The organism is Lujinxingia litoralis, from assembly GCF_003260125.1.
GTDB classification, from domain to species: domain Bacteria; phylum Myxococcota_A; class Bradymonadia; order Bradymonadales; family Bradymonadaceae; genus Lujinxingia; species Lujinxingia litoralis.
This window is the reverse complement of sequence record NZ_QHKO01000007.1, coordinates 178,015-235,685: the sequence shown is the minus strand read 5'-3', so window position 1 is coordinate 235,685 and position 57,671 is coordinate 178,015. Positions and strand designations below refer to the sequence as shown.

The window sequence follows — 57,671 nt, the reverse complement described above, 5'->3', positions numbered from 1 at the left end:
GGGCCTGACACGCGCCCGGGCGACGCCAAAGGGCACGCGCCACTGCTGTTCGAGCAGGTAGGAGATCTGCCCCTGAGCCGCGGGCTCCTCCGAGGCCGCCAGGTTGGCGCCGTTGCGCGACGAGAACACCACGAACTCGCCAAGGTCGTGCGTCTCGTGGAGCGCCTCAGACGTGAGCGCAAGCGTGACGCGCCGCCGCCCGGGGTGGGCTGGCTTCACGATGGGCCGGAAGATGCCGGCCTGCGAGGGCTGCTCCACCGTGAATCGCTCCAGCGGGGCGTCGCCACCGCTGAGTTCGACCACGACCGTCCCCGAGCCCATGGCGGCGTGGTCGCTCAGCCGGGTCAGGTGAGCGGCAAAGGGACTCGCTTCGCCCACGACGAGCGCGGGGAACTCGACGAAGAGCTGCGTGTGCTCTCCCCAGAGGGTCACGACCTCGGAGGCGTCGCCATGGTCGTGGCCGTGGTCATCGTGCCCCGCGCCATGGCCGGCTCCCGCCGCGTGGGGATGAGCGCCCTGCTCATCATGAGGATGGTCGTGGTCGTGATTGTCAGCACACCCGGCGAGCATCAGCAGCGCCCCGAGCAACGAGAAGAAAGGTCGTGAAGTCATTGGGGCACTCCGAGGCTACGGCTACGGTCGAGCGCAATGGCAGCGCGACGCGCTTCCCACTGCAGATCGAGGCGAGCGAGTTGAAGATCGGCATCACTTTCAAAGGCATCGAGCAGCTCGGGGAGGGTGGCCTCCCCGGCCTCGAAGGCCACCTGCGCGAGGCGGGTCAGCTCGCCATCGTGGGCGGGGTCGGACATCGCTTCGAGCGAGCGAAGCGCAGCCTCCAGACGCGCCTGCGCCGCCGCGTGCTCGCGGGTCGCAAGGCTGGTGAGCAAGGCCAGCTCGCGGCTGGCCTCCAGGTGTTGGGCGCGCAATTGCTCTCGCCGAGGCGCGTCGGTGTTCCAGAAGGCCAGCGGTAGCGCCAGCGTTACGAGGAAGCCGTGTCCGTCGCTGGAGCCCGCATCGACGTAGCGGTAGCCGGCTCCCAGCGCCCAGCCTCTCAAGAAGGGGGAGCCCCAGGCGTCGAGTTCGGCGCGCAGCGCGCGCTTTTGGTGCTGAAGCCGCTCAAGCTTCGGACGCCGGAGCTCCCCGATCTCAGCCGAAGGCGCCGCGGTGGGTTGGAGGTCGCCGCGCAGCCGGGGGCGTGTCTCCCAGGTGGTCCACCGCTCCAGGTTGGCCCAGGCCTCGGCCAGCACCGCGGCTTCGCTTGCCCGGCGCGCTGTGGCGAGTTCGATTTCGCGCCGGATGCGGCGCGTCTGGTAGGCCGAGACGTCGCCGCGGGCCTCGCGCGCCTGCACACCTGTGAGTCCCCGCTCCAGCCCCGCGATCCAGGCGTCCATCACGGCCATCCGCTCCTGGTGGTGCCGCACGCGGAAGAACGCCTCACGCACCGTCGTGGCGACCTCCAGCCGCCAGCTCTGCGCGGCGGCCCGCAGCGCGGATTCTCGGTGGGGCCAGGCCTCCCGCAACGACGCGCGCCATCCCGAGAGGTCGAAGCTCTGCTCTACCAGCGCCGAGAACTCCAGGTTGCGGACGTCGGCGTTGCCAAAGACCTGCTCGTGAGCCAGCTCCAGGGTGGGCATCGGGATGACGAGTTCCTCGTCGACCTCGGCGCGGGCCCCGGCAATTCGAGCGCTGAAGCGCTCTTCGATGTCGGGGCGCGCCAGCGCCGCGCGGACGACCTCGTCGACGCTCACCTCGCTTTGTGCGCTCGCGCTCTGGGGAAGCGCGAGCACACCGAGGAGCGCCATGACCCACGCAAAAGACCGATGGACCATCGGACTTTTAAAAAAGACAAGTGTACGAAGAAAGACGTGCAAGGCATTCACCTCAGTGAAGCAGGAGCGTTACGACGCGCTCAATCAGGTTGTGGATCGGTCCGGCGCCCAGCGCGGCAAGCACGACGACGCATGTCATCGGCCAGGCGGGCCACCAGCGAGACAGGGAGGGCGGGTTAAGCAGATGCAGCACCCGGGCTTCGAGCGACGAGGCCCCCGCAGACATGCCAAAGGCCGGTTGCGGGAGTCCGAGACGGGCCACCTCGGTGAGCGCGGCCGCCACCTGCACGCGCCCCTCTTTTTGTGCCGCGGCCCGATCGCAGGCCTGTTCCCGGGCCAGGGTCAGTTCACGCAGCAGATCGGCGCGGAGGGCGCGAGGAAGTATCGCCGCCGCAAACCCGTCGAGAAGCGCCCGGGTGGTGTCCCGGCGACGCACGTGCGCGCGCTCATGGCGCACGATGATGGCCAGCGTCTGAGGCGACACCGAGGCGAGGAGTCCCGTGCTGAGCAGAATCACCGGGTGAAGCACGCCCACCGTCAGCGCGATCGGCTCCTGCCGATCGAGCAGGCGGATGTCCGGCCCCAGCGAGGAGGGACGACTCGTGCGCACGAGCGCCGCCGCCAGGCGCCTCTCCTGCCAGCGGGCCCACGCCGCGCGCGCCAGCAGGCACACCACCGGAAGCAGCACCGCCGCGGAGATGGACCAGGCCAGCGGATGGTTCGAGAGGTGGGGCGGGTGCCAGAGGCAGAGGTGATGGTGGTGTCCGCCGTGGAGCGTGCAGTGGTCCCCGAAGCCCAGGAGGGCACCCAGGGTCCCCGGCAGCAGAGACGCCACCAGGACGAGCGCCGGAATCCAGAAGGGGGCATAGAGCCACAGCCGTGCCAGAAGCGCGCGCGGCCCCGGCGGCATCCCCGACGACAGGCGCGAAGGCGCCAAAAAGACCGTGCCGAGCCATGCAACGAGGCCGATGAGCGCCACAGAAAACGTGACGATCTCGAGCAATCCGCTCATTCCCCCTCCGTAAGGCGGGCGGCGATCATGGCCTCGAGCTTGCGAAGCGTCTCCTCCCCGCCAGCCTCGGCCACGTCCACAAACGCCGCCAGAAGCCCGGAGCGCTCCTCGCCAGCAAAGCGCGAGGCGATCGCGCCGATGAGTTGACGCTGCAGCTCCGCCCGGGTGACCACGGCGGTGTACACGTAGGAGTGGCTGACCTTTTCGCGCTCCAGCAGGCCCTTATCCTGGAGTCGCTTGAGCGCGGACGACACGGTGTTGACCGAGATCCCCCGCGCCACGCCCACTCGCCGGTGCACGCCGCCCGGGCTGAGGGGGCCCTCGTGCCACAGGGTTTCCAGCACCTCTTGCTCGAGTTCACCCAGTGCCAGGTCAGGAAATCGCAGGATATGAGACATAGAACGCTACTCCATCGAAGGTGAGCGTCAGAGTTAGGCAGCCGAACTCCGACTGTCAATCGGAGTTTTGTCCCGCCTCCGGGTCCGTGCCCCTTCCCCGCCCCGGCACGCGCTGCCTTCGGGCCTCCCCGGCCCCTTCAAACGCGCATCCCCCCCTTGACACCATCGCCCGGGCTGGGTCGAATGGCGCGCGAACATTCCAGGCCCTTTTTGCCCATCGCCCACCCCTGAGGCCCGCATGACCACCCATGTAGAGTTCTGGCTCAACGACCGCCGCATCATCACCGACGTCCCCGACGGGATGCTGGTGCTCGACTACCTGCGCAAAGACCGCCTGCTCACCGGTACCAAAGAGGGCTGCAAAGAGGGCGACTGCGGGGCCTGCTCGGTGCTCATTGGCGAGGTGGTCGAGGGGGTGATGCGCTACCTCCCGGTGACCAGCTGCCTGACCCCGGTTGGTGAGATGCACGGCAAGCATGTGGTGTCGATCGAGGGGCTGAACCTGCCCGGGAAGCTCAACCCGGTGCAGCAGGCCATGGTCGAGCGGGTGGGCGCGCAGTGCGGGTTCTGCACCCCGGGGTTCATCGTCTCGATGTGCTGGTACATGATGGCCGCGCGCGAGACGCCGACCCTGGAGGGCTTTCAGCGCGCGTTCAGCGGCAACCTCTGCCGGTGCACGGGTTATGCGGCGATCAACCGGGCGAGCCTCGATCTGGTGGCCGACTTCGGCCCCGGGGGCAAGTGGGCCTCGATCTGGGAGGCCGAGGATCGTCTGGGCGCGCTGCTGGAGGCCGGCCTGCTGCCGGCCTACTTCGCCGAGATGCCCCGGCGCCTCAGCGCCATTGGCGAGATGGAGGAGGTCCCCCGGGCCGAGGCCGACGCGGATTTCTTTGTGGCCGGCGGCACCGACCTCTACGTGCAAAAGGGCGAGCTCTTGCCGCGCTCCCAGGTCAAAATCCTCAACCGGCATCCCGAGATGAAGGGCATCCGCCAGGTGGGCGATCGCCTGCACATCGGCGCGCTGACCACCTTTGAGGAGTTCGGCGCCGACCCCGGGGTCGCGGCCTTCATCCCCGAGATTCAGGACTACCTGCGCCTGATCGCCTCGCTCCCGCTGCGCAACCGCGCCACCATCGCCGGCAACATCATCAACGCCTCGCCCATCGGCGACATGACCGCGATCATGCTCGCGCTCGACACCACGCTGGTCTTCACCCAAGGCGACCAGACCCGCGAGGTGGAGCTGAAGCGCTTCTACAAGGGCTACAAGACCTTTGATAAGCGCCCCGGCGAAATCATGACCGAGATGCACCTGGCCCTCCCCCCGCAGGGCACGGCGGTCTTGTTCGAAAAAGTCTCCAAGCGGCGCTGCCTGGACATCGCCACGGTCAACAGCGGGGCGAAGCTGCGGATCAGCGACGAGGGCGTGATCGAAGAGGCCAGCCTCACGGTGGGCGGCGTGGCCGCCACCCCGCTGTGGCTGGAGAAAACCGGCGAGTTTCTGGTGGGCAAGAGCCTCACCCCGGAGCTGCTGCGGGAGGCGCTGAAGGTGGCCCACACCGAGATGTCTCCGATCTCCGACGTGCGCGGCAGCGCCGACTACAAGCGCCTGCTCGCCACCCAGCTTTTAACCGCCCACTTTGTCAAACTCGCCGGCGACAGGGTGAGCGTGGAGGCGATGCTGGCCGGCTGAGCCCCAACGCCCCAGCAGCCACGCCCCCCCGAAGCGACTTTTTAGCTCAACACACGCGCTCCCGGAGCCGAAGACCATGACGAATAAGCACATCGACGCCGAGCTTCATACCCGCGGCACCTCTCTCTACGTCGACGACGTCCCCCCGCCGGCCGGCATGCTTCACGCCGCCATCTACGGCTCGCCAGTCGCCCACGGCCGCGTCAAAGCGCTGCACCTGGACAAAGCGCGAAAGGCCCCGGGGGTCGTGGCCATCTACACCGCCGAGGACGTGCCGGGTGAGAATCAAATCGGCCCGGTGCTTCCGGATGAGCCCCTGCTCGCCACCGACGTGGTCGAGTATCACGGCCATCCCATGGCGATGGTCGTCGCAGAAAGCGACGAAGACGCGCGCCACGCGCTCACGCTGATCGAGGCGGACATCGAGGCGCTTGAGGTCATCACCTGCCCGCGCGTGGCGCATGAGGCCGGCCACATCCTGGGGACCCCGCGCACCTTTGCGATGGGCGATACCGCGGCGGCTTTTGCCGACTGCGACATCGTGGTCGAAGGGCGCAGCGACGTCGGCGGTCAGGAGCACCTCTACCTGGAGACGCAGCGCGCCCGCGCCGTGCCCACCGAGGGCGATCGCCTCCGGGTGTACTCGTCGACGCAGAGCCCCTACGCGGTGCAAAAAGCCTGCGCGCGCATCCTGGGGCTCCCCACCCACCGCGTGGAAGTGGACGTGATTCGCCTGGGCGGCGGGTTTGGCGGCAAAGAAGATCAGGCCACCTCCTGGGCCTGTCTGGCGGCGCTGGCCGCCCACAAGACCGGGCGCCCCACCCAGCTGGTGCTCCACCGCCTCGACGACCTGCGCATGACCGGCAAGCGCCACCCCTACAGCGCCGACTACAAAATCGGGCTGAGCAAGGACGGCAACATCCAGGCCTTCGAGGTCAAACACTTCCAGAACTCCGGCGCCAAGACCGACCTCTCGCTGGCGGTGCTCGAGCGCACGCTCTTTCACTCCACCAACAGCTACTTCATCCCCAACGTGCGGGCTTATGCGGCGAGCTGCCGCACGAACCTGCCGCCGAACACGGCGTTCCGTGGGTTCGGGGGGCCGCAGGGCATGTTTGTGATCGAGAGCGCCATCGCGCACGCCGCCGAGGTAATGGGCATCGACCGCGCCGAGATTCAGAAGAAAAACCTCATTCAAGAAGGTGAGAGCTTCCCCTACGGCCAGCAGGCCGAGCGCGCCCGCGCTGTGCGCACCTGGGAGGAGGCTGAAGAAGGCTTCGAGGTCGCCGCCTGGCAGAAGGACATCGACGCCTACAACGCCAAAAACACCGCCACCAAAAAAGGCCTGGCGGCGATGCCGATCTGCTTTGGCATCTCGTTTACGGCGACCTTCCTCAACCAGGCCTCCGCGCTGATGCACGTGTACACCGACGGCAGCGTCAGCCTCTCGACCGGGGGCGTGGAGATGGGCCAGGGCTTGAGCTCCAAGCTCGTGGGCATTGCGGCGCGCGCCCTGCATATCAGCCCGCATCGCATCAAGGTGGAGACGACCAACACCACGCGCATCGCCAACATGTCGCCCAGCGCGGCCAGCGCCACCACCGACCTCAACGGCAGCGCCACGATCCTGGCGGCCGACGAGCTCCTGGGGCGTTTTCGCGAGCTGCTGGCCCGCGAGCTCGGCGTGCAGGATGCCGAGAACATCACCTTTGAAGACGAGCGGGTCTACTACCGCGGTGAGCTCACCGAGTGGACCTGGGAGAAGGTGGTCAGCCAGGCCTACCTCTCGCGCGTGGCGCTCTCGGCGCACGCCTTCTTTGCCACGCCCAACGTCTGGTTCGATAAGCAGCGCGAGACGGGCCGGCCCTTTGCCTACCACGTCTTCGGGACGGCCTGGACCGAGGTGACCATCGACCTGTTGCGCGGCACCTACACCGTGGACCGGGTGCGCCTGGTTCACGACCTGGGGCGCACCATCAACGCGAACGTCGACCTCGGCCAGATCGAGGGCGGACTGGCCCAGGGCATCGGCTGGATGACGCTCGAAGAGCTCGCCTTCGCCGAAGATGGCCGCCTCAGCTCGTTTGCCCTCTCCACCTACAAGGTTCCCGACGGGGACGCTCTGCCCGAAGACATTGAGGTGCGCATGCTCGAAGACGCCGACAACCCGGTGGGCCCCTTTGGCTCGAAGGCCGTTGGCGAGCCGCCCTTGATGTACGGCATCGGCACCTTCTTTGCGTTGCGCGCCGCGCTACGCGCGGCCGCCCCCGACGCCGAGCTGGCCTTTAACGCGCCGATGACCCCGGAGAAGGTGATGCTGCAGCTGCACCACCAGCGCCTGCGCACGCTCTGGGAGAAGGCGCCTGGCGAAGCCACGGCGCCGGTGGCCGCCGGCGAATAAGGCCCGGCGTTAGCCGGGCCGCCCTCCCCTTTTGCCCCCGAGAGGATCTGCAGTGCTTGACCCGAATCTATGGCGATGGGTGCTCACGCGCCTGGAAGCCAACCACCCGGTGCACCTGACGCACGTGGCCTGGCACAGCCGCCACTCGCCGGGGACCACCGGCGCAACGCTGGCGGTGGATCCTCGGGGCGACACCGCCGGCACCATCGGGGGCGGGGTGATGGAGGGCGAGCTCATTGCTCGGGCCGCCGCAACCCTTGAGGCGTGGGTTAAGAGTGGCGCGGCCCGGGTGGAGGTGCGGGAGCTGGAGCATCGCCGCAAAGCCAGTCGCGGGGAGCGCAGCGGGCTCTTTTGTGCGGGCCGCCAGACCAACCTCTCGTATGTGCTGGGACCTGCCAAGATCGGGGAGGTGCGGCGCATTCTGGCGCTCTTAGACGCCGACGCCCCGGGTACGGTGGTGGTCGGCCCCGGGGGGCTGACGCTCGATGAGGAGCGCCCCGCGGCTCTGCCGCCGCTGAGCTTTGAGCAGCAGGGAGCCGGCTTTGAGCTGCGCGCCCAACTCTTAAACGTCAAGCGCGTGGCCATTCTGGGCGGCGGCCACTGCGGGCTGGCGCTCTCCCGGGTCATGGCGCAGCTGGGCTACACGGTGACGATTTTCGACACCCGCGCCGACGTGTTCACGCTGCAGCAAAACGACTTTGCCACCCATAAGATCGTGGTCGAGGACTACGCCGAGGCCGGAGCGCTGATTCGGCAGCCGGAGTGGACCCACGTGGTGGTCATGAGCGCCAACGTCGACGACGACATCCGCGGCCTTTTGGGCGTGGTCCGGGGCCCCTTCCCTTATGTGGGTGTGATGGGGGCGCCGGCCAAGCTTACGCGCATCCGCGGCGCCCTACGCGAGGCCGACGTCGCGCAGGAGGCCATCGACCGCCTCTACGCCCCGATCGGGCTACCGATGACGAGCAACACCCCGGAAGAAATCGCTATCAGCGTGGCCGCCGAGATCTTGCGCGAGCGCGAGCGCCTCTTCCCATTTGCCGCCCCGGCCCCGGCCTGACGTGCCGGCGCGGGCTACCACGCTCGAAAAAAGTCGTAGTAGGCCCGGAAGCCCTGGAGGCGGTGCACGCCGCGAATGTCGTCGGGCGCCCCGGTCCCGCCAACGATGATGTCGATCGTCGGCTCGACGAGCCCGCGCAACCTCTCCAAATAAGCGCGGGAGGACTCCGGGTCGGCATACTGCGACATGCTCAACGCGACGCCCCGGGCCTCGGCCTGCCGGGCCGCGCCGGCGATGTCTTCGGCCGGGGCGTCGGTCCCCAGAAAGATCACCCGCTGGTTGGCCACCGCCGCGATCAGCGCGGCCATATGCAGCCCCAGGCAATGCCGTTCGCCGCTGAGCGTGGCCAGCACCACCGTGTGGCCCCGGGCCAGGTCGCTGAGCGGGCGCCAGGCGGCGACCAGAAAGTCCCGCACGCACTCACTGGCGAAATGCTCATGGAGCACGCTCAGCCGCCCCGAGGCCCAGGCCTCGCCAAGCGCCACCAGAAAGGGGCCGACCCGCTCTTCGACAAAGTCCAACGCGTTTAGGCGGCTCCAGCCCATACGCATCAGACCTTCTAAGCGCTCGCGATCGAGCTGCCCCACGGCCTGGAGCCAGCGCTCCAGCCAGCCCTCGTTATCGTCTCCCAGGGGCGCCGCCGGCGCTTCGCTGACCGGCGCCTCCGGAGCGCTGCGCGCCAGCAGCTCCTCCAGCTCCTGGCACGTGCGCCCCTGGAGCTGGGAGGGGCGATAGCCCACGGCCAACACCGCGGTGATCAGCCGCATCTGCTCGATGGTCTCCAGATCGTAGATGCGGTGGCCGGCTTCGTTACGACGGGACGAGGGAAAGCCATAGCGGCGCTCCCAGGTGCGGATGGTCTCCACGGGCACACCGGTCGCCGTGGAGAGCGCTCCGATGTTGAGTGTGGCTTCGTCCTCAGTGCTCATGGAATAATTCGACTCTTCAGGTTGAAAATGAACATCTATTGAACCCCTCGCACATTCAAGCTAAACACGCAATTCGAGATGCGAACGGCTTTTGAACACATTGAGAATTGAGGGAAGTGTGCGATGCTCCACTCCGCCTTGCCGGGCGCGGCGCTGGCCGTGAAGGCCACGGCGCAGCCTTCGGGTGAGCCCGCGCGCGTCATCGCCGATGTGCTTGTCCCTCATCATCGGGGTGCTTAAGTCCCTGGCTGACAACGAGAAGGGGCGCGCGTTTCACCGGCGCGCGCCCGGTTTATACACAGAGTTTTCCACAAGGAGCCGTCTATGGGCGTCATGGTCGATGGAGTCTGGCGTAGCGACACATGGGTGCGCAACAACGAAGGGCATTTTCAGCGTGATCCCACCACGTTTCGGCATCAGGTGGTCGACGAGCCCGGGGCCCGCTTTGCGCTCACACCCGGTCGCTACCACCTCTACGTCTCGCATGCCTGTCCCTGGGCCCACCGCACGCTGATCGCGCGCGCGCTGCTGGGGCTGGAAGACGCCATCGACGTCTCGGTGGTGCATCCCCACATGCTCGACGATGGGTGGACCTTTGATAAGGACTTCCCCGGCGCCACCGGCGATCGCGTCTCGGGCCTGGCCTTCCTGCGCGAGCTCTATCTCCAGGCCGATTCCACCTACTCGGGGCGCGTGACCGTGCCGGTGCTCTGGGACCGCGAAGAGGAGACGATCGTCAACAACGAGTCCCGCGAGATCATCCGCATGTTCTCGACGGTGTTTCGGCCGCTGGCCTCCCAACCGGTGGATCTGGCCCCCGAAGCGCTGCGCTCCTTGATCGACGAGCGCATCGACGCGATCTACGAGCCGGTCAACAATGGCGTCTACCGCAGCGGCTTCGCCACCAGCCAGAAGGCCTACCAGGAGGCCCTGACCGAGCTCTTCGACGCGCTGGGGCACTGGGAGCGCCATCTGAGCACGCATCGCTACCTGGCCGGGGACTCCTTCAGCGAGGCCGATATCTGCCTCTTCACCACGCTGCTTCGCTTTGATCCGGTGTACTACGGGCACTTCAAGTGCAACCTGCGCCATGTCTACGAGCTGCCCAACCTGTGGAACTATCTGCTGGAGATTTACCAGATGCCCGGCGTGGCCGAGACCTGCCACATCGATCATATCAAAGAGCACTACTACTACAGCCACGACATGATTAACCCGACCCGGGTCGTACCGGTCGGGCCCCTGCTCGACTTCCTGGCGGAGCACGATCGCGAGCGCCTGCCCGGTCAGCTGGCCCGCATCTCCTGAGTCGCAAAGCCCGGGCCTTCCCCCCCCAAAGCCGCCGCGCGCCGCTGCACCGCCAGCGCGAGGGCGGCTTTTTTATGCCCGGATGGTGGGCGCGCTCGTAGGTGTAGGGAAAAATACGACCCTAAACGCAAGATCGTCTCGGCGGCGTCGATAACAGGATCAGCAGAACCCGCGGGTGCTCTGCCGGTTGGCAGGCACCTCCACTCCACCGATCCGGGAGCCAGACGATGATCACACGCGTGCATTCCGCCACCCTGCTGGGCGTTGACGCCCGTCAGGTCGACATCGAAATCGACTTTGCCGTGGGCCTGCCGGCCTTTCACCTGGTGGGCCTGCCCGACAACGCGGTTCGCGAGAGTCGACTGCGGGTGCAGGCGGCCATTGAGAACCTGACGCTGGAGTTTCCCGTCGATCGTCGGGTCACGGTGAACCTGGCGCCGGCGAACATCCGCAAAGACGGCACCGCCTTTGATCTGCCGATCGCCCTGGCCATCTTGCGCGCCCAGGGCGTGGTGCCTCCCCGCGACGACGCCCCCCGGCTCAAGGACTACCTGGTGGCCGGGGAGCTGGCCCTGGACGGACGCGTGCGCCCCATTCGCGGCGCGCTGGCCATGGCGATACTCGCCAGAGATATGGGGCTTAAGGGCGTGATGGTCCCGCAGGAGAATGCGGCCGAAGCCGCGGTGGTGCGCTCGGTGGACGTGCTCGGGATTGAGCACCTCTCCGAGCTGGTCGCTCTGATGCAAGCACGCGCCCCAAAGCAGCCCGAAGCCCCCGGGCCCCATCTCCTCGCCGACCCGGCACCAACGGTAGAACTCGACTTCTCTCAGGTCTGCGGGCAACTCCCGGCGCGGCGAGCCCTGGAGGTGGCCGCGGCCGGGGCGCATAACGTGTTGATGATCGGGCCGCCCGGTTCGGGCAAGAGCATGCTGGCCCGGCGCCTGGCCACGATCCTGCCCCAGATGAGCTTTGAGGAAGCCCTGGAGACGACCAAGATCTACAGCGTCACCGGTCGCCTCCCCTCCCACACGCCCTGGATCGCCGAGCGCCCCTTTCGCGCGCCCCATCATACGATCAGCGAGGTGGGCCTGGTCGGCGGCGGCTCCGGCGTGCCTCGTCCGGGCGAACTGAGCATGGCCCACAACGGGGTGCTCTTTCTCGACGAGCTGCCCGAGTTTCGGCGCAACTCTCTAGAAACGCTGCGCCAGCCCCTGGAGAACGGCCAGGTCACACTCACCCGCAGCCTGGTCAGCCTGACCTTTCCCGCCGATGTGATGCTGGTCGCCGCCATGAACCCCTGTCGCTGCGGACATTTTGGAAACCCGGCCCGGCGGTGTTCGTGCTCGCTCGACGAGATCAAACGCTACCGCTCCCGGCTGAGCGGACCGCTTCTCGATCGGATCGACATCCATATCGGGGTCCCGGCGGTCCCCTACGACGAATTGCGGCGCGCCAAACCCTCGGAGGCCTCTGCCGCGATCCGCCAGCGGGTGCAGACCGCCCGCGACCGGCAGCGGGAGCGCCTCCACCTCAGCGGACGTCACGCCAACAGCCAGATGGGCCCCGATCAGCTCCGCCGCTACTGCGCGCTGGATGAGGGGTGTCATCGGATGCTCGGCCAGGTGGTGGAGCGCCTCGGGCTGAGCGCCCGAAGTTGCGATCGGATGCTCAAGGTCGCGCGCACCATCGCCGACCTGGCGGGCTCCCCGAACATTGAGATGCCGCACCTGGCCGAGGCCATTCACTACCGCTCGCTGGATCGCCCCCTGGACGCTCAGTTGGCGTCGTAAGCCAGACGAAAGCCGATGTCGCCCGAGCGCGCCGAGGCCAGCACCCGTCGACGGCTGGCCAGGCGGCAGGCACGCTCGTCCAGCATCCAGCTGCCCCCGCGCACCGCCCGAAGTGCGCTCTCCTTGCCGGTCCCGGCGCACCATTCCTGCACGCCCCCGCTTAAGTCGCGCACCCCGTAAGGAGAAATATCGTCCAAAAAGACGCCGACCGGCTCCGGCTGACTGAACTCCGGCCGAGAGTCGCGCATCTTGCAGAAGGTCGCGTCAAAGCGACTTCCCCAGGGGAAGAAGCGACCATCCACGCCGCGCCCGGCCTTCTCCCACTCGTCTTCGGTGAGCAGGCGGTAGGGCCGATCATCGCGCTGTCCACGCCACTGGCAGTAAGCCTGTGCATCCATCGCGCTGATGCCCACCACGGGCACATCGAGCTCATGGTCGGCGTCTCGGGCATAGCGCTCGCGCATCGGCCCCTCAATGAGGACTGGCGAGGGCAACCAGCGCCCGGTCGACGCCTCAAAGAAAGCCAGCGTCCCGCCATCGAGCCGGGTCCTGGGAGCATGCTCCCGGGCCTGTTGCAGGTCGGTGGCGCTGAGCTCGTCGAGCCACTCCAGATACTCCCGAAAGGTCACCGGGAGGCGCGCGCAGAAAAAGGATGCCAGCTCCACTTCACGGGCAGGCCCGGGATGAAGCGCCTCCGGATCGCCTCCCAGGGTGCAAAGACCGCCGGCCACATAGACAAAGCCCGGCGTCACCCGGTGGTCGGCCGGCAGGTCGACGCACACCGTCAGCTCGCGCTCTCCCACCTCCACAAAGAGGGGCGCGCGGACCGGCGCCGACCCCGCACGCTGAAGCACCATCATGTAGCTGCCGCTCTCCAGCGTGGGCAGTCTCACCGGGGTGGTCCCGACCTGCCGCTCATCGGCGACCACTCGCCGGCGATCGAGCTCCTGATAGGGGAAGAGGGTCACCTCGGCCCCGGGAGGCCGGGTGCTAATCTGCACCTCTGCACAGCGCCCGAAACGCTCAGCGTACGCTGCCCCGCCATAGTCCCGTACCATCGACTCGGAATGGAGCATCTCCGCCATATCGTTGCGCTCTTTTGCCGCGACATAGCGCTCCCAATAGAGCTCGGCCATCCCCGCGCGGGCTCGCGGCTCCTGCCCGTCGATCCACAGCACTTGCTGGAAGCGTCGCACCGCCTCCCCGAAGGTCGCAACGCCCTGGCGCTTCGCCTGGAGAAACGCGTCCTCCAGGGCCCAGAGCGCGCGCTTGCGTTCGATCGACTCCCAGGGCTTTAGCGTACCGGCCCGGGCCTCGATCTCACGCCAGAGGTCGCGCTCCTCTCGGAGCGCGTCGCGGTAATCGGCCAATAGCGCTTGCCCCCGCTCTAGCCCCTCCGCGATCGGGGCCCGACGCAGGGCATGGAGTTCGCCCTCCAGCGCCTCTTCAAAAGCACGCGCGCTGGGGTAACGTTTCTCTTGCTCGCGCGCCATCGCCCGCAAACAAATCGCCTCAAGCTCCCGGCTCAACGGCCAGAGGTCGCAGCCCCGCTCCGAGGGGCGAATCAGCTCGCTCTCCACCACACGCCACATCGTCTCGGCAGCATCTTTACCGTCGAAGGGAGGCTCCAGCGTGAGCAACTCATAAAGCACCGCTCCGAGGCCGTAGACATCGCTGCGGGCGTCGACCAGGTCCAGCCGTCCCCGGGCTTGCTCCGGCGACATGTAAGCCGGCGTCCCCAGGGTCTGGCCAGCGCCGGGCTCATCCCGCGCGTCGAGCTTCGTATGCACCCGGTCGCCGCTGACATGAGCCACGCCCCAGTCCATCACCAACACTTCCCCGTACTCTCCCAGCATGATGTTGGAAGGCTTGAGATCGCGATGCACCACCCCGCGGGCGTGCGCGTAATGGAGGGCCCCGGCAACCTGCTTCATCATGCTCAGCAGGCGCGGCAAGGTGTACTCCTCAAGGTACGCCGGCTCCCGACAACGCAGCCCCTTGATCACCTGCGCCAGCGAGGGCCGGTTGACTCGTTGCATGGTGTAGTAGACGCGACCGTCGTCGAGCACGCCCACATCGTAGATGGGCATGATGTGGGGATGCTCGAGCTGACCGGTGATCTGAGCTTCCGCCAGAAAACGCACCACCGCGCGGGCATCGTGACGCGTAGAGGGGCTCGCGATTTTCATCGCCACCACCCGCCCCAACACCCTGTCATGGGCCGAGAGCACGCTCCCACCACCTCCGCCTCCCAGGGGGCCTCCGAGCTCGTAGCGGGCCTGTCCGCTGAGGAACTCGCCGGCCCGGAGCGCCGGCTGATAGACCTCGGTGTTCTCAAAGGCGAAGTGACGTCCCGTCTCCTCGGCACTTCGCCAGGCCGGAGTTGCCCAGGCCGCGGCCACGCCCTGAACCCTGGTGCGCACTTCGTCGCGGCCATCCCCGGCAACCTCGGTGCTGCCCTCCAACCCCAGCCCTTCGACTCCCGCTCGCCCCCGAGCCGAGATCCGCAGTCCGAAACGGGAGGTCACCGCCTGCTCCTCCCCCGCGCCAGCCGCCGGCCGCTGAAATGGCGCCGACGCCACAGCGGCTTCTTCCCCCTCGTAGCCCAACGCCCGAAGCACCGTCTCCAGCTCAGACGCCTCAAGCCACCCTCGCTCCTTCCAGTGCCGAACCGTCGGCGCCTGTCCCTCGTCGGCGAGCCGCCCCAGCTCGAAGAGGCATTGAGAGACGACGTCAAATTCAAGCAGACGCCGCTCCAATGCCACCCGTGCAATCTGTTGATGTATTTTCCAGTCCAATGCCCGCTCCTTGTCCGGTAAACGCTCCCCCCGACCATGAAGCTCAATCCAGAGTAACACGGCGTTACACCGAGCCAAGCGCTTTGCTCACAGGGGCGCCATTGACTTTCCATCCGGGACTTGTATCTTTTGCAACCTGCAGCCGACGCTTGATGAAGATGCCTGCTGATTAACATCCCCGCGTCGCCGCGTCCTTTTGATCCGAACTGGCTCTATGTTGAGGAGGAATTCCATGTTCACGCGTTTTGTCGCTAAAGCCATGTCCGTCGCCGTACTCGTCAGCCTTGTTGCGTTCACCGTTGCCTGTGGTGGCAAAGACAACGTGCCCGATGACTCGGGCGCTCAGACCTCGACCGCGCCGGAAAGCCGCTCGGTGGTCCTTTACCAGTTCCGCTACCAGCCCAGCAGCCTGACCATCCCGGCGGGCACCACGGTCACCTTCAAGAACCGTGATCCGGAGCGTCACAACATCAGCATCGCCGCGCTCAACGTCGACCAGAACCTCGACGCGAACCAAGAGTGGTCTTATACCTTTAACACCACCGGTGAGTTCGCCGCCTCCAACCGCTTCAACGATCGTATGCAGCTGACGATCATCGTGGAGTGAGGTGAGCGCTAAGCTCGTCTTTGAGCGTCTACCGCCTGTGGCGGTAGGCGCTTTTTTTTATGTGAGTCAACTCCCCGGCGAGTTTGACTCGCCACACCGGCAACACCCGAAGCAAGCGAGGGGGGTATGGACGACGATTCGCCCGATCGAACGGTCATGGTTCACTTCTACCGCGCCAGCGTGATTCACGCCGACGTGTGGCGACAGCGCCTGGACGCCACCACCAACTGGGCGATCGTCACCAACGCCGCCATGCTCTCCTTTACGCTCTCCCAGCCGGATACCCCGCACTTCATCGTCCTGCTGCTCATCGGCGTGAACTTCTTGCTGCTGATCATGGAGAGCCGCCGCTACCAGCTCTACGACCTCTGGCGTCGACGCATTCGCTGCCTGGATCGCTACTTCATTGCCCCCAACCTCGCCCCGGGTCACGGGCCCTCCTCAACCCACGCACGCCGCGAACTCAAAGCCCTGGCCGACGATCTGGGACACTCCTACCCCCAGCTCAATCTGATCGATGCCGTGGGCTACCGATTGCGCCGAAACTACGGCTACATTCAGCTCATCGCCCTGGGTTCGTGGTACCTCAAGCTCTTCATCCACCCCACCGTCGTCACCGACACCGAACAATTCGTCCGACGGGCACACATCGGCTACATCAGCGGCCCGGTGACCATGACCCTGGTCACCTCGTTGACGCTGATTGTGCTCTTTATCGCCCTCCGCGCCCCCTCCGAGCAGATGGTCGCCTGGCAACAGCTGCCCTCGCCCATTGAGCGACTCCTGCGCACCCCGATCTTCCACCGACGTATGGCGCTCGACGAAGAAGAGAACTTTCACCGCCACGACCACCGAGACGAAGACGACTCGCCGGAGAGCTGAGCTCCAAAGGGGACTCCCGGTCATGCACGAGCGGGACTCCCGGTCATGCTCATACGGCCGCGAACGCCTGGCATTTCGGTGTTCCCTCCTCGCTCTTTCCGGGGCTCCTGACACCAGAAAGCCCGGTCTTTTGACCGGGCTTTCTGCGTTGCTACCTGCACGTTCTCACCGGCGCGCTCGCGCTCAGTTAACCAGCTCTTCAGCCCACCGCCGACGCAGCTCCTGAACCGAGGCCCGAAGCTGATCAAAGCCCTCGGCCACCCAGAAAATCGGCTGGTAGATGTCGATCCTGAAGGGCGTCGAGATCACCTCATCCAGATCAAAGGGACGAATCTCCGGTCCACCATCAAAGACGTTATCCGCCTCCCCAAAGGACGACATCAGCCCGGAGCCATAAAGTTTCACGCGCCCGGCCTCCTGCACCAGTCCAAACTCCACGGTGTACCACCACAACCGGGCCATCGCGTCGAACTTATCGCGGTTATCAAGCTCGGTGACCAGCTCGCCGTACTCCTGAACAAAGTCGGCAAAGACCGGGTCGGTGTGCATGGGCACATGTCCAAACACATCGTGGAAAATATCCGGCTCCTGCAGGTACTCCAGCCGGTCCATCGGACGAATCTCCAACGTAGAGGGGAACTGACGTTTGGCCATGGAGCCAAAAAACATCTCGGCCGGGATGAAACCGTTGACCGCCCGCAACTCCCAGGAGGTAAGCGGACGCAGGTTATCGTTGAGCTCATCGAAGAGGGGCACCCGGTCCAGCGGCATCTTCAACTTCTCCAGCCCCTTGAGCCAGGCCTCGCAGGCCGTCTCCGGCAGCTTCTGCATGCGACGCTCACACAGGATCTTCCACACCGCGTTCTCCTCGGCGGTGTAGGTGCGACCTTCATGCGAGATAAACCCGGCGCCCTCCATCTTGAGGCCTTCCAACTCCTGGTCCTGCGCTACGCGTTCCATATCCGCTCCTCATCTCAGGGTGTCGATGCCATCGTTGCCCGACCGACCTCGCCGGGGCCCATCCTAACGTCGGTGCTGACTGCGCGCGCTCTCTCAGGGAGATTCCTGCCAGGGCGGCCCCAGAATGGGGGCTCTCTCGCGCGACTGCTGGGTGCGCTGAAGCTCAATTTCGGTAGTCAAAATCGAGGGCGCCACCGTAGAAACCGGCACGTATCCACTCTCCGCGCCGCAATAACCGTTGAAGATGCCCGTCTCACTGGAGGCGGCCACAATCTTGTTGATGCTCGAGAGCGGTGTCCCCACCAACTCCACGCCGCGCACCAACTGCTGCTCACCGGTCTCCGCGTCCACCCGGTAGATCATGCGCGGTACGCCCTTAAACGCCTGGTAGCCGTACCCCAGGGTGTTGGTCGATCCGCCGGTGATGTCCTTGATAAGCAGCCCGTAAGGTTTACCCTGTCGCCGCACCTCCGCCAAGAGCATCTCGCGCAACTCGCTCTCGCTGACCTGAGCCGCCTCGCTTGCCACAACCACCAGGTTGGCCATGCGCGCCCGGGGCACATTAACCCCCTGTGCCCGTCCGTGGCCGTTGGAATGGGCTACACCCTCAATCGGGGTACGACTCATCAAAAAGCCGCGCAACACGCCTTCCTCAATCAGCTGCGCGCGCTGCGCGCGCACTCCTTCATCATCATAAAGGTAGTGCCCGTTGAGCTGGACGCCTGCGTAGGCGTCGAGGTTCGGATCGTCGTACACCGAGAGAAATCCGGGCAGCACGGCCTGATCGACGCGCCCGTGAAAGGTGCGCCCCTCCTGCTCATCGCGCTGACGCTCTCCCTCCAGCCGATGCCCGACCGCCTCATGAAAGAGCACCCCGGTGGCCTCCGGTCCCAGAATCGCCGGTCCGGTGTAGGGGTCGATGACCTCGGCATCCCGCAGAGCCCGCAGCTCGGCGATCATCTCGCCAATCGCGCCCTCGACGTGCTCCCAGGATGGCAGCTGGTCGATGTCGCGCGCATAAAAGAGCCGGCTGTTCTCCAGCAGCATCCCGTCATCGGCACGCGTGTAGGCCTGGGCCTGAATGGTATAGATGCGAAACTCATCGACGACCTCGCTGCCCTCGCTGTTCACCAGATAGCGCACCACACGCTGGCCGGAGACCTCCATGGTGGCATCGAGCAAGAAGGTATGCTCCCGCATCCCGGCGGTTATCCGCCGCACCTGGGCCCGCCAGGTCGCCGGATCGGCCTGCAAGGGGAGATCCGGTCCGCGGTAACTCGTCGGCTCCTCGCGCGAGAAGCTGGGCACCTCGACCGCCTCCTCGGCCTCGTAAACCGCCCCGCCCCGCTTGGTCAGGTAGTCGCTCAGCGATTTTTTATAGGTCTCATCGGTGAGCAGCCACAACGCCCCGCGCAAGGCCTGATCGTCATCCAGGGGCACGACACGCTCGGCGCGGAAGTTCGCCAGGCGATAGCTCTCGGCGTCGACATTCGCGAAGTTATCAAACTCATACGAGCCCACCCGACTCTCGACATACGCGTAGCGCTGGCGGCTTCGCGCATCGGCAGTTAGCGCCCCGAACTTCCCGGCGACCGTCACCGACTCATCGTCTTTGAGTTGATAAGAAAGAAAGTAGGGCCCTTCGTAATCCGGCAGGCGCAGGCGCTCCATCGAACGGGTCAGCTCCGCCTTGAGCGTGCCGACCACCTCCTCGCGCTCGCTGCCATCAGGCGTCGCCGGCGCCGGTTCGGCCGACGTCGGTGTGGCGGCACATCCCACCAGCGCCACCATCATCGCGGCCAGTAGCCGCCCTCCAACCGCATTCAACAACCTTTCGCTCATGCCTTCGCCTTCTGCTGCGGAGCCGGCTCTCTGCGGCCCACCTGGTGCCCCTCCCCCTCTAAAGTTTCGCCTCAATGAACCTGCCGGACCTGCTCCACGGTGCTCGGGTCATCGCCCTCCAACTCCCGGATGTACTCCGCGGTCCAGGGGCCCTGGCCCTTGCGCTCTTCACCGTAGCCCCACTCCCCTTCCAGGCGTACGCTCTCGCCACTCTCTACAAGCAGAAAGTAGCCGCTGCCCCGCATCGCCGCCCGGGCCTGAGACCGGTCGCCGGGCTCCTCCCAGTTAAAGAGCAGCCGATTGCCTTTCAGCTCTCCCTCCAGGGTCCCACCACTGCCGTAGGAGAAGACCCCGGTGACTCGGTCGCCGCTTTGCTCCAGATACATATGCTCGTACTGCGGGGAGTACCACAGCCCGGAGTACGAACGTCCCTGAGGCATCGACTCGGCCCCCGGCACCCCGGGCGCGCTCGCACACCCGCTCATCACCCAGACCCATCCGACCAGCATCAGCCACATCGCACGTGCTCGCATCACATCACCTCTTCGGAAGCATCATTGTTAAGCTCATCTTCATTGCCGGTCCCGGGCGCTCCGGCCTGCTCCTGCCCCAGAGCCCGGCGCACAGCCGGAGTCGAATGCTCCAGGAGCCTGGCGAGTATATCGCAGACACGCTTGCTTTCCAGGAGCAGCCCCCACTCTCTGGCGTTGAGGTAGCTGATGCGCTTTCCCTTGCGCTCCAAAAACTCCAGCCGCACGGTGACCTCGTCACCTTCGCGCTCCACGGCCTCCAGGCGCACCTCGTCGCCGGACTCCAGGCGCAAGAGATCGCGCTCCAGGCTGCGCAGATGCCGATAGAGTCGCAACGCCCGCTGCACCCGCGCGTCCTGATACGCCTCGAAGTTGCGATTGCGACTAAAAGCCACATCGTCGTCACGCAGGAGACGACGCACGATCTTGTAGGTCAAATCCATAGGGGGCGCCCTGCTCCGAGATTGCGCCGACGTGTGCCGGGCTGACTGCTAAAACCGTGCCCCCCGGCCGGACCATTCCATGAACTCGGCGAGTGCGCACTCAGCCCCAGACCCGAATCTCGTTGAGTCCGTTGGAATCCTGGAAGCGTCCCAGGCGCGCGATAAGCTCATCGGTGATGATCATATCGCGGGGCGCCACCGGAATGCCCTGGGCGGTTTCCAGCGGCCGAGCCAACACCATGCCGGGGCGCAGGTTCTCAAAACTGACCACGATTTCGCGCGTGCGGGCGGTTGCCATTTCCTGCGCGACCATCTCGCGAAACTGCCGTACCAGCTCCGGATCGTAGCGCGTACCCGCCCCCTTCTGAAGGAGTTGCAGCCCCCGCTCCACCGCCCCGGCGACCTCCAGGCGATTGTTGCCCCGCAACCCGGTGCGCACCCGTTCAAACGCGCTGCAAATGCCCAAAATCCGACAGCCCCGAACAAAAGATTCCTGATACACATCCCCCGAGGAGGGATCGATGCGTCCGGGCTGAAACTCCGGGGCGTCGTAGCGGTTCAGGTAGTGCAGGATCATCCGCCCCGCCTGGCGCAACGCCGGCACATGCTGAATGGCCTGCTGCCCGAGAACGGTATGAAACTCCCAGCTGGCTTTGGCCTCCTCGTCGAGTTCTTCAACGGGAAGCTCAAAAACGCGGGGAGGCGCATTAATCAGCCCGATCCAGTGCAGAAGCGTTGCCCGCTCCACCTCCTGAATCTCATCCGTATCCAGGCCCAGGCGCTCACCAAACATCCGCACCCGTTCCGCGGTGCGCTGGCAATGTTCAATGACGTGGACCTCGCCGAGTTCCATAATGGAGACCAATGCCTTGATCGTAGCGTCAAAACTCCCCTGGAGCTCACAGTAGAGGCGCTCGATCTCGCGCTGGCGCGCGACCACCTCCTGGGTACGCGCCTCCACCCGCGCTTCCAGCTCTTCGTTGAGTTCGGAGAGTTCGGTGTTCAAGACCGAAAGGCGCTCGTTCTGCTCGCGAATATGCTCCTGATAACGCACGCGCGAGATGAGCAACTCGTGGTGCTCGATCGCCAGACCCACAATTTTGAGGAACTCGTCATGGTCCCAGGGTTTGGTGATGAAACGAAACACCTCGCCCTGATTGATCGCCTCAATGGCCGTGGCCACGTCATTGTTGCCGGTGAGCATAATCCGCACGGTATGCGGCGACTTCTTGCGCACGTAGTTCAGAAGCGCCGCCCCGCTTAATCCGGGCATGCGCTGATCGCTGATGATCACAGCGATCTGATGCTCCCGGAAAAGCTCTACGGCGTCGGCCCCGCTGGGGGCGCTCAGCACCTCATAGCCCTGCCCCAAAAAGAGGCGCTGCACAGCCTTGAGGATGTGCGTCTCGTCGTCGACGATGAGCACTTTATAAGGCTCAAGCCCTTCGGTGTCGGCATGTGGTCCGGCCGAATCGTCGGCCTCGAAATGCGCCCCCCGTATAGACACTGGCGTTCGCTTCATCGGTCGCGTCATACCCTGGTTCTCGCGCTGAACGTCGTGTGATTCCCCTCGCAGGCCCCTCCCGCGGTCGGTCATCTTAACCCGCGTAAGCTTTGCCCGCTACTCCGAATCAGCGCGCCCTCGCTCTACCCCTTCAGGGTAGCGCTCTGTGCCAGACGTCGGCAGATCATCGCCGTACCTGCCGGGATCGCGGTGGTATAAAGCACCAGCCCCAGGGAGAGCATCATCCAGAGGGCCACCTCTTTGACCTGAACGGCCAGCACCTCCACGCCGAACCACCCCATAAACGAGGCTGTAAAAAGTGCTGCGGCACCAAAGCTCACCAACGGGTAGACCAGCCACCCGGCAACCAGCTCCCGGGAGCGCTGACGCCCGGGCACCCCCGTGCGCATCAGGGGCCGAGTCATGATCACCGCGCTGAACAACACCGCGCCCATGCCGTGGGCGGCCAGCAAAAGCCAGCCGGGCTTCCAGATCTTCAGCACATCGGGCAGGTACACAAAGGCCGCCAACCCGCCCAGCGCCATCACCAGCCCCGGTACCAGGATCACCCCGCGCATCAGGGTCTGCGAGATCCGGCGGCGGCTCCAGATCAGCCCCGCCCAGCTTCCCCAGGTCAGCGTCAGCACGCCGGTGGCCAGTAGTTTCACCACCTCAAAGCCGTGCACCGGCTTCGCGATCATCATCGAGGTGCCCCATACCGCCAGCGCGACCATCGCCACGGTGGCCAGCGCCCAGAGCAGGAGTTCTCCGATCACCGACGGTTTTCTGTGCATCTCTTCCATAGCTCACCTTAAACCGGATAGGCCCCGGTTGATCCCGGAGCTTCTTCATAGTAACGCCTGCGCAGTTCGAAACAAACTCAAGCGCTTAGCGCATTCCTCCCCCTCCTCGAAGCGAGTCTCCCACCATGTCTCAACCTACCCGCGCCGCGATCATTCTCGCCGCCGGCTTCGGAAGTCGCCTGCAGGCCGATGAAGGCCATAAACTCCTGGCTCAGGTCGAGGGTCGCCCCATGATCGATCACCACAGCAGTGGCCTGCATCGCCTGGGCGTCGACCATCTGGTCGTGGTCACCGGCTACGCGCACCACGCGCTGGAGGCTCAGCTTCAAAACGTCGAGTTGCCTGAAGGTATGCGCCTGAGCTGCGTGTTCAACCCCGACTTCGAAGGGAAGAACGGCACCTCTGTGCTCGCCGGCGTGAACGCGCTTCGCCAGAGCGGTCATCAGGGCGCATTCTGGCTCACCATGAGCGACCACCTCTTTGAGCCGGCCCTCTTCGATGACCTGGCCGCGGAGTTTGCTCCGAAGCCGGAGCGCGAGGGCGCACTGATGATCGATCGCAAGCTCGAGACGATCTTCGACATGCCCGATGCCACCAAACTCCGCCTGGCCCCCACTGATTTTGACATCGGCAAAGAGCTGAAGCGCTTTGACGCGGTGGACGCCGGCCTCTTCTGGTGCGGCCCGGGCTTTGTCCGGGCCCTCGAAGACGCCAAAAGCCGCCTGGGTGACTGCACGACCTCCGACGCGGTCCGAGCGCTGCACGCCCGCCAGGCCTTCGAGTTCTGGGACATCGGGGCGCGTCTCTGGCAAGACGTCGACACCCCGGGGGCCCGCGCTCACGCCGAGATGCTGATCAAGGGATGGCGCGCCACAGCGCACTGAGCCTGCCGGCTCCGCCTCGCATTCCTGAACCACAAAAAAGCCCCCGGGGTCATCACGACCCCGGGGGCTTTTTATCTCATCAGGCGCTCTGGATTCAGCGCACGTCCTTGAGAGCCATGCATACGGTGGTGCGATCATCGCCACCCATGTTGGCCGTCAGCCCCACTTCCGGACGTTCGGCCAGCTGGTAGTCGCCGCACTCGCCCTTCATCTGACGGTAGATCTCCAGGAGCTGCTTGACGCCGGTGGCGCCCACCGGGTGCCCGAAGGCCAGCAGACCACCGCCGGTGTTCACCGGAATCTTCCCTTCCAGACCGGTCTCACCGGCCCGCGCCAGCTCGGCGCCCTTGCCCTTCTCGGCAAATCCCAGCGCTTCGTACATCAGCAGTTCGGTGACCGCGAAGCAGTCGTGCACTTCGGCCACCTGAATGTCCTGCGGCGTCAGCCCGGCATCGGCGTAGACCTGATCCGCGGCGAGCTTGGTGTTGTCGAGCACGGTGTAGTCGGCCACACGACCCAGCGGGCTGGTCGCCTGGGCGTAGGCCAGGATCTCAATGCAATCCTCGGGCTTCTTGCCCAGTTTCTTGAGGCCCTCTTCGGTCGCCAGGATCACGGCGGCGCCGCCGTCGCTGACCTGCGAGCAATCCGAAACCTTCAGATGAGGCTTGAGCTCCTCATTGCCGAGAAACGCCGGGTTGCGGTCGCCGGGCTTCGAGGCGCTCTCCAGATCCCAGCTCACCTGGCTCATATGAGCCTTCGGGTTCTTGTTGGCGTTGGCGTAGGCCTTGACGGTGACGTGGGCGATATCTTCGTCGGTCACCCCAAACGCCTCTTTGTAGTGCTTGGCGCGGCGAGCAAACATCGCCGGGAAGGTGAACTCATCGATGGAGCGCTCTTCCTCCCAGTGCGAGGCGCGAGCCAGGTAGCCGGCTCCTTCACGGGCGCTGACCGTGGTCTGAACTTCGGCGCCCACCGCCATGACCACATCGCTGCCGGCGTGCAGCGAATCGATCGCCGAGAGAATGGCCAGACCGCCCGAGGCGCAGGCCCCTTCCAGACGCGTAAAGGGCTTGCCGGTGAGCTTCTCATTGGCGCGCACGGCCATGGCGCCCAGGTGCCCCTGGGAGTTGAAGAGTTCGCCGGCGAAGTTGCCCACGAATCCGCGATCGATGGCCTGGGCATCCACCCCGGTCTTCTCCAGCGCGCCGTTGATGGCCTGGCTCAGGTAGTCTTCCAGACCGGGGTTCTCGCGCGTGCCAAAATCGGGATGCTTCTTCCACACAAAGTCGGGGTGGCCCTTGCCGATGAACGTGGTGAGCTCGCCGCCGACCACAAAGATGCGCTTAAGAGGCTTCATGAAATCTCCTGGGCTGACCGGACCTACGGGGCGAGTACTGCCCCCGCCATCCGATGAAAGGGGGTGCGCGAAAGTGACGCGACATAAAAGAGGCGCGCCGAAGTTTGAGATGAGAATGGGTTACACCACAATCAGCGCCCTCACAACGAACAAAGGGTGTGGCGCATTCCGCCACACCCTTTGTTCGTTGCGCCACCGCGACGCGACACCACTTAGGCGCGCGCGCCGGTGGATGCGCGGCTCGCGTTTACCTCCTCGGAGGCTCGACGACCGGCGCCTCGGCCGCCGCTGAGACCCCGGCCCCGGCCGGCGCGGCCTGCGGAAGCCCGACCTTATCGCCCGCCTTCAAGCCGGCCTCCTCCGCCTTGCCGATCAGCTTGCGAAACGACTCGCTGGCGCTCTGCAGTTTGCGATCCCACTCCGGATCGGGCTGCTTGCCCTCGATCTCCCGGTGGTAGGTCACCATGGTGTAGGCCAGCGCGAAGGGCTCATAAAACGCCAGCTCCAGCAGCCGGCCGCCCACCGCCGCGATGATAAAGGCGATGATCGTGATGATCGACTGCATCTCAATGGCCTGCTTGCCCACCACCGTGGCGATGAGCAGCCCCGGCACCAGCACCATCGCAAAAAAGGCCAGGGAGAACGCCTTCCCGATCAGATAGGCCTTGATCGTGGTGAAAAGAATCGGCTTGTAGCTCTGCCCGTAGAGCACGATGCCGTGACGCGCGCTGTTCCAGACGTTTTCCTCGCGCCGGGCGATGGCGTAACTGAGGATGGCTTCATCGACGTAGGAGAGCGAACGGTTGATAATCTGCTGCACGATGCGGATGAGCCTTTGAAAGTCCCCGGGCAGCGGGATGAAGTTGATAATGCGCACAAAGGTGCCGGTAAAGGCCTTGACCGTACCGTTGATCAGCGCATCCAACCCGAAGAGCACCGAAACGTCTTTGAAATACCGGGTGACAATATCTCGGGCGTACTGAATCTGGCCGGCACCTCGGGGCACGTCGCGTCCGAGCAAAACTTCGGTCATCGCCGCGATATGCGCGCCCTTGACCATGTAGAGCAGGTAGCGCCGGGCCATGCGCCAGGCAAACCCACCGGCCCCCAGCGCGATGATCACGCAGATCCAGGCCGCCGCCGGCACCAGCTTGGCCACAAAGAAGGTGATCGCCGCCCAGACGCCAAACCACACCACTGCCACCAGAAAAAACCCGGCGTACACCGCGGCGTTAAGGCCCAGAATCGGCACCGTCGCGCCCAGAAGCGAGACGGCATCCTTCATGTAACTTCCTTTCTTCTGTTGCGTCATATCCCCACCTCAGGGGCGCGCCCGCTGGACGCGCGCAGAAAAGCCAGCCATCGATCGGCACCGGGAGTAAAGAAACGTCCGGCGTCCAACCACGTTGAGAGATTTGTGTCCAATGGAACCCGGTTAACCTAGCGGCGCGTACCACGGCGGTCAACGTCTCCGGGCGCCGGGCCCCTGGGGCCGGCCTTCAGGGAAAGAGCCGGTGGCGCTCAAAGGGCACCTCGGGCGTCGGGCGCACAAACTCCCAGCGATCGTGCAGACGGCTCTCCCCGGCCTGCCAGAACTCGATGCGCGTGGGCACCACGCGCATCCCCGACCAATGAGGCGGTCGCGGCACCTCCTGCCCCTGAAAACGCGCCTCGACTTCGGCCAGTGCCTCCTCCAGGTCGGCGCGCGAGGCCAGCGGGCGGCTCTGCTGAGAGGCCCAGGCCCCCAGCTGACTGCCGCGAGCTCGACTGGCGAAATACGCGTCGGCCTCCTGCGGACTGACCCGGTGAGCCACGCCCTCCACCCGCACCTGCTGACCGAGCTGGGGCCAGTAGAAGTTGAGCCCACACTTAGGCTCCGCCAACAACGCCCGGCCCTTGCGGCTCTCAAAGTTGGTGTAGAAGACAAAGCCCTTGCGATCGACCTGCTTGAGCAACACAATGCGCACCGCCGGCTGCCCCCCTGCATCGACCGTGGCCAGGCTCATGGCCGTGGGCTCCAGGAGCCCGGCGTGCTGAGCACGTTCATACCAGGCCTCAAACCAGTCAAAGGGGTCATCGTAGGGCAACACATCTGTATCCGGCATAGTCACAGCCTCCTGTAGGTTAGTCGAGAAAGCGATCGCCTCGGCGGTCACACTCTCGCCTTTTGTTCACCTCAACGGCGCTTAGCTTTCTAGGTAAGGGCCTTCGACGCCAGCGGCAAGCTCGTTGTGGCGCGCTCCGTAGTGGAGTGGCGCCGGCGGGTTCACTGGTCTGGGGCGCGTTTGGCCCCTGCCTTGCGGCCGGTCCGCTGCGGCGGCGCATCCTGGATTGGGAGTAGGGATTTGAGTCAGCACGATTGGGATAGTGATGTCGTCACCGAGAAGAAAACCCGGCTCAAAAAACCCCGGCTCTTCAAGGTTATCTTTCATAACGACAACTACACCACCATGGAGTTTGTCGTGGAGGTCCTGGAACGGGTCTTCCGCAAAAGTCCCGCAGAGAGCGCTCAGATTATGCTACGCGTGCACAACCACGGTCACGGCGTCGCCGGCACCTACCCGCGGGAGGTCGCCGAGACCAAAGTCGAGACCACCATCGCCATGGCCCGGCGTGAAGGCCATCCGTTGATGGTCACCATGGAACCCGAGTAAACCTGCGTCCGTCCTGTTAAGGCGCCCCCGCCTGCCCACCCTCCTTATGTTCTTCCCACCTCTTTCTCGATGCGGTCCTCTTGCCGGAGCCTAAGGTCATGATTCAAAAAGATCTCGAAATCGCCCTCTTCGCGGCGGTCCGTGAGGCCAAGCAGCGTCGCCACGAGTATTTGACCCTGGAGCACCTGCTCTACGTCTTGTGCTACGACGAGACCACCCGCCGCATCCTGCGTCAGGTCGGCGTCGACATCGACCGCCTCACCGGCGATCTCGACGGCTTCCTCGACGAGAACCTCGACAAGCTCCCGGCCGAATTTAACGCCGAGCCGGTCCAGACAGTCGCCTTCCAGCGGGTGATGCAGCGCGCGATCATGCATGTGCGCTCCTCGGGCCAGACCGAGGTCAACGGCGGCAACGTCCTGGTGGCCCTGTTCAGCGAGCCCGACAGCCACGCGGTCTTCTTTCTGGAGAACCAGAACGTCAGCCGCCTGGATGTGGTCAGCTACATCAGCCACGGGGTCAGCCGCCTGGACGACGAGGAGCGCCCTGGGAGCTTCGATGAAGAGCCCGAGTGGGATGATTCCCCCCCCCGCATGGAGGAGGAAGAAGACGGCGAAGGGGTGCAGAACCCGCTGGAGAACTACTGCACCAATCTGGTGGAGCGCGCGCGACGCGGGCGCATCGATCCGCTGATCGGACGCGACTCCGAGATCGAGCGCACCGTCCAGGTGCTCTGCCGCCGGCGTAAGAACAACCCGGTCTTTGTGGGCGACCCGGGCGTGGGCAAGACCGCGGTGGCCGAAGGCCTGGCCCGACGCATCGCCCACGGTCAGGTGCCCTCGGTGCTCGACGATGCCGAGATCTGGTCCCTGGATCTGGGCGGGCTGCTGGCCGGCACCAAGTTCCGCGGCCAGTTTGAGCAGCGTCTCAAGGCGGTGATCAAAGCCCTGCAGAAGCGCAAAAACGCCATCCTCTTCATCGATGAGATTCACACCATTGTGGGCGCCGGCGCCACCAGCGGCTCGACCATGGACGCCTCCAACATCCTTAAGCCCGCCCTGGGCGACGGCTCGTTGCGCTGCATCGGCTCCACCACCCATGAGGAGTTCCGCAAAAGTTTTGATCGCGATCGCGCCCTGGCCCGACGCTTCCAGAAGATCGACGTGATCGAGCCCTCCGTGGAGGAGACCCGCGAGATTCTGCGCGGACTCAAGCGCCACTACGAAGCCTTCCACGACGTGGTCTACACCGATGAGGCCATTGACCTGGCCGCCGACCTGGCCGCCAAGCACATCACCGAACGCGCGCTGCCCGACAAAGCCATCGACGTGATCGACGAGGCCGGCGCCCGCCACCGCATCCACCGCGCCGAGCTACCCACCAATATCATCGACGCCGAACATATCGAGGACGTGGTCGCCAAGATCGCACGTATCCCTCAGCTCAAGGTCCAGGGCAGCGAAAAGGATCGCCTCCATCAACTACGCACTGCACTCAAGGAGACGGTCTACGGCCAGGACGACGCCATCGACGCGGTGGTCACTGCCGTCAAGATGAGCCGGGCCGGTCTCACCCGACCCGACAAGCCGGTGGGAAGTTTCGTCTTCGCCGGCCCCACCGGGGTGGGCAAAACCGAGGTGGCCCGTCAGCTGGCCACCGCCCTGGGCATCGGCTTTGTGCGCTTTGACATGAGCGAATACATGGAGCGCCACGCCGTCAGCCGCCTGATCGGCGCCCCTCCCGGGTACGTGGGCTACGACCAGGGCGGGCTGCTCACCGAAGCCATTCGCAAAACCCCGCACGCGGTGCTCCTGCTCGACGAGATCGAGAAGGCCCACCCTGATATCTTCAACGTGCTCTTGCAGGTGATGGATAACGCCAAGCTCACCGATAACAACGGGCGCGAGGCCGACTTCCGCAACGTCATCCTGATCATGACCTCCAACGCCGGCGCGCACGAGATGGCCCAGAACGTGGTGGGATTCAACCAGCGCATTGATGTCTCGAGGGGCAACAAAGCCCTGGAGAAGACCTTCGCGCCAGAGTTCCGCAACCGTCTGGACAACGTAATCGTCTTCCAACCCCTGCCTCAGAGTGTGATCGTGCGGGTGGTCGATAAATTTATCGACGAGCTGGAGTTCCAGCTCAGCGACCGCAATGTGCGTGTCACCCTGGATGATGACGCCCGCATCTGGCTGGCCGAGCGAGGCTACGATGAAAAACTGGGAGCGCGTCCGCTGGCACGCGTGATTCAGGAACATATCAAGCAGCCCCTGGCCGAAGAGATTCTCTTCGGCGCGCTCCAACAGGGTGGCGAAGCCCAGATTGGCGTGAAGGACGGGGTCTTGAGCTTCGAATTCTTCCCCGACAACGTCGCCGAAGCAGCCCTGGCCAACGAAAGCAACTGATGGGCCAGCCCTGATCTTCGAGCTGCGAAACATCCCCGAAGCGCCGCGCTCCGACTGCCCCTCGCCGGGACGAGAGCGCGGCGCTCCGCTTTGACTGCCCTCCCCTGATTCCCACGCGACTTTTATGACCACCGCCGTACGCGCCCCCAGCAAACTCTTTCTCTTTGGCGAGTACGCCGTACTGGCCGGTGGCCGTAGCCTGGTGGTGGCCACCGAGCGGGCCGTACAGGCCAGCCTCCACCCCGAACAGACCTCCTACCGGGTTGAGGGCGCCGCGCTCTCATCGGCGCTCGCCCTGCCTCGCGCCGCGCTGGCCGCCCTGGGGCGGCCGGACGATGCATCGACCCTCGCACGGCTTCGCCTGGACGTCCGCGAGCTCTACGAACGCAACCAGAAACTCGGCCTGGGCTCCTCGGCCGCCTCCACCGTCGCCATCATCAAAGCGCTGGCCCCGGAACTCACACCGGCCCAGACCTTCGAGATCGCCCACCGCGCCCATCGCAATCTCCAGGGCGGCAAAGGCAGCGGCGCCGATGTCGCCGCCAGCGCCTTCGGCGGCACGCTGAGCTATCGCCTGACCCGAGCACAACTTCCGGACCCGGGTGCCCATCTGAGCGTCGCGCCCCGCGATGGCGAACACCTCATCGCCGACGCCGCGATCCTCGCCGGCCTCACCTTGCCCGACGACCTCGGCCTGATCGCCGTCTGGACCGGCGCGCCGGCATCCTCCGTCTCGTTTATCCGTGGCCTCAATGCGGCACTGGCGCACAACCTCCCCCTCATTGCCGCCACCCTCAAAAGCATCGCCACCCAGGCTGAGCGCGCACTCGACGCGACTCTGAACAACGACACCCACCGGTGGCTCGACGCCTTTCAGCAAGCCGACCACGCGATGGAAACCCTCGGCGCGCACTGCGACCTGCCCATTATCACCCCGGCCCACCGCGCCCTCCGCGAGCAGGCCCTGAACCTCGGCGCGTATGCCAAACCCTCAGGCGCTGGCGGCGGCGATTTTTCGCTCGTGGCCTGGCACCGAGAGCAGGCCACGCCGAGGGCTCTCTTCCAGGATCGCATCACGCTGGCGTTGAACGAATGACCAGCAAGACCCCACCTCACACTGGGCCCATTGCCCTGACATGACAGGTAGCTCAAGAACCGGGAGTCACCCCGCATCCCCGAAAGGGCGCCCTCTTTCAAGAATCGGAGGTCCTCTATATACGAACTTCCGGACCTGAAAGGCGACGCCAAAAACCCTCCCAACCTCTTGAAACCAAAGACCTTTCAAGAACCGGGAGTCACCCCGCGCAAGAACCGGGAGTCACCCCGCGCAAGAACCGGGAGTCACCCCCGACGCGGTCAAAATCCCCCTCCAGACGTCAAAAAACCGCCGGCATATGCCGGCGGTTTTTTCATGCGTACGACGTACAACCCGAGCTGATTTCCCCGGCGGCCACCTGCGCTCCCCGAGGAAAATGCCCAGCTCAGTTGTCGGTGAACATCGCCCGCAGGTACTCACGCTTCATCGTCGCGATATTATCCAGCGAGATTTCCTTGGGACAGGCCGCCTCGCACTCGCCGATGTTCGAGCAGTTGCCAAACCCTTCGGCGTCCATCTGGTCGACCATCGCGCGCACACGACGCCCGCGCTCGGGCGCGCCCTGCGGCATCAGCGCCAGCTGGGTGATTTTGGCGCCGGTGAAGAGCGACGCCGACGCATTGGGGCAAGCTGCCACGCAGGCGCCACACCCGATGCAAGCCGCCGAATCAAAGGCCTTATCCGAGAGATCCTTGCCGATCTTCACAGCATTGGCATCGGGCTTCGGTCCGGTGTTCACCGAAACGTATCCGCCGGCCGAAATGATGCGGTCAAACGCCCCGCGATCCACCACCAGATCCCGGATCACCGGGAAGGCTTCGGCGCGCCAGGGCTCAATGACGATCGTCTCGCCATCGCGGAAGCTGCGCATGTGAAGCTGGCACACCGTCGTGCCGCGCTCCAGCCCGTGGGCCTGGCCGTTGACCACGCAACCACAGGTTCCGCAGATCCCTTCGCGGCAGTCGTTATCAAACTCAATGGGCATCTCCCCCTTCTTGATGAGGTCTTCGTTGACCACATCCAGCATCTCCAAAAAGGACATGTGGGGGTTGATCTCGGCGGAGTAAGACTCAAATCGCCCCTCGACGTCAGGGCCCGCCTGTCTCCACACCTTCAGGTGTACGGTCATCGTATTGTCGTGCATCGTTACTCCTTGCTGCGCGTCCAGGGCGCGTGTGGGCCGCTCGTCAGCGGCGCCTCAATCGGCGCCGCCTCGACCTGCCGCCAGGCGACTTACTTGTAGCTGCGGGTGCTCAGCTCCACGTTCTCAAACTCCAGCGACTCCTTGATCAACTCAGGAGCGGCGTCGCCGCCCTTGTAAGCCCAGGCCGCCACGTAGCAGAAGTTCTCATCGTCGCGCTTGGCCTCACCCTCAGGGGTCTGGTGGTCTTCGCGGAAGTGCCCGCCGCACGACTCATCACGGTTCAACGCGTCTTTGGCCATCAGCTCGGCCAGCTCCAGGAAGTCGGCCAGACGGCCGGCGACCTCGAGCATCTTGTTGAACTCGTCGCCGCTTCCCGGAATCTTGACGTTGGTCCAGAACTCCTCGCGCAGCTTCTGAATCTTGCCGATGGCCTCTTTAAGCCCTTCCGGAGTACGGCTCATGCCGACCTGGTCGTACATGATTTCGCCAAGGTCCCGGTAGATCTCGATGACCGTGCGATTGCCCTTCTTACCCACCTCCAGCATCTTCTGGATGTACGCCGTGACCTCTTCTTCGGTCTGCTCAAACGCGGCGTGATCGGTGCTGACCGGCTCCACCTTGTGGTTGGCCAGGTAGTTCCCCACCGAGAAGGGCACCACGAAGTAGCCGTCGGCCAGCCCCTGCATCAGGGCGCTGGCGCCCAGGCGGTTGGCACCGTGATCTGAGAAGTTGGCCTCCCCGGCCACGAAGAGCCCCGGGATGGTACTCATCAGCTCGTAATCCACCCACAGACCACCCATGGTGTAGTGGACCGCCGGGTAAATGCGCATCGGCGCTTCGTAGGGGTTTTCGCCGGTGATCTTCTCATACATATGGAAGAGGTTACCGTACTTATCGGCGATGGCATCGCGGCCCTGATTCTTGATCGCGTCGCGGAAATCCAGGTAAACCGCGCGTCCCGTCGCGCCCACGCCCCGCCCTTCATCGCAGACGTACTTGGCGTTTCGCGAGGCCACGTCGCGCGGCACCAGGTTGCCGAAGCTCGGGTACTTGCGCTCCAGATAATAGTCGCGCTTCTCTTCCGGGATCTCGTTGGGCGGCGTCTTCACATCCGCCTTATCTTTGGGAACCCAGACGCGCCCGTCGTTGCGCAGACTCTCGCTCATCAGCGTGAGCTTCGACTGGTAGTCGCCCGACTGCGGAATGCAGGTCGGGTGAATCTGCACGTAGCAGGGGTTGGCAAAGTGCGCGCCGCGCTTGTAGCAGCGCCAGGCCGCCGTACCGTTGGAGTTAAAGGCGTTGGTCGACAGGAAGTAGACGCGCCCGTAACCCCCGGTGCACAGCACCACGGCGTCGGCCTGGTGACGCTCCAGCTCGCCAGTGATCAGGTTACGCGTGATGATCCCACGGGCTTTGCCGTCGATCACCACCAGGTCAAGCATCTCGCGGCGCGGGTACATCGTCACCGAACCCGAGTCGACCTGCCGCATCAGCGCCTGGTAGGCCCCCAGCAGAAGCTGCTGACCGGTCTGACCGCGCGCATAAAAGGTACGCGAGACCTGCGCGCCCCCGAAGGAGCGGTTGGCCAGCTCTCCGCCGTACTCGCGGGCAAAGGGCACGCCCTGCGCCACGGCCTGGTCGATGATGCTGTTGCTGACTTCGGCCAGACGGTGAACGTTGGCCTCACGACTGCGGAAGTCGCCACCCTTGATCGTGTCGTAGAAGAGTCGCCAGACGCTGTCCCCATCGTTGGGGTAGTTTTTGGCGGCGTTGATCCCTCCCTGCGCCGCGATGGAGTGCGCGCGACGCGGCGAGTCGGTGATGCAGAAGGCGTCCACATGGTAGCCGAGCTCGCCAAGGGAGGCCGCTGCCGACGCCCCGGCCAGACCGGTGCCGACCACGATGATCTTCTGCTTACGCTTGTTGTTCGGCGCCACGAGCTTCATCTCGTGCAGGCGCTTGCTCCACTTCTCGGCCAGGGGCCCTTCGGGAACTCGTGAGTCTAGCGTCGTCATTTCAACCTCCAAACATGTACAGAAAGACCGGAATCCCCAGGAAGCCCGCCGCCAGCACCACCGCGATCGTCAGCCCCAGCGCGTAGATCCCCTTGGACCACTGCGGCTTCATCGCCCCCAGAGACTGGAACGCACTCCAGAACCCGTGGCGCAGGTGAAAGCCCAAAAAGAGCATCGCGATGACGTAAAACGCCACCCAGAGCGGGTTCTGGAACTCTGTGGCCACAAGGCCGTAGAGGTCCCCGTACGCTTTGCCGTCGATGGTCATCGTGGCGTCGGTAAACATCTTCTGAATTCGGAAGTGCCACAGGTGCACCACCAAAAAGATGCCCAGGACCACCCCGGTGATGATCATGTTGCGGGAGGCCGGGTTCAGATTGCTGGGCCCGCCCTTGGTCACCACTCCCGTTTCGTAGTTATTGGCGCGGGCGCCCTTATTACGAAGCGTGGTGGTTACCCCCCAGGTGATGTGCAACGCGATCACACCCAGAAGCCCCAGCTCAATCACATACAAAAAGGGCCCGAGCGCGGCGAACTTCGAGGCGTAGATGTTAAACGCCTCCCCACCGTCGGGCACATAGAGCGTGAGGTTTCCAAGCAAGTGCACGATCACAAAGAGCACAAGCGCGATGCCCGAAATGGACATCACGAACTTGCGCCCGATCGACGAATTCAGGGCCTTCTTCAATGGTATCATGAAAACAACTCCGAGGGTTCGGCCGACCACCTCTGCCGCGCAAAACCTGCGCCACATCGACCGATGAGGGGGCCTGGCCCGCTGCCAGTGTTGGCGCGTTCCTTAGCATGATTGACGCGCCCTTAAAAGACCGTCACCGGCTCAAGGTGCGCCTCGCGCGTCATTCTGGCAAGCTCCGCTTTGAAAACGTCCGCGAATCCGCGCCTGACACAGGGCGAACACCTTGGCAGCCCGGCTATTCCCCTATGTTTCAAAGTCCCCTCACGCTCGTCCTGGGGTGGCATCCGCCCGGCCGACACTTTCGCCTGATGACCGCCCTCTACGCCTTCGCTGGCGCCTGCCATCTCTGGCTCGCCGACGCCTGGGTGCCCGAATGGTTTTGGGGGAACATCCTGTTTTTGCTCGGCATCTGTGCGCTCCCCTTCATGCCCTCGACCCCGGCCTGGACGCTCTGCGCGCTGGGCAAAGCACTGCCCCTCTTACTGGGACGCGACCACCTCAATCAGTCGCTTCTCCTGATGCTTATTGCCCTGGCCGCCGCACTGACCTGCCTGACCGGCGGGCTGCGCGCCAGCCGCCAGACCACCCACGAACTGGAGCCCGGCGACCGCGACCCCAATCCTCCCGACTCCCCGGCGCTCGTCGAAGCCTTCTGGCTCTACCTTCGCGGGCTCACCGTGGCGGTCTACGCGCTCTCGGCCTTCCACAAACTCAACCGCGACTTTCTCTCTCCTCCCATCAGCTGCGGGTCGTACGGTGTCGACAAGCTGCTGAACTACTACCAGCTCAGCCCCGCCGCGTTGCCCGGCGTGGAGACGCTTCGCACGCTCGCGCCATTTCTGGTGCTAGGCGCCGAGTTCGGAGTGGCGCTTCTCTACCTGGGGGGGCGACGCAAGGGCGCGCTCCTGCTGGCCCTGGCCTTTCATATCCCCCTGACCCTGACGATGGCGCCGGCCTTTGCCTTCGTGATGCTCATCGGTCACAGCGCGTTTTTAACCCGCCAGGATCTTCACGCCTTTAGGAAGAGCGCTCGCCGGCACCGCCGGGTGCTTCTCATGGCAACCACGGCGCTGTGCGCAATCAGCCTGGTGGCCCATGGCCAGCTCCCGGCGCTGTCCTTGATCCCACGGGAGGCCCTGCTCTGGGGCCTCCTGATCTGGGTGGGGCTCACACCGCTGCCGCCGCGCCCCTGCTGGCGCCGGCGCCCCAAGACGCCCGCCCTCACCTCCCGGGCACCTCGACTCCTCGCCACCCTGGCGCTGATGCTCTTTGTGGCTCACGCCCTGACCCCCTACCTGGGCCTGCGCTTTCAGCACACCGCGGCGATGGTCAGCAATCTGCGCATTGATGATGGCTGCTGGAACCACCTGCTGATCCCGGAGTCCTGGCGCATGCGCGAGGACTACATCCGGATAAACCGCACCTACTTCCGACACCCGGGCTTTCTCACCGAATACGAAGACAAAGTCCTCGACCAGCTCTGGAACACCACCCAGGTGCGTCAGATGCGCCGTAACTGGTGCCGCGAAGAACTACATCCTTTCTATCTGGAAGGCACCTTTCGCTCCGAGCCCTTTGTCATCGAAGACCTCTGTGCCGAAGAACTCTCCTGGCCCTTTGAAGCCGCCGGTGTCTTTGGGCCAGAGATCTTCAAAGATCACCTGCGCTTCCAGCGCAACCTCCCTCGCACCTGCCCGGCCACCTGCATTCATTAAGGCAGCCAGGACCATTTCAGGCTCACTCCCCGAGCTCCAGCGCCGGCAACATCACCTCGGCGGCCGGCTCGCGCAAGTTGTAGCGTGAGCTCATCGCGCGACCATATGAACCGGCATTGGCCAGCAGCAGCACGTCTCCCTCGGCACAGCGCGGCAACCAGCGCGCGTGACCCAACACGTCGCCGCTCTCACAGATGGGGCCCACGATCTCCGCCTCAACCTCAGGCGCTTCGCCCTGACGGGTGAGGTTCACGATGGCGTGATAGGCCCCGTAGAGCGCGGGGCGAATCAACGAATTCATGCCCGTCTCCAGCCCCACATAGTGATAGGCTCCCTTGGTTTTAAGCTGGGTGACCCGGGCCAACAGCACACCGGCCTCCGAGACCAGAAAACGCCCCGGCTCCAGCCAGAGTTCCAGCGTCGGGTGGGCCTTTTTGAACTCCGCCAGCGAGGCATCGACCGCTCCCAGGTCGAGCGCCTCCTGGCCGGGGCGCTCCGGCACCCCCAGGCCGCCCCCCAGGTTAAGCCAACGCACGTCGGGAAAATGCGCGCGACACTGCGCCAAAAACACCGCCGTCGACGACCAGGTCCCGGCCCGGCGCACCCCGCTCCCCACGTGCGCGTGCAGGCCCACCACCTTCAGATTGATTTGCTCTGCCAACTCGGCCAGGCGCGGCAACTCCTCGACACTGACGCCGAACTTCGACTTCGGACCGGCCGTGCGCACGTAACGATGATGCCCGGCGCCCTGCCCCGGGTCGACCCGCACCAGCACCTCGCGCCCCTCAAAGACCTCGGGCCAGGCCTCCAGCGGATAGAGGTTATCCAGGGTCACCATCGCCCCGGCCTCAAAGCCCTGCTCGTACTCCCGACGCGGTGCGAAGTTGGGCGTAAAGAGCAGACGCCCCGTCTCCAGCTGCGGGAAAAGTTCACGAATGTGCGCGACCTCCCCGGGACTCACGCACTCAAACCCCAGGCCCCGGGCCTCCAGCAGACGCAAGATCTCGGGGTTCGGGTTGGCCTTGATGGCAAAAAACACCCGGTCGATCGACGCCATCGAAGTCAAACGCGCCGCCTGAGTACGGAGGGTTTCGGGGCTGTAGGCGTAGGTCGCCCCCTGCTCGGCCAGCTTCAAGAGTTCATCGCGCCGGCCTCGCCACCAGGCGTCCGCAAAAGGCGCCTGCGGCAAGACCCGACCGCTGAGCTCTTCCCAGCTGGGACCAAAGAGCGCGTCGGGCCCCTGCTCCCCGAAGAGCAGCTGATGGAGGCGGCTCACCAGGCGATCGGCCTGCGCCTCATCAACCACAAAGCTCAGGTTGAGATCACTGGCCGACTGCGAGACCAGATAGATCTGCTGCTCCTCAAAGACGTTGAGCGCTGGAGCCAGCTGGCTGAGGATCGAGCGCACCTGCCTGCCCACCAGGCTGACCACCGCGCAGCCCTCGACGATACGAGCCTTGCAGGTGCGTCCCAGATCGCGCTGCAACCTGGCCAGGGCCGCCGGGTCCAGGGCGTTGGCCATCGGATCCAGCGTCACGCTGACCTCCGACTCCGAGGTGGCCACCATATCAATGGAGAGCCCGTGCTCCTTAAACACCGCAAAGGTATCGGCCAAAAAGCCGACCTGCTGCCACATCCCCAGGGTCTCCATCGAGATGACGGTCACGCCGTGTTTGGCCGAGACCGCCTTGACCTGAGGCCCCTGACCAACAGCCTGGGCCGCGATCACCGTGCCCTCCTGGCGCGGCTCGGGAGTGCAGCGGATGTGCAGCGCGATGTTATGCTCGCGCACCGGCCCCAGGCAGCGCGGGTGAAGCACCCGCGCGCCCATCGTGGCGAGCTCCTGAGCCTCGGCATAATCCAGACGTTTGAGCAGACGCGCCGTAGCCACCTGACGGGGATTGGCCGAGAACATCCCGGGCACATCCGTCCAGATCTCCAGACGTTCGGCCTGCAACGCCGCTGCCAGATAGGCCGCCGAGGTATCGCTGCCGCCACGCCCCAGCAGCACCGACTCCCCCGCGTCATTGCTGGCAATAAACCCCTGCGTCATCACCACCCGCTCGGAGGCACCGGCCAGACGCGCCTGAAGCTCCCGGTCGATGGACGCCTCACAGGCCGCCGAAAGATAACGACGGCGCAGTGAAGCATGGGGCTCGGCCACCGTGCGCAGCAGAGTGCGCGCATCCATCCAGCGCACCTCTTTGAGCAGCCCTCCCACAAAGGCCGCTCCCAGCCGCGTCGACATCAACTCGCCACACGACAGAATCTGCGCTTGCACCCGCGGACTCACCTCCCCGACCAGCGACGCCCCCAGCGCCAGACGCTCCAACGCCGAAAACTCCTCGTGCAGCAGCAGTTCCGCATCGACACCGAGGTCATCTCCCAGGCGCAGGTGTTTTTGCACGATGGCCGCCAGAACCTCGTGATGAGCCCCCCGCGGAGCCTGAGCGATGATCTCTTCGAGCTGGTTTGTCACCCCGCTGAGCGCCGAGCAAACCACCATCACCCTCCCCGTCGCCTCCTCGGTCAGGCGCTCCGAGATCACCTCGGCGATGGTCTCCCACCGCCCGCGGCTCGACACACTCGTGCCACCGAACTTTAACACCACCCACGAAGGGTTCGTCGCCATCGCTCGCTCGTCTCTTAACGGTCGACATTTCGATTGTGATTGCAGTGAGATAGCTCCCCACGAGCGTTATAGAGCCGGCCCCCGAAGATGTCGAGTCGACTCTCTCCCCTCCACCGCACAACGCGCCTCCCAGGCCGGTGCATGCCGGTGACTCATCCCGCTCCCCCGGCGTCCTGATATCCTCAGCTCCAACGAATGACCGATAGCCCCACCGCTTCCAACCACCGGAAGTCTCCCAGACAGGTCCGGGAGTCACCTCCACAACCTCTCTAAAAATCACTTTTCCCCCGACATTTCAGTACCTTGCAAGAACCGGGAGTCACCCCCGAGACTTACATTTCCCCTGACCTTTCGGCGTCTTGCAAGAACCGGGAGTCACCCCAGGACGAGAACCGGGAGTCGCCCCACAACGTGCATTTTCCCCTGACATTTCCGCAACTTGCAAGAACCGGGAGTCACCCCGAAACATGCATTTCCCCCTGACATTTCCGCAGCTTGCAAGAACCGGGAGTCACCCCGCAACATGCATTTTCCCCTGACATTTCCGCAACTTGCAAGAACCGGGAGTCACCCCGCAACATCATCGCGGCTGCGGCTCGCGCAGCGACCACACGCAACGAAAAGAGTGATTCGCCCGCCGCTCCTCCGGAGCATAGCGACCGCGGGTGGCACAGCGCAGCGCAAACGCCGGATGAGCAAATGACCCGCCGCGCAAGACTTTTTTGGTGCCCCGACGAGGTCCGCCCGGATCCCGGGGCGGCGCCTGGGAGTAGTAGTCCCCTTCATACCAGTCCCCCACCCACTCAAAAACGTTGCCGGCCATGTCTTCCACGCCGTAAGGGCTCCTGCCCGCCGGGCGCTCACCGCACACCCCCGGCGCCGGATTCTGACCATAGAGCGCGAGCTCCGGCACAGGTGGTGCATCCCCCCAGGGGTAGGTGCGACCGTCGGTGCCCCGAGCGGCTTTCTCCCATTCAGCCTCGGTGGGCAAGCGCTTGCCGGCCCACCGCGCGTAATCCCGAGCCTCGCGCCAGGTGACGTGCACCACCGGCAACTCCCCGGCTCCCCGGGGAGCGTTGAACTGAAACCACTCCGGATCGAGTTTACGACCGGTCGCGATGGCAAAGGCGTAGAATTGCGCGGCGCTCACCGGCGCGCGATCAATAAAGAACGCCGCGACCTCCACGCTGGCCGCGGGCATCTCCTCGCGACGCGCATCCGGATCATCTTCACGACTCCCGCGCACAAAGGGCCCACCCTCCACCGCGCACATCACCTCGGCCCCCAGTAAAGCGCGCACCCGGGCGACCGCCTCCAGAATCGTTCGAGGGTTGTCGAGCCGCCCCGGAGAATCTTCATCCAGAAGCCCCTCCAGCAGCTCCCGAAGCGCCCCCCGGGCATCCCCGCTTACCCGCTCTTTTAGCGCATCAAGCCCATCCGCGATCGCTCCCGCCCGACCATCGCCGCCGAGCATCCGCAGCAGGATGGCCCCGGCGGCCCGATAGTCCCCGCCGGGGCTCGGCGCGTCGGGCCCCAACCACACCCCGCTCAAACTCGCCCCCAGCCGTCCCTCCATCTGCTCGCAGATCAACACACGCGAGGGCTCCAGGCGCCCGTGACGAAACCCCGCGCCGTGCATCGCCCGCAGCCCCTCGATCAGGTCCTCAAAGAGTTGCAACGCGATCCACAAAGGCACCACGTCTTGCGTGACCAGCCACTCATCGAGACGAGCCCCGGGAGGCCAGTCGTAAATCACCCACACGCCCTCCTCGCCGCGTACCACCGCGCAGACCTCAAGCAACGCCGGGTGACGAAGCGCCTGGTATTCCGCCGCGTGAGCCCGCACCACCTCCTGCTCCCCCTCCGCACACGCATATCCCTGGAGCATCACCGGCCGCCGTCGCTCCACATCGTGGCCGGCCTGCCAGCGCTCCTTCCCCTGTCCGGCGCCCTGCCCGAGCACCGCCCACCGCTCCTGAAGCAACGTAGAGGTCGGCGTGCCCCGCACCGTCGCCGTGGTCACAACCTCCTCGCCAAGCGGCGCCTTACATCGCCGGCAGACCTGCTGCGTTGCCAGGTTCCTCGCCCCACACTGCGTGCAGATCACAGATGTCGTCATCTTCATCACTCCCGACGCTGGCTCACTGCTCGGTGACCACCGTCCACAATCACCCGGATGTATGAGTCGGCCCAACTTTCCTCGCCACCCGATCGCCGGTCAAGCCCAAACCCCGCCTCCGCCCCTGCAGACGTGACGCTACGCGTCAACATCAATCCTTGCCTCAGCAGGCTCGCCATCCCTATAAATGCGCACATACCTTAGCAGCGCTGCCCGAGATTCGGGCCGCTCTTCCCGCACGCTTCTTACGCCAAACGCCTGAGGAGAACGCCCGTGGACCTATTCGACTACGCCAACTCGCTTAACTTCGGCGAAGTTCACTTTAAGACCGACGCCGCCACCGGTCTGCAGGCCATCGTGGCCCTGCACAACCTCTCCCAGGGACCGGCCATCGGTGGCTGCCGGTTCATTGAATACCCCTCCACCGCCGAAGCTACCCGTGACGCCCTGCGCCTGGCCCGGGGGATGACCTACAAAGCCGCCATCAGCGGTCTCCCTCATGGCGGCGGCAAAGCCGTGATCATGCGCCCGGCCAACCTCCCCCCTGAAAAGCGCAAGCGTCTCTTTGAAGTGTTCGGAGAGTTTGTCGACTCCCTGGGCGGACGCTACATCACCGCCAAAGACAGCGGCACCACCGTCGAAGACATCAACACCATCCGCCGCCACACTCCCCATGCCCTGGGCGCCTCTCCCGAGCAGGGCGGCTCAGGCAACCCCTCCCCGGTGACGGCCTTCGGGGTGCGCCGCGGCATTGAGGCCGCCGCCCGCTTCAAACTGGGCCGCGAGAGCCTGGAGGGCGTCCACATCGCCATCCAGGGCCTGGGCGCGGTCGGCTCCGCGCTGGCCTACGACCTCCACCAGCTCGGCGCTCGCCTGAGCGTGGCAGACATCAATCCGGAAACCGTCACGCGCTGCGTGCGGGAACTGGACGCCACCGCGCTTGATGTGGATCAGATTCACGCCATCGACTGCGATATCTACGCGCCCTGCGCCCTGGGAGGAGCGATCAACGATACCACCCTGCCCCAGCTCCGCTGCCAGATCGTCGCCGGCGCGGCCAACAACCAGCTCTTAGAGGATCGCCACGGCCTGGAACTCCATAACCGAGGCATCCTCTACGCCCCGGACTACGCGATCAATGCCGGGGGCCTGATCAACGTGGCCCTGGAATACGTCGGCTACGATCGGGAGCGCGCCCTGGCCAAAACTTCCGAGATCTACGAGACCATGCTGGCCATTTTCGATCGCGCCAGCTCCGAAAACCTTCCCACCGACGTGGTCGCCGACCGGATCGTCGAAGAAAAAATCTTCGGCCAGGCGCTGCGTTAACCCGCAGCCCGGCACCGACACGCGCCACACGCTCGCCATCTTCCTGGCGAGCGTTTTTTCTTGCCCGCCCTTCGCCAGTGTGCTGCCCCTAAGCACGCCTTAAACCGACGACAGGCAAGGTAAATCGGATGCAGCTTGACAGTTTCCCCCGATTTAACCAATTCTGACCCCATTGCTCGGAGCCTTCCCCGGTACCTTACTGTCTTCAGTGGCGCCCTGACTCCGATCGTAGCTCGCGCCACGGTGTCGAGCGCCCCGACAACTCGCAATATTCACGCAGCACAGCTCAGACAAATCCAACATCAGGATGGAAGCCATGGCAATTTGGTGGCGATACCGCCTCGCGGTAATCAGCTTGGCACTCGCGTTTTCACTGACAACAGCCTGCGGCGGCGACGGTAACGTTCAAGAGCCCGACACGGACTGCGAAGGCGACAGCTGTGAAGAGCCCGACGTCGGCCCGGATGCCGACGAGTGCGATCCCAGCGTCGACGAGTGCTCCGACGTTCCCGACACCGATACCGAAACGGGAACCTGCTCGTCCGACGAGCAATGCTCGGCGGGCCGCTACTGCTATGATGGCTCCTGCGTCAGTGAGCAGTTCATCTGTACCCTGCTCAACTGCGCCGGTCAGCCTGGCGTCTGCGATCCGGAGCAACGTGCCTGTGTCAACGCCGAGATCTGCACCTCCGGTAACGAATGTCTGGCCGGTAACCTCTGTGTCGCCAACCGCTGTGAGCCGGAAGAGGACCTCTGCGCGAGCTGCTCGGAGAACGAGGAATGCGTCTACGACCGCAACAACCTCTCGGTGAGCTGCGTCGATCCGACGATCGTCTGCGATGCCGACGCCCGCTCCTGTGACGGCGACACCCTGGTGGTGTGCAACGCCGACGGTACCCAGGAGGCACGCATCAACTGCCGCGAAGGCTGTGATGGCGACGAACTTCGCTGCATCCTGCCCGAAGCTGACAGCTGCGCCGATGCCTACCAGGTCGCCGATGGCGACAGCTTTGAGATCGACTGGACCGAATTCTCCAACTACTACCAGCCCTCCCAGGAATCGGCCTGCGTGCCGGTCAACCGCCTCTTTAACACCTCCGGTGCCGATGTCTCGTTCAACGCTACGGTCGGCCCCGGGGAGCAGCTCACCGTCGAAATGACCTCGGCCGTGGACTACGGCGCGATCTACTTCCTGGAAGAGTGTGTCGATGTGGTCGAGAGCTGCGTGGACCCCACCGCTACCGACTTCATCCGCGGCGACGAAGAGTTTGTGCGCGCCTCGGCCTACACCAACGAAACCGACGCCCCGATCAACCTGATCGTCATCGTCGATACGGGCGTGGGTACGCTCAATAACCCGGCCACCATCAACTTCTCCATTGCCGAGCCCCTCTGCGAGCCCGACACTTACCAGTGTGCCGACGGACAGCGCGAAGTCTGCAATGCCTTCGGCAACGCCTACCGCCCGCTTCCCCTCTGCAACTTCGGCTGCGGTGAGACGCCGGAGACCTGCGCCGCGGCCCCCAACTCGGTCTGCTCCGCGGCCGTCGATCTGGAGGCCGAAGGGTTCACCTACGCCAGCACCATTGGCGACCTGGCCATCGACCCGGCGTTTGCCACCGATACCAGCAGCAACATTGTCTCCGATCAGTGCACCTTTGTTGGCGGTGGCAGCCGCACCGAAGCCCTCACCGGCGGCACCGGCTACTTCTCCCTCCACCTGGAGCAGGGCCAGCGCATGACCGCCACCCTGGCCAGCGATGAAAACATGGCGATGTGGATCGCCAGCGGCTGCCCCTTGCTGCCGGCCCCGGACAGCGAAGAAGAAGCCGTGCTCAACTGCCAGCGCGCCACCAACGCCACGGCCTCAGGCACCGAAATCCTCCAGTATGTGGCTGGCATCACCGGCGAGTTCATCCTGGTCGTGCAGGCGGAGTCCGACAGCGTCTCTGAGGGCGAGTTTGTGCTTGATGTCGCCATTGAAGACCCGGTCTGCGACGGCCTGGCCAACGGTGATGTCCTGGGCTGCTTCGATGCCGAGACCCTGGCCATCTGCAACGGCGACTTTGCCACCTACTACACCTGCGCCGGCGGCTGCGCGGACGGCGCCTGCGCCAACCCCACGGGCAACCGCTGCGTCGACGCCATCAACCTGGCCGCTGGCGAGTCGTATGAAGGTGACTTCGCTAATCTGAGCGCGACCTTTAACGCTCCCTCCAGCTGCTTCGAAGGCAACGCCCCTGCCGGCCGTGATGCTGTCTTTGCCGTGGAACTCGAAGCCAACGACATTCTGGAAGCGACCCTGGTGAGCGACGTCTTCGCCGGTGTCTACGTCCTCTCGAACTGCCCGGGTACCGATAGCATTGGTAGCTACTGCGTCGCCGGCACCTTAGAAGGCGACGGAGACCAGTACGTGGAGTACTTTGCTGCGGAAGCCGGCACCTACTATGTGGTCGTCGATGCCGGTACCACCGCCACCGAAAGCGGCACCTTCACGCTGAACCTCAACAAGCGTCAGGGCGTCTGTGCTCCCAGCAGCCAGTTCTGCGCCAACGACACCTTCCAGATCTGCTCGGAGACCGGCGACAGTATCATCGAGTCGACTCCCTGCCCCTTCGCCTGTACTCCGGACGGAACGCAGTGTGGTGGTCCCGAAATCGCCAACGGTACCTGCGACAACGCGCTGGAAATCACCGCTCCCACCACCATTTCCGACGTCTATGGCAAGAGCGGCGCGCCGCGCTTCTTCGCCGACTTCGTCCTCACCAACGAAGCCAGCTGCTACGGAGGCTCCGAAACCAACGGCAACGATGCCGTCTACCAGGTGACTTTGGCGCCGACACAGGGCTTGACGGCCAAACTCAACGCCGCCACTACCTCCGGTGCAACGCTCTACCTGCTTTCCACCTGTGACGAAACGCTCGTCGATGCCTCCTGCGTACAGTCCGATACCGGCGCTCGCGCCGAGTTGGACTACATCTCCGAAGCGGGCGGCACCTACTTCCTGGTCGTTGATCACACCAACGCCGCGCTGAGCAATGATGGCTTCACCATCGAGATCGACTTCTTCGATACGCCCTGCGATACGCTGAGCATTCAGCGCTGCATCAACGGCGGCTCGACCATCGAAATCTGCGATGAGCGCGGCAACCAGGAACTCACCGAGTGTGACTACGGCTGCAACACCGAGCTCAATGGCGAGGGCGAGACCGTAGCCTTCTGCCAGGATCGCCTGGGTGATACCTGTGACCGTCCGATCGAGGTCACGGGCGACGCCTACACCCACTCCGACTCGTTGAGCGGCTACGGCAGTGTTTACTCGCCCTACAACGACGCCACGAGCGCCAGCTGCACCGGCTGGCGCGGTGACGGTGGTGAAGTCGTCTTCTCCGTGCCTGCTTCCGTGGGCGATGAAATCACGGTGTCCATGACCAGCCAGTTCAACGCTGCTCTCTGGTTGACCCGCGGTTGCACCAACCCCTCGGTTGCCACTCAGAGCTGCCAGGCCGGTGCCGACGAGATCTTTGGTGCTGGCACCGAAACCTTCACGTTCACCGCTGCCGAAAACCGCACCTACTTCATCATGGCCGACAGCGTGGAGTACGGCTCCACCGGTACCTTTGAAGTTCAGATCGACATCGTTCGGGCCACGCCCTGATGACGACCTGAGGTAGGTCTCTCAGTAAAACGCGCTCCCATAAAAGGGAGCGCGTTTTTTTGTGCCCGAATTCCGATGATTTGTTCTCCTTGAACTCGCCTTATGGGACTCCCGGTCACCTGCCGGGGGGACTCCCGGTCACCTGCCGGGGGGACTCCCGGTCACCTGCCGGGGGGACTCCCGGTCCGCTCAAACCCGCATATATAAAGGCGATACAACCTACTACCACACGACGGCGGGCATAAAAAAACCGGCCCGAAGGCCGGTTGAGAGTTTCTGACAATAGAACCTCTTCGCAGATAAGCTCCCGGGCTCACCCTGGAGCTCCCTGCGCCTCTCTAAAGCAGGTTGGCGGCCATCTCCGCCAGGTCCGAACGCTCGCCCTTAAAGAGCGTCACGGTGCTCGCCAGCGACTGCCCTTTGAAGCGGTTGACCAGGTAGCTCAACCCGTTGGACTCGCTATCCACGTAGGGATTATCGATCTGGTAGGGGTCGCCGGTGAGCACGATTTTGGTCCCCTCTCCCACGCGCGTCAGGATGGTCTTCACCTCGTGCGGCGTGAGGTTCTGGGCCTCGTCCACGATCATATAGAGGTTGGGCAGCGAGCGACCGCGGATGTAGGTCAGGGGCTCGATCTCGATGATCCCCATGGACTTGAGTTCGTCGGCCCCGCGACCGGAGCGCCGGTCAGTATGGCTGATGCCCATCAGGTACTCCACGTTGTCGAAGATCGGGCGCATCCAGGGATCGAGCTTCTCTTCGACCGTACCGGGCAGGTAGCCCAGGTCTCGGCCCATCGGGATGACCGGTCGGCTGACCAGGAGCTTATGATGGCTGCGCTCCTCGGTCACCTTCTGCAGCCCGGCGGCGATCGCCAGCAAAGTCTTTCCGGTGCCGGCCTTGCCGATCAATGTGACGACGTTGACGCTGTCGTCGAGCAACGCATCCAGCGCAAAGGCCTGCTCGCGATTGCGCGGCCGAATGCCCCAGACATGATCCCGAGCCCGGGCCAGGGGCCGAATGGTCACCTGGCCGCTCTCTGCATCCACCTGAATCTTACCCAGTGTGGTCTGGGGACCGCGAGCGTTGCGCAAGAGGAGATATTCGTTGGTGTAGAAGTGCGTGCCTCGCCCGCGCGCGCCTTCCACCCGGTGCGCGGCCAGCTCCTCCAGCGTGGTGAGCAGCTCCCCGCGCTCGTGGAGCTGATCGATCCAGTCATTGTCGACCTCCAGCTCACTGGAGCCCGGGTAGAGTTCCTGAACCGAGACGACATCCTGCTCCTCATACTTCTCGGCCGCCAGTCCGAGCACATCGGCGCGCACCCGCAGGTTCACATCTTTGGACACAAAGATGCAGGGCACCTCGGGCTCTCGCCGCTGCACCTCCAGGGCGACACTCAGGATGAGGTTGTCTTTTTTGTGGGTATCGAGGAACTCCACCGGTTCTTTGACCCGATCGAAGCTCACCCGCAGCGTGCCGCCCCCGTCCAGGGCCACACCCTGACCGAGATTGCCCCGGCCGCGGTACTCATCGAGGATGCGGCTGATCTCGCGGGCGTTTCGGCCCAGCTCGCTCATATCGCGCTTAAAGGTGTCGATCTCCTCGATCACGTAGATCGGGATGATGACGGTGTTGTCTTCAAAACGAAAGATCGCCCGGGGATCGTGGAGCAAGACGTTGGTGTCGACGACGAAGTTCTTCTTCATGGTTCCTCGGCAATAAGTGGGAGGTCCACATCAACACTTCATGCATACCCAATTCGTCCGGCGACATCTCTCTCATGGTTGTGCGAGCGGTCAGGCGGCCGCCCCGCTGGCGACCTTCTCGCTGTACACCGTGACCTGATTACGACCGTTCTCCTTGGAATGGTAGAGCGCCTGGTCGGCAAGGTCTACCAGCGCGTGTTCGTGCTCGGAATCGGTGGGCCCGATGGCGATGCCCATACTGATGGTGCACTGTAAGAGGCCTTTATCGGTCTCAAATTTCAGCTGGCTGATGGCCACTCGCAGGCGATCGGCCACCAGACGGGCGCCTTCAATATCGGTCTCTTCGAGAATAAGCACGAACTCCTCCCCGCCGTAGCGGGCTGGCATATCAACTTCGCGCATACCCTCGCGGAACACTCGCCCGACCTGCCGCAAGACCTCATCGCCCACCGGATGGCCGTAGGTATCATTGACCGACTTGAAGTGATCGATGTCGGTGAGCACCACCGCGAAGGTGCGTCCGGAGCGCTTATGACGCGCCATCGTATCGGCGAGCCGGGTCTGAAAGGTGCGGCGGTTCGGCAAGCGTGTGAGCGCATCGATGCTCGCCATCTCCTCCATCCGCTCGTAGAGGCGGGCGTTCTGCAAAGTGACGGCGACCTGGTTGGCGATCACCTCCAGCATCTCGCGGCGCTCCGCCGGAAACTGATTGGGCTCGCGGTGCGCGATGACCAGCGTACCCACGGCCTGGTCCTGGACAATCAGCGGCAGCACCATAAGGCTTTTAAGCCCCTGCGCCTTTTGTTTCGGACCGAAGATCACCGCCGATGGATCGCGCAGGTGCCCGCCAAAGGGCAGGTAGTGGCGATTGCTGACTACCATGGATACCAGTCCCTGGTTTGCGGAGAAGTTCACCCGGTCCCAGCCCTCCTCACTGACGACGCCTTCGCCGCTCACTCTGGCCACCTGATGGAGGTTCTGGCCTTCGTCGAAGAGAGTAATGGCGGCGAAATCAAAGGCCACGATCTGCGCCACGCTCTCCAGGGCCACATCATACACCTGATCGGGGGTGAGCACGCCGTTGAGCTTGCGGCTGGCCTCAAAGAAGCGACTCACCTCAAAGCGCGCGCGTTCAATGGTGGCCACCACGCGCTCATTCTCCACCGCACGCATCACGTAGGCGGCGGCATCTTCCACCACCCGGATGTCCTCGGGCTCAAAGGGATAATCGCCCCGACGATCGACGCAGAGGACCCCGCGGAGGTGCCCGTTCTCAATGACCGGCACGCCCAGAAAGTCCGTGACGTCCTGCGGATGGCGGTAGTAGGCCAGCCCGCGAAACCCGGGACGAAGCCCTTTGAGCGCCAGGGTTTCGCGCTGGCGCGTGAGCCCACCGAGCACTCCGCCGGCCGGATCGATGGGGCCGTCGACCAGAGCATCGCTCTGGCTGACGAGCTCTTTGATGCGCAGGCGCTCGTTGCGCACATCGAACCACAACAGCACCACGGTGTGGGCTTTGAGCGCGGTGCTCACAAGCTCCAGGGTCACAAAGATGGTGTGGTGTACGGCATCCACCGCGCCGCGCACGATGAGCTCCTCGGCCTGCCGGCGGTCGACGGCCTCCTGACCGCGTCCGGCGTGAATCAGACGAAACTCGCGGGCCTCCTGGACCATTTTCTCGCGGGCCTGCGTGAGTTCGACCTCCACCTGTTTGCGGCTCTGCTGGGTATGGCGCCCGAGCGTCCGCCAGCACAGGGCGACAGCCCCCAGCATAAGCGCGGTGCGGACCAGGAGCGGGCCCCAGGCCAGTTCGGCCAGGCTGCCGATAAGCGCCGGGTTGAGCTCCCGGGGGTCGGCAGTGCCCAGAAGATGACTTCCCAGCTCCGCGAGTCCCGCCCCGGCCAGGCTGAGCGCCACCGTACGCGCGGAGCGGGTGGCGGCGATCGCAGCGAGCACCAGCACGATCAGGCCGGAGAGCTCCAGGCCCATCCCGGCGCTGAGTCTGGCGAGCATCAGGGCCGCGGCCACCCCTCCCAGTCCAATCGCCATCTCGGCGGGGCCCTGGCGGAGGTTGCGAAACCAGAGGTTCAGCGTGATGAGCAGCGCGGCGAGCACTCCCGCGAGGTTCAGTGCGGGGAGGAGCGCGACGTGGCCCACCACACCAAGCGCGTATCCGGCAAGCAACATCGCGGCCAGCGCCGTCCACCCCCGGCCGGTGGTCGTTGAGGGGCGTCGTGTCACACTTCGGGTGCTCATCGTCGGCCTCCTTAGCCTCTATCTAAGAGCGCGTCGGCCTTCCTGGCCTCTTCGCATGCGCCCTGCCCTACTCCTCGATCCTGGCCGGTGCCATTGGCGAGGCATCCACCACGTCGATGATCTGCTGATGTAAAAGGGGCCCCACATCCTCCGAGATCCACACCACGAGTTCGGCGTGGGGCATCTCCTGACGAAGTTCGGCTAACGCCGGTGCCAGGCCATCGATCTCGACCGGCTTACCCGCCAGCTCGGCCTCCCCTTCCTGAGGCACGCGCAGGCGCACCCGAACCCGGGGGGCTTCTTCGGGGGTTTCAAACTGAAAGATCAATTCATCGGGGCGAGCGAGCCCCACGCGTTCCCGGGCCCGGCGCTCGGCCAGGCGAGGATCATCGCGAAGGGCCACAATCTCGCGCTCCAGGCGCCGATTTTTGTCGGCCAGGTGTTCGTTTTGCTCCTCGAGCTGCGCGAGTTCACCGCGCAACACCTCGAGTTTCTCAACCGAAGGGTGTGTGAGCACGTAGTAGGCAAGCCCGCAGACCACCGCCACAAATGTAAGAATCGCTGCCAGGCGCATCCTGCATCCTCATCGTCAGCGCGCATCCGTGCGCGCCCATGGCCCCAGCCTAGCATCGGGGAACGAGGCGGCAAGAAAACCCCTCGTTCCGAGCGCGTTTACCCCGGGGGGCGCACCGCCATGTGGACCTTTTTAAAGCCCACCTCGCGGGCCGCATCGAGCAGGCGAATCACCACACCGTGCGCGGCTTCTTCGTCACCAAACAGCCAGACGGTGGCCTCGGGCCGCTCGGCGTGGAGCGCGCTCAGGTACTCCTGCGGCGCTTCGACGGCCTGCTCGCTGCCATCCTCGCGTTGCTCAAAAACTGCTCCGCCGGGGGAGACGCGTAGCACGACACGCTCGGGCTCATCGTTCTCCACGCTCTGTCCGCTTGCGGCTTGCGGAAGATCCACGCCGATACGCTCCAGCGGCGAACTCTGCGGGGCGGTCGTCATGACAAAGAAGATCAGGAGGAGAAAGATCACGTCGATAAGGGGCGTCAGCTCCAGGGTGGTTTCCACCCGGCGCCGGCCGTTTCGGGAGGCCCGAAAGTTCATGAGGTGCCCCCTGGCAGTCGTGTCGGCAGGCGAAGGGAAACGTCTGCGGGCTGAGCGGGAGTCACCTCCCAGACAGGTCCGGGAGTCACCTTTAAGGCACGCTGAACCGACGCTCGAAGTGCACGATTTCCAAGCATCCGCGTGTACTTACAAGAACCGGGAGTCACCCCCCAGACAGGTCCGGGAGTCACCTTTGATGCACGCTGAACCGACGCTCGAGATGCACAATTTCTAAGCATCCGCGTGTACTTACAAGAACCGGGAGTCACCTCCCAGACAGGTCCGGGAGTCGCCGTTGAGGCACGCTGAACCGACGCTCGAGATGCACAATTTCTGAGCATCCGCGTGTACTTACAAGAACCGGGAGTCACCTCCCCCGGGAGTCGCAGCGCACCTTCAACGCCCATCACATCGCCTCACTCAGCGTGGGTTCGTCCGCCCCCGACGCTGGCAGCTCGGAGGCTTCGCCGCCGGGGTGGCGGGTCGGCAGGGAGGTCGCCGCCGGCGGCGGGGCCAGCACATCGAGCAAACGCGCGGCGCTTTCTTCGAGCTCCGCAGCCCAGCGATCAACGCGTCCCAACAGGTAGCGGTAGCCCAGGTACAGCGGGATGGCCACGGCCAGTCCGGCGGCCGTGGTGATCAGCGCCTCCCAGATCCCCCCGGCCAAGAGCGTGGGGTCGACCATGCCGCGAGGCGTCGCCTCCTCCACCACCGCGCGAAAGACGCGAATCATCCCGGTCACCGTTCCCAACAACCCAAGCAGCGGCGCCACTGTAGCCAGCGCTCCGACCCCGCCCACGAAGCGCTCCAGAGTGGCGAGCTCTCGCCGACCGCGATCTTCCATGGCCTCGCGGATCGCCGCGCGCTCGGCACCGGCAAAACGCAGGCCTTCGGCGAGCACCGCCTCCAGCGCCGTGGCGCCCGCACAGCTCTCAGCAGCATGGGTCGTGGAGCTACCTGCCCGGGCAATCACCTGGTCGGCCACGCCACGCGGAGCGACCGCCCCGGTGCGCAGCGCAAAAAGACGCTCAAAAAAGAGCGCGGCCCCCACCAGCGACACCAGCGCCACCGGCACAATCATCGGGCCGGCAGCCTCCATAAGCTCCCAGAGTCCGTTCATGCGCCCTTCTCCTGCTCTCGCTCCGCGGTGCCGAGGCGGCCACGGGCCCGGGGCTCATCCTCAAAGAGGGCCGCAAAAAAGCTGTACTCTCCCTGAGCCACGAAATAGGCGGCGATCGCCTCCATCTTCAGCCCGTTGGTCTCCCCGTAGGCCCGAACCCGCGCGCGCAGGCGAGTGCGTCGCTCATAGATGGCCTTTCGCCCCACAAAGAGCACGAGCAGCGCCGCGGTCAACCCGGGCACCCACAAAAGCGCGGAGGTCCACAGATCGAAGAGCGCCGCCAGCGTCGGCAAAAGCAGCAGCGCCACAAAAAAAGGCATCCCACCCAGCCCGTAGAGCCGGGCCACACGCTGGTCGATGTCGCGCACATACCCGCGGTGGGCTTCGGCCTCACCGGCCGTGGATGCGATCGTGGGGTCAGTCATGCTCGATGTCATCGAGGAGTATCCTGGAGTGAAAACGCACAAAGGAGCCGGGAGAATCTCCCGGCGTGGGGGCCCTGTGATACAACAGGAGAGCTGCACAGATGCAAGCCCCGTGGAGAGCCACAACCCACGGCGCCAGGCCAGGCATTCCACGGGCGTCTCCCGGGCAAGCTGGCCACGGCCCCCGGTCCGGCGGTGAGATCCCGGATGGACTTGACAGCGGGGAATGATTCGGCCGGCCCTTTTTTTATGTACTACGAAACGTCGGTGTGCGGCACAAAGCTACTGGCGAGATGCCCGACGATGTTTATCTTTCTCCAAAGGCCTCGCTCACGCATTCCCCCGCTTGAGTCGTTTCAGGCGCGAGGCGCGCAGGCATTGAACGCTGCTGTGAGGTGATACTATGGCGATCGGAGATGAAGTGACCAGCAAGCTCTCCACCAACCCATCCAATATCGATCTGGCCGACGCGTTGCGCCAGTATTCGGAGCGCGCAGGCGCCCGAGTCGATCAAGACGACAATTTTCAGCAGCGCTACCTGCTCGATTTCACGCTGACCGGGTTTGAGGATATTCACGCCCACGTCAACCTGGGCGTTCATGTCACCGGCACGGTCGACAACCTGGAGGAGCAGCAGACCTTTATTCAGGCGGCCCGGCGCGGCATTGTTCTCAAAGCGATCTACATCGAGCTGGCCGACACCTCGCTGAGCACCGGCGGGCTGCTGGTGGCATTCGGAGCCTGCCTCTCGTTCCTCTTTGATCGGCGCTACGCCCAGGTCAAAGCCATCGGCATCCGCGTCAACGAGGACTGCTCCTTCCACTTCTTCGATCTCGAAGAAAATGTCGAGCGCCTCCAGCGCATGTCCTTCGACGACGAACTCGACATCGGTCAGGATATGGGCGGACGCGTCATCGCCTACTTCACCGACAAGGGGTTCGGCTTTATTCAGACTGACGATGAGCGCAAGTTCTTCTTCCACATCGCCAACGTCGTCGATGATGACCTCCGCGCACGCCTGCCGGCCTACGTCCCCGGGGAGGTGATCCCGGTCGACTTCCAGTACGGCGGCAACGACGGCAAAAAGTATCCCAAGGCCATCAACGTCGCGCTCCCCGATGGTGTCCACGCCAACGGGCACTGAAGCGGAAACTCAGCGCCAGTAACCTTCGATCACCTCAGCCTGCCAGTGTTGGCAGGCTGAGGTGCTCTGGCGAGGCTCGGCGTTTGCCACCGCCCGGGCGCCGACGCTGGCCTGGCGAGTTCGCACGCGTTCCATCCTTCCGTCAACGAGCTGGCAGGTGAGTTCCACCACCAGCCCGCGGACGCTCTTTTGGGCCCAGTTCCGCACCTGCACCAGGGTCTCTGTGCGGGCTCCGCGCGCCGCCAGGCCCCGCTCCATGACAAGCTGGAGGGAGAGCCAGGGGCGCAGATCGGCGCTCTGATTCTCGAAGTCGGCGTGGGGGGTGAGTTCGACCACCCCGTGCAAATGATCCATGTTCATGCGAAAGCGCTGCAGCACATTGAGCCCCAGCAGTCCCACGATGGGTTTTGCGCGGTAGTGACCAAAGCCGCACTCATCGCAGATCGTATAGCTCACGTTCCGCAGCGTGTGGTCGCCCAGCTTAAGCGTCTCCATCAATCCGAAGCGCGCCGGGCGAAGTCCGCCGGCCGTCTGCATCAGCGTGGTTGGCGCACCTTCGGGCGGCGTCACGCGCGCCTGCCGCGCGATGCCCGCGGTCAGGGTCGTGTAGCTCGCCCCGGTGTCGAGCACAAAATAGACGTCCACGTGCCCGATCTTTGCCGGAACCAGCACGGACGCGCCATTTCTCTCAAAGGTCAAGCGCAGCGTCCGCGTGCCCACGCCTCCGGGAGCCGAAGCCTCTCCATGTTCAATCGTCACCGGAGATGAGAACACCGTCCCGGGCTCATCGCCTTCACTCCCCTCCAACGCCATGTCAGAGATGCCCGGAATGACAATCGCTTCCCGCGACCCACTTCCGGCTTCGATGACGATCCCCCCCGGGGACTCCCGGTCAGGGGACTCCCGGTCAGGGGACTCCCGGTCATCTGAAGACACTGAAAACACTTGCGTTTTCGTCACGCCATTATCTCCTTCCCCGGGCTCGCTCGCGGCGGCATTTCCCCCTGAGAAGGCCAGGCAGATCGCCAGCACGAGCGCGTGTTTGCGCGTGGGAAAGTTCGACACGTGGGGCTCCGCTGTGCTAGGGCTCGCTCGATGAAGAGCGCGACGATTCTTAATCTTCGGCGGGGACTGACCGGTGCAACAGCGCTACTGCTCTGCTGCCTCTTTTCGCTGAGCGCACTCGCCGCCGAAAGCGCTCCACCGGCAGCCGAGCTTACCAGAGCCCGCCAGCTCGCGCATGCCACCGGCCTGGCGGTCGTCGCCACGGCACAACAAGAGACGACCCGTGCCAGCCTGAGCCCGCGGGCCGCGTCGCTGGTCTCGCGCTCCGCGGAGGAAGCCTGGAGCGTGGACCAGTTGCTCACAGCCCTAGACTTTCAGCCGCCGACAACGTGCCTGGCGCTGCACCACGCCGACCGGCGGCGAGAGCGCACCGCACGCTGGCGTGAAGCCGTGCGATTGCTCTCACTGACCCACCCCGAGGCGCTGCACCGCTGGGTCCTGGGGCAGGAGCGACCTCCGCAGGCCGCGCTCCAGGAAGCCTCAAGCCAACTTCGCTGCCTGATCGCGGCCATGATCGCCGCCAGCGCTGAGCCCGACCACGGATTTCGCCTCTTCCCACGCATCCGCGACCACTTCGGCGGACGTGTTGCCTCCGAGCACGACCTCGCCAGACTCACCGACCAGGATCCCCGCTGGCTCACCCGCGCGGTAAGCGCGCTGTTGCGCTCAGACTACCGCGATCTGGGGTCTCAGGGCTTTATCTGGTACCGCAAGATGCGCTTTACCGGACGCACCTTCAACAAAGTCTCCACCGCCGCCGGGGAACGCTGCGGACTGGCCCCCGGGCAGACCTGGAAGCCTGAAAGCCCGCGTCATCAACGCTGCTGGTTCGATGAACTCAACGGTGCCGAGCGCGAGCAGGAGATCATCCAGGCCAGCGCCGCCCCGGGCCTCTCCCGCCATCACTGGGGAACGGAATTCGACATCCTGGGGCTCAACCCCCGGCTCTTCACCGAGGAGGGCCCCCTCTTTGAGGCCTGGCAGTGGCTGGACGGGCAGGCGCTGGACTATGGTTTTTTCCAACCCTTTGGTCACCACGCTGAGCTGGGCGGGTTCGCCCACATGGAAGAGCGCTGGCACTGGTCGTACTACCCGGTTGCCCAGGCCCTCTGGGAACATCTTTTGGAGCACGAGAGGACCTTTGAGCCGGTCCTTCACGCACTCTGGACCCACTTAGAGCGTCGCTGGGGCACCCGCCAGGTGCATTACTTCGACCATATGCGCGCCCACTGGCGCGACTACCTCTTCCGCGTCGAGGTCCCCGCCCTCCCGGCAGCATTGCCCTGAGCGTCGGGGCGCTTATCACTCCTGACGCTCGCCAGCTCTTTTGCCCCCCCCCCCCTTTCTTCCGAGGCTCGATGATGGCTGCACGATGGTCCCGCGCCAGCGCTCCCCTGCGGGTCGCGCCCCTGATGCTCCTTGCGCTGAGCAGCTGCGCGCCTCGCGCCGCCCTCCTGGACAGCCCGCTGGTCGCCGAGCTGCACGCCGGACAAGAAAGCGGCCTGGCGAGCTTTGATCACCGCCCTCTGGATGCGCTCCTCAAGACGCACGTCAACCCCGAAACCGGAACCGTCGACTACCACGGGCTCCAGCAGCAGGAGCCCGTGCTCGACAGCTACCTCCACACCATCGCCGCGGCCGACGCCGCCACATTGAACCAGGACGAGCAACTCGCGCTCCTGCTCAATGCCTACAACGCCTACACGCTCAAACTCATCCTGGACCATCTTCCGGTCGACTCGATCCGCGACATCGACAACCCCTGGACAAGCTCCCGCTATCCGGTGGCCGGGTACACGCTGAGCCTCGACGAGATCGAACACGGGCTGATTCGTCCCCTCTACCAGGATCCCCGCATTCACTTTGCCGTGAACTGCGCCGCCCGCAGCTGCCCTCACCTGGCCGCCGAGGCCTTCACCGGCGCAGACCTCAACGCCCAGCTCGACGCCCGCACCCGCGCCACCCTGAGCGACCCGAAGTTCGTCCATGTTGACGACGGGGAGCTGAAGCTGACCAAAATCATGGATTGGTACGGACGCGACTTTGTCGACCCGGCCTTTCGGGGGAGCACCCGAACCCTGGCCCGCTACGTCGAGGTCTACGCCTCCGATGAGGTGCGCGCCTTCATTCAGGAGCACGAGGGTGACCCGGCGATCAGCTTTCTGGACTACGACTGGTCCCTCAATATCCGCTGAACTCGCCCCCCTGTTTTGGACACAAAAAAACCGCCGGGCCTCATCGGCCGGCGGTTTTTTTTAGTCTTACGTCAGGCGCTTAGCCCATCGCTGCTCAGTAGCTTCCGGAGAGGCCCAGGCCGATGGAACTCTGGTTGGTGGCCGCCCCGTTGA

45 protein-coding genes (2 of these 45 only partly in view) are annotated in these 57,671 nt (G+C 64.7%); 17 read left to right on the top strand and 28 right to left on the bottom strand.

Features of this window, described 5'->3' with window-relative positions:
• From DL240_RS15165 to DL240_RS15150, 4 genes are all read right to left on the bottom strand, one after another.
• Window positions 1-612 carry the start of an efflux RND transporter periplasmic adaptor subunit gene (locus DL240_RS15165; protein ID WP_111730741.1) on the bottom strand. Its footprint begins 1,002 nt before the window's first position, so only the first 612 of its 1,614 coding nucleotides appear in the window; its start codon is at window positions 610-612; its stop codon lies beyond the left edge, outside the window.
• The gene (locus DL240_RS15160) at window positions 609-1,802 is read right to left on the bottom strand and encodes a TolC family protein (protein ID WP_158542615.1); all 1,194 of its coding nucleotides are present in this window, start codon (window positions 1,800-1,802) and stop codon (window positions 609-611) included. Before DL240_RS15160 ends, DL240_RS15165 begins: the two co-directional genes overlap by 4 nt.
• A 79-nt stretch (window positions 1,803-1,881) precedes the next feature.
• A complete protein-coding gene (locus DL240_RS15155) occupies window positions 1,882-2,841 on the bottom strand; it encodes a M56 family metallopeptidase (RefSeq protein WP_111730739.1) in 960 nt (319 codons plus the stop codon).
• Window positions 2,838-3,239, bottom strand: a complete 402-nt coding sequence (locus tag DL240_RS15150; protein WP_111730738.1) for a BlaI/MecI/CopY family transcriptional regulator — start codon at window positions 3,237-3,239, stop codon at window positions 2,838-2,840. Before DL240_RS15150 ends, DL240_RS15155 begins: the two co-directional genes overlap by 4 nt.
• Window positions 3,240-3,477: 238 nt before the next feature.
• Between DL240_RS15150 and DL240_RS15145 the strand changes: the two genes are divergently transcribed.
• The 3 genes from DL240_RS15145 to DL240_RS15135 all read left to right on the top strand — a co-directional run bounded on the left by DL240_RS15145 (window position 3,478) and on the right by DL240_RS15135 (window position 8,393).
• A complete protein-coding gene (locus DL240_RS15145) occupies window positions 3,478-4,932 on the top strand; it encodes an FAD binding domain-containing protein (RefSeq protein WP_111730737.1) in 1,455 nt (484 codons plus the stop codon).
• Between the two features lie 76 nt (window positions 4,933-5,008).
• Window positions 5,009-7,333, top strand: coding sequence for a xanthine dehydrogenase molybdopterin binding subunit (locus DL240_RS15140; protein WP_111730736.1), 2,325 nt, complete (start codon window positions 5,009-5,011; stop codon window positions 7,331-7,333).
• Between the two features lie 52 nt (window positions 7,334-7,385).
• On the top strand, window positions 7,386-8,393 hold the full coding sequence (locus tag DL240_RS15135) for an XdhC family protein (RefSeq protein ID WP_158542614.1): 1,008 nt from the start codon (window positions 7,386-7,388) through the stop codon (window positions 8,391-8,393).
• Between the two features lie 14 nt (window positions 8,394-8,407).
• Here DL240_RS15135 and DL240_RS15130 read toward each other — a convergent pair whose 3' ends face one another.
• Window positions 8,408-9,322: a MerR family transcriptional regulator gene (locus DL240_RS15130; protein WP_111730734.1), complete on the bottom strand. Its 915-nt coding sequence runs from the start codon at window positions 9,320-9,322 to the stop codon at window positions 8,408-8,410.
• Window positions 9,323-9,646: 324 nt separating this feature from the next.
• Here DL240_RS15130 and DL240_RS15125 point away from each other — a divergent pair, with 324 nt between their 5' ends.
• Window positions 9,647-10,630 (top strand): glutathione S-transferase family protein, encoded by a 984-nt coding sequence (locus tag DL240_RS15125; protein WP_111730733.1) that lies wholly within the window; start codon window positions 9,647-9,649, stop codon window positions 10,628-10,630.
• Between the two features lie 227 nt (window positions 10,631-10,857).
• Complete coding sequence (locus tag DL240_RS15120; protein ID WP_111730732.1) at window positions 10,858-12,420, top strand: YifB family Mg chelatase-like AAA ATPase; 1,563 nt, start codon at window positions 10,858-10,860, stop codon at window positions 12,418-12,420.
• On the opposite strand, the gene DL240_RS15115 is transcribed toward DL240_RS15120, so the two are convergent.
• Window positions 12,405-15,218 carry a bifunctional serine/threonine-protein kinase/formylglycine-generating enzyme family protein gene (locus tag DL240_RS15115; protein WP_158542613.1) on the bottom strand — a complete coding sequence of 938 codons (2,814 nt, stop codon included), beginning with the start codon at window positions 15,216-15,218 and terminating at the stop codon, window positions 12,405-12,407. The two genes, DL240_RS15120 and DL240_RS15115, sit on opposite strands and share 16 nt — an antisense overlap.
• 232 nt (window positions 15,219-15,450) lie before the next feature.
• Between DL240_RS15115 and DL240_RS15110 the strand changes: the two genes are divergently transcribed.
• Window positions 15,451-15,825 carry a cupredoxin domain-containing protein gene (locus DL240_RS15110; protein ID WP_158542612.1) on the top strand — a complete coding sequence of 125 codons (375 nt, stop codon included), beginning with the start codon at window positions 15,451-15,453 and terminating at the stop codon, window positions 15,823-15,825.
• Window positions 15,826-15,951: 126 nt separating this feature from the next.
• A complete protein-coding gene (locus tag DL240_RS15105) occupies window positions 15,952-16,707 on the top strand; it encodes a DUF2270 domain-containing protein (RefSeq protein ID WP_111730729.1) in 756 nt (251 codons plus the stop codon).
• Window positions 16,708-16,890: 183 nt separating this feature from the next.
• Here the strand turns inward: DL240_RS15105 and DL240_RS15100 are convergent, their stop codons facing one another.
• The 6 genes from DL240_RS15100 to DL240_RS15075 all read right to left on the bottom strand — a co-directional run bounded on the left by DL240_RS15100 (window position 16,891) and on the right by DL240_RS15075 (window position 22,780).
• The gene (locus DL240_RS15100; RefSeq protein WP_111730728.1) at window positions 16,891-17,667 is read right to left on the bottom strand and encodes a phenylalanine 4-monooxygenase; all 777 of its coding nucleotides are present in this window, start codon (window positions 17,665-17,667) and stop codon (window positions 16,891-16,893) included.
• Window positions 17,668-17,760: 93 nt separating this feature from the next.
• Window positions 17,761-19,509, bottom strand: coding sequence for a TldD/PmbA family protein (locus tag DL240_RS15095; protein WP_199589834.1), 1,749 nt, complete (start codon window positions 19,507-19,509; stop codon window positions 17,761-17,763).
• A gap of 71 nt (window positions 19,510-19,580) precedes the next feature.
• Entirely contained in the window at window positions 19,581-20,042 is a 462-nt protein-coding gene (locus DL240_RS15090) for a hypothetical protein (RefSeq protein ID WP_158542611.1), read from the bottom strand.
• Window positions 20,042-20,482, bottom strand: a complete 441-nt coding sequence (locus tag DL240_RS15085) for a hypothetical protein (RefSeq protein ID WP_111730725.1) — start codon at window positions 20,480-20,482, stop codon at window positions 20,042-20,044. The genes DL240_RS15090 and DL240_RS15085 overlap by 1 nt, the downstream gene beginning before the upstream one ends.
• 100 nt (window positions 20,483-20,582) lie before the next feature.
• A complete protein-coding gene (locus DL240_RS15080) occupies window positions 20,583-22,004 on the bottom strand; it encodes a response regulator (RefSeq protein WP_158542610.1) in 1,422 nt (473 codons plus the stop codon).
• A gap of 125 nt (window positions 22,005-22,129) precedes the next feature.
• Window positions 22,130-22,780 (bottom strand): hypothetical protein, encoded by a 651-nt coding sequence (locus DL240_RS15075; protein ID WP_146618328.1) that lies wholly within the window; start codon window positions 22,778-22,780, stop codon window positions 22,130-22,132.
• A 134-nt stretch (window positions 22,781-22,914) separates the two neighbouring features.
• Between DL240_RS15075 and DL240_RS15070 the strand changes: the two genes are divergently transcribed.
• Complete coding sequence (locus DL240_RS15070; RefSeq protein WP_111730722.1) at window positions 22,915-23,673, top strand: phosphocholine cytidylyltransferase family protein; 759 nt, start codon at window positions 22,915-22,917, stop codon at window positions 23,671-23,673.
• A gap of 94 nt (window positions 23,674-23,767) precedes the next feature.
• Here DL240_RS15070 and DL240_RS15065 read toward each other — a convergent pair whose 3' ends face one another.
• The 3 genes from DL240_RS15065 to pdxH form a co-directional block, all read right to left on the bottom strand.
• Window positions 23,768-25,030: a thiolase C-terminal domain-containing protein gene (locus DL240_RS15065; protein WP_111730721.1), complete on the bottom strand. Its 1,263-nt coding sequence runs from the start codon at window positions 25,028-25,030 to the stop codon at window positions 23,768-23,770.
• A gap of 247 nt (window positions 25,031-25,277) precedes the next feature.
• Window positions 25,278-26,342: a hypothetical protein gene (locus DL240_RS15060; protein WP_146618327.1), complete on the bottom strand. Its 1,065-nt coding sequence runs from the start codon at window positions 26,340-26,342 to the stop codon at window positions 25,278-25,280.
• A gap of 187 nt (window positions 26,343-26,529) precedes the next feature.
• Window positions 26,530-27,135 (bottom strand): pyridoxamine 5'-phosphate oxidase, encoded by a 606-nt coding sequence (pdxH, locus tag DL240_RS15055; RefSeq protein WP_111730719.1) that lies wholly within the window; start codon window positions 27,133-27,135, stop codon window positions 26,530-26,532.
• Between the two features lie 240 nt (window positions 27,136-27,375).
• On the opposite strand from pdxH, the gene DL240_RS15050 reads away from it, so the two are divergent.
• The 3 genes from DL240_RS15050 to DL240_RS15040 all read left to right on the top strand — a co-directional run bounded on the left by DL240_RS15050 (window position 27,376) and on the right by DL240_RS15040 (window position 31,188).
• The gene (locus DL240_RS15050; protein ID WP_111730718.1) at window positions 27,376-27,684 is read left to right on the top strand and encodes an ATP-dependent Clp protease adaptor ClpS; all 309 of its coding nucleotides are present in this window, start codon (window positions 27,376-27,378) and stop codon (window positions 27,682-27,684) included.
• A gap of 98 nt (window positions 27,685-27,782) precedes the next feature.
• The gene (clpA, locus tag DL240_RS15045) at window positions 27,783-30,092 is read left to right on the top strand and encodes an ATP-dependent Clp protease ATP-binding subunit ClpA (protein WP_111730717.1); all 2,310 of its coding nucleotides are present in this window, start codon (window positions 27,783-27,785) and stop codon (window positions 30,090-30,092) included.
• Window positions 30,093-30,216: 124 nt separating this feature from the next.
• Window positions 30,217-31,188 (top strand): mevalonate kinase family protein, encoded by a 972-nt coding sequence (locus tag DL240_RS15040; RefSeq protein ID WP_111730716.1) that lies wholly within the window; start codon window positions 30,217-30,219, stop codon window positions 31,186-31,188.
• Between the two features lie 385 nt (window positions 31,189-31,573).
• Here DL240_RS15040 and DL240_RS15035 read toward each other — a convergent pair whose 3' ends face one another.
• The 3 genes from DL240_RS15035 to DL240_RS15025 all read right to left on the bottom strand — a co-directional run bounded on the left by DL240_RS15035 (window position 31,574) and on the right by DL240_RS15025 (window position 35,044).
• Entirely contained in the window at window positions 31,574-32,332 is a 759-nt protein-coding gene (locus tag DL240_RS15035) for a succinate dehydrogenase/fumarate reductase iron-sulfur subunit (RefSeq protein WP_233497076.1), read from the bottom strand.
• 89 nt (window positions 32,333-32,421) lie between these two features.
• Entirely contained in the window at window positions 32,422-34,347 is a 1,926-nt protein-coding gene (locus DL240_RS15030; RefSeq protein WP_111730715.1) for a fumarate reductase/succinate dehydrogenase flavoprotein subunit, read from the bottom strand.
• Window position 34,348: 1 nt separating this feature from the next.
• Window positions 34,349-35,044, bottom strand: a complete 696-nt coding sequence (locus DL240_RS15025; RefSeq protein ID WP_158542609.1) for a succinate dehydrogenase cytochrome b subunit — start codon at window positions 35,042-35,044, stop codon at window positions 34,349-34,351.
• A gap of 245 nt (window positions 35,045-35,289) precedes the next feature.
• Between DL240_RS15025 and DL240_RS15020 the strand changes: the two genes are divergently transcribed.
• Window positions 35,290-36,759, top strand: a complete 1,470-nt coding sequence (locus DL240_RS15020; protein ID WP_111730713.1) for a hypothetical protein — start codon at window positions 35,290-35,292, stop codon at window positions 36,757-36,759.
• A 22-nt stretch (window positions 36,760-36,781) separates the two neighbouring features.
• Here DL240_RS15020 and DL240_RS15015 read toward each other — a convergent pair whose 3' ends face one another.
• Both DL240_RS15015 and DL240_RS15010 read right to left on the bottom strand, forming a co-directional pair.
• Entirely contained in the window at window positions 36,782-39,391 is a 2,610-nt protein-coding gene (locus DL240_RS15015) for a bifunctional aspartate kinase/diaminopimelate decarboxylase (protein WP_111730712.1), read from the bottom strand.
• A 580-nt stretch (window positions 39,392-39,971) separates the two neighbouring features.
• Window positions 39,972-41,510 carry an SUMF1/EgtB/PvdO family nonheme iron enzyme gene (locus DL240_RS15010; RefSeq protein WP_146618326.1) on the bottom strand — a complete coding sequence of 513 codons (1,539 nt, stop codon included), beginning with the start codon at window positions 41,508-41,510 and terminating at the stop codon, window positions 39,972-39,974.
• Window positions 41,511-41,783: 273 nt separating this feature from the next.
• Between DL240_RS15010 and DL240_RS15005 the strand changes: the two genes are divergently transcribed.
• Window positions 41,784-42,839 carry a Glu/Leu/Phe/Val dehydrogenase family protein gene (locus DL240_RS15005; RefSeq protein ID WP_199589833.1) on the top strand — a complete coding sequence of 352 codons (1,056 nt, stop codon included), beginning with the start codon at window positions 41,784-41,786 and terminating at the stop codon, window positions 42,837-42,839.
• A 355-nt stretch (window positions 42,840-43,194) separates the two neighbouring features.
• Window positions 43,195-46,497: a dickkopf-related protein gene (locus tag DL240_RS15000; protein WP_146618325.1), complete on the top strand. Its 3,303-nt coding sequence runs from the start codon at window positions 43,195-43,197 to the stop codon at window positions 46,495-46,497.
• Window positions 46,498-46,835: 338 nt separating this feature from the next.
• Here DL240_RS15000 and DL240_RS14995 read toward each other — a convergent pair whose 3' ends face one another.
• The 6 genes from DL240_RS14995 to DL240_RS14970 all read right to left on the bottom strand — a co-directional run bounded on the left by DL240_RS14995 (window position 46,836) and on the right by DL240_RS14970 (window position 53,114).
• The gene (locus DL240_RS14995) at window positions 46,836-48,203 is read right to left on the bottom strand and encodes a PhoH family protein (protein ID WP_111730708.1); all 1,368 of its coding nucleotides are present in this window, start codon (window positions 48,201-48,203) and stop codon (window positions 46,836-46,838) included.
• A 90-nt stretch (window positions 48,204-48,293) separates the two neighbouring features.
• On the bottom strand, window positions 48,294-50,459 hold the full coding sequence (locus DL240_RS14990; protein WP_111730707.1) for a sensor domain-containing diguanylate cyclase: 2,166 nt from the start codon (window positions 50,457-50,459) through the stop codon (window positions 48,294-48,296).
• 67 nt (window positions 50,460-50,526) lie between these two features.
• Window positions 50,527-51,033 carry an FtsB family cell division protein gene (locus tag DL240_RS14985; RefSeq protein ID WP_111730706.1) on the bottom strand — a complete coding sequence of 169 codons (507 nt, stop codon included), beginning with the start codon at window positions 51,031-51,033 and terminating at the stop codon, window positions 50,527-50,529.
• Between the two features lie 98 nt (window positions 51,034-51,131).
• The gene (locus DL240_RS14980) at window positions 51,132-51,569 is read right to left on the bottom strand and encodes an ExbD/TolR family protein (RefSeq protein ID WP_111730705.1); all 438 of its coding nucleotides are present in this window, start codon (window positions 51,567-51,569) and stop codon (window positions 51,132-51,134) included.
• A 406-nt stretch (window positions 51,570-51,975) separates the two neighbouring features.
• On the bottom strand, window positions 51,976-52,689 hold the full coding sequence (locus DL240_RS14975) for a MotA/TolQ/ExbB proton channel family protein (protein ID WP_111730704.1): 714 nt from the start codon (window positions 52,687-52,689) through the stop codon (window positions 51,976-51,978).
• Window positions 52,686-53,114 (bottom strand): hypothetical protein, encoded by a 429-nt coding sequence (locus DL240_RS14970; protein WP_146618324.1) that lies wholly within the window; start codon window positions 53,112-53,114, stop codon window positions 52,686-52,688. The genes DL240_RS14975 and DL240_RS14970 overlap by 4 nt, the downstream gene beginning before the upstream one ends.
• Window positions 53,115-53,517: 403 nt before the next feature.
• On the opposite strand from DL240_RS14970, the gene DL240_RS14965 reads away from it, so the two are divergent.
• A complete protein-coding gene (locus tag DL240_RS14965; protein ID WP_111730702.1) occupies window positions 53,518-54,258 on the top strand; it encodes a cold shock domain-containing protein in 741 nt (246 codons plus the stop codon).
• Between the two features lie 9 nt (window positions 54,259-54,267).
• On the opposite strand, the gene DL240_RS14960 is transcribed toward DL240_RS14965, so the two are convergent.
• On the bottom strand, window positions 54,268-55,218 hold the full coding sequence (locus DL240_RS14960) for a retropepsin-like aspartic protease family protein (RefSeq protein WP_146618323.1): 951 nt from the start codon (window positions 55,216-55,218) through the stop codon (window positions 54,268-54,270).
• Window positions 55,219-55,353: 135 nt separating this feature from the next.
• Here DL240_RS14960 and DL240_RS14955 point away from each other — a divergent pair, with 135 nt between their 5' ends.
• A complete protein-coding gene (locus tag DL240_RS14955) occupies window positions 55,354-56,610 on the top strand; it encodes a D-alanyl-D-alanine carboxypeptidase family protein (protein ID WP_111730700.1) in 1,257 nt (418 codons plus the stop codon).
• A 74-nt stretch (window positions 56,611-56,684) separates the two neighbouring features.
• Complete coding sequence (locus DL240_RS14950) at window positions 56,685-57,518, top strand: DUF547 domain-containing protein (protein WP_158542608.1); 834 nt, start codon at window positions 56,685-56,687, stop codon at window positions 57,516-57,518.
• Between the two features lie 94 nt (window positions 57,519-57,612).
• Here the strand turns inward: DL240_RS14950 and DL240_RS14945 are convergent, their stop codons facing one another.
• Window positions 57,613-57,671: the 3' portion of a hypothetical protein gene (locus DL240_RS14945; protein ID WP_111730698.1), read on the bottom strand. 1,099 nt of this gene lie beyond the right edge of the window; only the last 59 of its 1,158 coding nucleotides appear in the window; the start codon falls outside the window, past its right edge; its stop codon occupies window positions 57,613-57,615.

What these genes read in the sequence shown, in the direction of transcription:
- DL240_RS15015 (WP_111730712.1), bottom strand. Translation starts at nt 39,391, where the DNA reads ATGGCGACGAACCCTTCGTGGGTGGTGTTAAAGTTCGGTGGCACGAGT.
- DL240_RS15070 (WP_111730722.1), top strand. Translation starts at nt 22,915, where the DNA reads ATGTCTCAACCTACCCGCGCCGCGATCATTCTCGCCGCCGGCTTCGGA.
- DL240_RS15145 (WP_111730737.1), top strand. Translation starts at nt 3,478, where the DNA reads ATGACCACCCATGTAGAGTTCTGGCTCAACGACCGCCGCATCATCACC.
- DL240_RS14955 (WP_111730700.1), top strand. Translation starts at nt 55,354, where the DNA reads ATGAAGAGCGCGACGATTCTTAATCTTCGGCGGGGACTGACCGGTGCA.
- clpA (WP_111730717.1), top strand. Translation starts at nt 27,783, where the DNA reads ATGATTCAAAAAGATCTCGAAATCGCCCTCTTCGCGGCGGTCCGTGAG.
- DL240_RS15020 (WP_111730713.1), top strand. Translation starts at nt 35,290, where the DNA reads ATGTTTCAAAGTCCCCTCACGCTCGTCCTGGGGTGGCATCCGCCCGGC.
- DL240_RS15120 (WP_111730732.1), top strand. Translation starts at nt 10,858, where the DNA reads ATGATCACACGCGTGCATTCCGCCACCCTGCTGGGCGTTGACGCCCGT.
- DL240_RS15105 (WP_111730729.1), top strand. Translation starts at nt 15,952, where the DNA reads ATGGACGACGATTCGCCCGATCGAACGGTCATGGTTCACTTCTACCGC.
- DL240_RS15030 (WP_111730715.1), bottom strand. Translation starts at nt 34,347, where the DNA reads ATGACGACGCTAGACTCACGAGTTCCCGAAGGGCCCCTGGCCGAGAAG.
- DL240_RS14970 (WP_146618324.1), bottom strand. Translation starts at nt 53,114, where the DNA reads ATGACTGACCCCACGATCGCATCCACGGCCGGTGAGGCCGAAGCCCAC.
- DL240_RS15025 (WP_158542609.1), bottom strand. Translation starts at nt 35,044, where the DNA reads ATGATACCATTGAAGAAGGCCCTGAATTCGTCGATCGGGCGCAAGTTC.
- DL240_RS15150 (WP_111730738.1), bottom strand. Translation starts at nt 3,239, where the DNA reads ATGTCTCATATCCTGCGATTTCCTGACCTGGCACTGGGTGAACTCGAG.
- DL240_RS15140 (WP_111730736.1), top strand. Translation starts at nt 5,009, where the DNA reads ATGACGAATAAGCACATCGACGCCGAGCTTCATACCCGCGGCACCTCT.
- DL240_RS15155 (WP_111730739.1), bottom strand. Translation starts at nt 2,841, where the DNA reads ATGAGCGGATTGCTCGAGATCGTCACGTTTTCTGTGGCGCTCATCGGC.
- DL240_RS15065 (WP_111730721.1), bottom strand. Translation starts at nt 25,030, where the DNA reads ATGAAGCCTCTTAAGCGCATCTTTGTGGTCGGCGGCGAGCTCACCACG.
- DL240_RS14965 (WP_111730702.1), top strand. Translation starts at nt 53,518, where the DNA reads ATGGCGATCGGAGATGAAGTGACCAGCAAGCTCTCCACCAACCCATCC.
- DL240_RS15125 (WP_111730733.1), top strand. Translation starts at nt 9,647, where the DNA reads ATGGGCGTCATGGTCGATGGAGTCTGGCGTAGCGACACATGGGTGCGC.
- DL240_RS15035 (WP_233497076.1), bottom strand. Translation starts at nt 32,332, where the DNA reads ATGCACGACAATACGATGACCGTACACCTGAAGGTGTGGAGACAGGCG.
- pdxH (WP_111730719.1), bottom strand. Translation starts at nt 27,135, where the DNA reads ATGCCGGATACAGATGTGTTGCCCTACGATGACCCCTTTGACTGGTTT.
- DL240_RS14995 (WP_111730708.1), bottom strand. Translation starts at nt 48,203, where the DNA reads ATGAAGAAGAACTTCGTCGTCGACACCAACGTCTTGCTCCACGATCCC.
- DL240_RS15040 (WP_111730716.1), top strand. Translation starts at nt 30,217, where the DNA reads ATGACCACCGCCGTACGCGCCCCCAGCAAACTCTTTCTCTTTGGCGAG.
- DL240_RS15095 (WP_199589834.1), bottom strand. Translation starts at nt 19,509, where the DNA reads ATGAGCGAAAGGTTGTTGAATGCGGTTGGAGGGCGGCTACTGGCCGCG.
- DL240_RS15110 (WP_158542612.1), top strand. Translation starts at nt 15,451, where the DNA reads ATGTTCACGCGTTTTGTCGCTAAAGCCATGTCCGTCGCCGTACTCGTC.
- DL240_RS15100 (WP_111730728.1), bottom strand. Translation starts at nt 17,667, where the DNA reads ATGGAACGCGTAGCGCAGGACCAGGAGTTGGAAGGCCTCAAGATGGAG.
- DL240_RS15080 (WP_158542610.1), bottom strand. Translation starts at nt 22,004, where the DNA reads ATGAAGCGAACGCCAGTGTCTATACGGGGGGCGCATTTCGAGGCCGAC.
- DL240_RS15160 (WP_158542615.1), bottom strand. Translation starts at nt 1,802, where the DNA reads ATGGCGCTCCTCGGTGTGCTCGCGCTTCCCCAGAGCGCGAGCGCACAA.
- DL240_RS15085 (WP_111730725.1), bottom strand. Translation starts at nt 20,482, where the DNA reads ATGGATTTGACCTACAAGATCGTGCGTCGTCTCCTGCGTGACGACGAT.
- DL240_RS15130 (WP_111730734.1), bottom strand. Translation starts at nt 9,322, where the DNA reads ATGAGCACTGAGGACGAAGCCACACTCAACATCGGAGCGCTCTCCACG.
- DL240_RS15010 (WP_146618326.1), bottom strand. Translation starts at nt 41,510, where the DNA reads ATGACGACATCTGTGATCTGCACGCAGTGTGGGGCGAGGAACCTGGCA.
- DL240_RS14950 (WP_158542608.1), top strand. Translation starts at nt 56,685, where the DNA reads ATGGCTGCACGATGGTCCCGCGCCAGCGCTCCCCTGCGGGTCGCGCCC.
- DL240_RS14980 (WP_111730705.1), bottom strand. Translation starts at nt 51,569, where the DNA reads ATGAACTTTCGGGCCTCCCGAAACGGCCGGCGCCGGGTGGAAACCACC.
- DL240_RS14990 (WP_111730707.1), bottom strand. Translation starts at nt 50,459, where the DNA reads ATGAGCACCCGAAGTGTGACACGACGCCCCTCAACGACCACCGGCCGG.
- DL240_RS15060 (WP_146618327.1), bottom strand. Translation starts at nt 26,342, where the DNA reads ATGACGCAACAGAAGAAAGGAAGTTACATGAAGGATGCCGTCTCGCTT.
- DL240_RS14975 (WP_111730704.1), bottom strand. Translation starts at nt 52,689, where the DNA reads ATGAACGGACTCTGGGAGCTTATGGAGGCTGCCGGCCCGATGATTGTG.
- DL240_RS15075 (WP_146618328.1), bottom strand. Translation starts at nt 22,780, where the DNA reads ATGCACAGAAAACCGTCGGTGATCGGAGAACTCCTGCTCTGGGCGCTG.
- DL240_RS15090 (WP_158542611.1), bottom strand. Translation starts at nt 20,042, where the DNA reads ATGCGAGCACGTGCGATGTGGCTGATGCTGGTCGGATGGGTCTGGGTG.
- DL240_RS14985 (WP_111730706.1), bottom strand. Translation starts at nt 51,033, where the DNA reads ATGCGCCTGGCAGCGATTCTTACATTTGTGGCGGTGGTCTGCGGGCTT.